Raw genomic sequence first — 40,582 nt, forward strand, 5'->3', positions numbered from 1 at the left:
TAGGTTTATTTCATCCTTATGTTTTAGTTTGGTTAGCTTTAGGGGTTTCCAGCAATTCAAGTAGTATTGGATAGGTTCTATCCTATCTCTACATATAAGTTTCCCTATATGCTGACTATTTTAGCTACTAACTCATGGCTAAAGTCACAAGTGTGCGTAGCTATTTTTTAATCAATTTTTGCACTAATACCATGTGGAACTGAGATTGCCCCTCTTGGGCATACTTTTATACAGCTTCCACAAGCTACGCACTCATTTTCTAAAATATTTGCATACTTCTTTTTTTTGTTAGACATAATAACCTCCCTATATTATTAATCTATAAGAATTATATCAATATATTTGCTTTTTATCTGTGACTTAATCACATAAAATATCAATATTAAAATTGTACTCTATCTATGGAAGAAATTTAATTAATAACGAACCTATCTATTAGTTTCTAATCTTACACACATTTTTACTCTATTACTCACAATCTCACCTATCTATTACTTATAACTTTATACACATTCCTACTCTATTATTCACAGCTTAGACCTGTCTATGCTCGTAATTTTATACACATATTTCTTTATTAATCACACATCATACTCTTATACAAACTTTAACTACACACGCGCATTTACCTTATTAGTATAGTTTAATACCTTAAAATCTTGCATATTCTTAACTATACATCCCATTTTACCTTACTAATTATAATTCATTCCTTTACATACTCATAATCTTATACACAGTTTTACCTTGTTAGCCACACATTTAACCCAAATATAACTCCAACTTTATTCACAAAATCATGTTATTAATCACACTTAGATTCCTCTATATCCTTAAACTTATACACATTCTTAATCTATTAATCACAATTTAACCCCAACTACATTAACCTATATTTTATGAACACCTCAAAATTGCCTTCTCCAAATCAACTCTATTTTTTTCTTACAATATACCTGACATTAATAACACTCATATCGAACATTCTTGCTAACTCCATATAATTTTTTCCATTAAACAATTTAATCATAAGCTCATTTCTAGCATCTTTTAAAGCACCTTCCATTGTCTTAATATAAAAATAGGTTCCCCCGCTTTTTTGACACAACTTAAGATATTCCAGCAAACTATACTTATGTAACTCCTTTGGAATACTCACTTCTATCTTGTGTTCTTCAAGTAATTCTATAATTTTCTCTAATTCTAGCATATTTTCACCTCATATTTTATATTATATTTCCTGTTTCTTACCTTTCAATAAGCTTATTATAGCTATCCTACTCACCTAATACTTTAGCTCCTGAAAATGCAACTTATCCCCAAAATAGCAAAAGTGCTTATGCTTGGTCTGTCCATCTCTACACTTTGCAACGATTAAATCAACCATCTTAATTCCCCTGTACTCTGATTCCCTAACTGCTTCCTCACTTTCTCCTATATCTTTAACTGCTTCTTCATAATCACTCCCTTTTAATTGATGTATATAAACCACATTGTTGCTATCGTGGTAAATAGCCTTACTATCCCTCATGGGTCTATCTCCATAAGGTCTTGAATCTTTCATTTCATCATTTAACTGACTTAATTGAATTATTGGTATATCAAAATCCAAAGTCATATTTTTAAGCTCTCTAGAAAATGTAGCTACTTCTCTTTCCCTTTTATCCATACTTTTCTGAGATGTAAGTAGTTGCACATAATCCACTATTAATAAATCTGGCTTTACCTGCCTTATCCTCTTTCTAATTGAACTGATTGTATCTATCTTGTCATTTATGTAAATTAAGTTATTCTCACTCAAATCGCCTATTGCACTTACAATAAGCTTCCAATCATTTTCACTTATCTCTTTAGACTTCATATTTCTTGTACTTACACCTGTCATCCTACATATATTTCTCATAAACACTTGCTCACTAGTCATCTCTCTACTTATAAATAAAGTCTTTTTTCCTTGCTTAACTGAGTTTAACATTATTTGAAGTGCCAAAGCAGTCTTTCCAACCCCAGACTTAGCTGCTATTGTAGTCAGTTCCCCTTTAAAAAGACCACCTATAGTTGCATCAAGTAACTTTATGCCAAATTTAAAACCAACTTCTTTATCATTTTCCAAGAAATCTAGTACCTTTTCTGCAATACTATTTACATCATCATTTTCATGGGTATCTCTGTCTAAAATTTCTTTTATATTATTTTCAAACTTGTATATGCAGGTGTCGATATTTTCTCCAAGGTTTAGACTTTGTAAAAGTCTTTGACAGTTTTGATTTATACTTCTTCTAGCCAAGTTTTCTTTTAAAATCTTAATATGGCTATCAATCCCAAAATTCTGTCCCCAAGTGATTAGACTAGTTAAGCTACTCGTTTTTATCGCTAGAGATTTTCTATCTATCCTAGACTTTACAGTAGCTACATCAATCACTATGTTTTCTTTTTTAAGCTCTTTCATAATTTTAAATATCTCAAGACATATATTTTCCATAAACATGTCCTCACTTAATTCATCTAACTTATAGTTTAATTTATTGTCTAAAAGAATTGTGCCTAAAATAGATTTTTCTATTTCAACATCTGATTTCCCCATATAAATTAATCTCACTTTCTTCATAAGTTTTTTATATTTTAATTTTTAAGTACATTATCGGTTATAAATACATTATTCATTATGATATGTTGTTTGTTATGAATATATTGTTAGTTACAATACTATTGGCTATGAATACATTATTAGAATAAAAATACATTGCTAGTTATAGATACATTACTAATTATGATGTGATACACTGTTTATTATGAATACATTGTCAGTTACAATATGATTATTAGTTATAATACGACAATTAGCTACGAATACATTATTATACTAATTAAATTTCACATATAGGATTCCAGTACCTTACATTCTCATGTTTTTTTCTCTCACGACTACTATTGTCATATGTTGTATAGTTAGAATGTCCATAATTACAGTTGTGATGACTATTACCCTCTTTACACTGATAAACATTGTTTTGACTTTTTATAGATATGTTTTCATTCACATATGATTCAAATTTATAGCTAAATAAAGTCTCTGGTCTTATATACATTTCCATTATGGTATTCTTCCACTTAGCTACTTTTACCTCAATAACTCTGTAGAAATCTTCTAAGACATAACCTTCCTTTAGCCTTTCATTGATAAGTTTTATACTTATTGGAGAATTGATTTTAAAATTCTTTCCTGATTTTTTGTTTAGCATGTTTATAATGTTTTGTTGTATATTTTTTTTATTAAATTTATTTAAAGATTCTTTTTTACTTGTTACAGATTTAGTTTCTTTTTGTATATTATGAATGCGATTAAAGGAATTATTTTTACTTGTGATACCTATATCACTGGATATTTTGCTATTGCTGGATTTTATGACATTTTTAACTTGATTATTTTCTATACTATTATTAACTCTTTTATATATGTCATTGTACGTATCGTTAAGGTCTAGATTTATTGGTTTTGATAGTAGATTAGAGTTGTCCTCTTTTGATTTTTTTATATTAAAGGATTCATTGATATAGTTTTTGATAGTGTTAATATTAGAAATGGATTTATTAATTATAGTGTCTTTGCTATGAAAATTATCACGACTATACTCTGTATCGTTAGACAAATCCTTATTATCTTTATACTCAAGCTCTACATTCACGCCACTATTAAAGGATTCCTCTTTATCATCACAATCAAATTCTATATCAATATCAACTAAATCCCCATTAACATCACCTTCCATGTGAGTGTTTTCAGATAAGTTTCCATTAAATTCTACACTTACATAACTATATATAGAATGGTTTTTACCTTTTACACCTTTAGATACCAACCTTATTATTCCTAAATCCAAAAACTCTCTTACAAGCCTACTTATAGTAGAAATAGACAGATGTAAGTCTGTAGCAGTTCTTCTCACTGTCATATAAAATTGACCCATTGGTAAAGTACCTTGAAACCTTTGTATATTTTCTTTTCTCATTATATAGTGATTAAATCTTATTTTGTTAATATCATTCTTTATATCAAAACCCAATACTGCTGAATTCAATTTGTAAAATCCATTACTCATCTCTATTTCCCCCATTTCTATTAATAAGTGCTTGTAACAAGTTAATTATTATTTTTATATAAATAACACAATAGTTTAAATATAAATATATATTTTTTTTAATTACATAACTTATTCCTTAAAATATCTATTTATATCCTTAAAAATACAAATATATTATGTCATATTAATTTATATTTTTTTATTTATATAGCTTATTTACTGTTTTTTCCCCTTTGTACAAGCAATTGTATCATTTTATCTATTTTTTAGCCAACAAATATTTCCGACTATTTTCTTTACATTCTCAATATATCTCCAGTATCTAACAAATTCTTTTATAGAATATACAATGTATTTAAATTAAAAAGCAGTAATTTTAGTTTTTTTGTCTAAAAAAATTTTGCAAAATGTCTTTTCTGTCTTTTATCTTTAGACTTTATGAGACATTTTGTATTATATTTTATATTCCATTTTCATTTAATATTCGCTTAAGATTACTTACACACATATTATACTTAATAGCCAACTCGTTGTAATTTACTCCATTAAACTGTTTTACTATCTCCCTATCTCTTGCATATCTAAAAAGCCCCTTACATGTTGGTATATAGGTATTTGTCCCTCCATACAACTTAGCAATCTCTATGAACTTATCAATCCCCACTATTTCTATCATTGCATGAAACTGAACTGGTATATCCTCTAATTTTATTTTCATAAACTACATTCCCCCTTAAAATATTTTTTATAGCCTTAACAAAGTTTTTATTCAGTATATTATTAAATCAATTAACTTTATTGATTTTCAATCAACCCTATTGACTCAATTAACACTATTTACTAAAAAAAATGCTTATTAATTTGACACTTTCATTAGCTCCAGTATAAATCTTCTTAATCTAATAACTTTACTTATCTGAACAAAAAATTTACTCCTTTTAATAAACTTAATAAAATTTTTCATAACATAATAACTTTGTTGGCCTTAATAAAGATTTTAATGGTTTAAAAGTAAAATGTTAATATTGGACTTTTAACTTTTTTATTTACAGATTAAATTTAATAATTTTTTAAACACTCCCCAATCTTTGAGTATTTAATTTTAGACACACGCAATTTCAAACAGCAATAGCTCAAAGTCCTAGAGAAACACACAAATACCACATCAAAAATATTGAAAATAAGTCTTCAAATATAACATATAAATTAAATAAATATACCTACATCAAAATTTTTCCAATAAAAATTTACACAAATAATCTTAAGAAATTACTGTTTAACTCCGATATTATCTTAGATGATAGTATTATAGTTACCAAAGAAAGTCGACAAATCTTTGAAATTAAATTTTTAGGAGGTAATTTTATGGCAGTTGTTTCAACAAAAAATTTATCTAGTATAAAATTAAAATTGGATGCTGGTTTTGATGATAAGGGTAAGGCGGTTATTAAAAGTAAATCATTTGCAAACGTAAAGGCAGAAGCATTAGATGATGATGTTTATACTGTTGCAGAAGCGATAGCAGGGCTTCAAGAAAACCCTATTGTAGATATTTTAAAATTAGACAGTACATCATTATCTAAATAATATCTTTTAAATATACCAACAACAATTAAAATCAACCACTAATAGTAACAATTAAAAATATAAATTATTATAACGGAGGTAACTGTATGGAGATTAAGAAAAAATTAGTCATGAGTTTTAAAAATATAAAGGATAAGCAAGTTTCTTTTTCTATAGAAAATCCAAAAGATAACTTAACTGAAGAAGATATAAAATCTGTTATGGATTTAATAATATCTAAAAATATTTTTTCAGTTGGAGGATTCGACCTTGCTTCTGCTGTTGAAGCTAAGGTTGTAGAAACAAATACCACTCCTTATGACTTAGTTATAGAATAGGAGGTTAATTTCATGGACGATAGTTTACAGCTGTTAATAACAAATGTTGGTTTCCCTATAGCCCTATCCATGTATTTATTGGTTAGAATTGAAGGTAAATTAAATACTTTATCAAACAGTATTGATACACTATCCAAAAATATTTTGGTATTTAAGAAATAATTTTGACAATATATAAAATCATAAAATAGGTCCATTTGTAAAATAATTAGATATATTCTATGAAAAATACTATGATATTTGGAAAAATAATCCAAATATCTATAGTATTTTTTTGAATTTTGCAACCTCAAATTTGAATTTCATTATTTTATTTTTGAATTTCACTATACTTAATTTGAAATTCAGAACGCATCTAGTTGGACTCAATAAGATATAATGCTATTCTAATGACAGTAATAAAATGAGGTGATGATTAATGAAAATACATGTCGAACAAGCTACTAATTGCGATGATATTGAGATAACTATAAAATGCTCTACCTTAGATAATAACATCGAGAAAATAATTTCATTATTAAGTACACCACTACTTGATATAAAAGGGAAAAAATCAGGAGAGATTTATAAACTTAATGTCTGTGATATTTTATATTTTGAGACAGTAGGAAACAAGACATTTGCTTATTATGAGGATGATGTGTTTGAAATTGATTTAAAGATATATAAATTATCAAAATTATTAGTTAATACGTCCTTCTCACGAATATCTAAATCCATGATTTTAAATAGGGACTATATAGAAAGCATAAAAATAATATCACATAATCGTATGCAAGCCACTTTAACAAATAATGAAAAGGTTATTATTAATCGCCGTTACATAAAAAATATTAGAGAAAAGCTAAACATTTAATAAATCTTAAAGTATTTTATTAATATAACTAATTTTATATTTATTGACCTATATTATAATCAAAACAGTACAACATACTTGGTCAGTGTTAAATGCTAACTAATCATATTTAGTGTAGAAACAATTAGCAAAAATATAAGAAATAATATATTATCATAACTGAGAGTTGCTACTAGATTATACCTTATTACAAAAAAATCAACTAATACAAATTAAAACGCTCTTATAAAATGAAAGGATAGTGAAAAGATGCAAATATATAATACCCCTTTTAATACAAATAAACACTTAAGCTATTTTTTTACATTTACTTTATTATTAAATTGGATATTCAGTCTTACACCTGTACTGCTCGGGATTACTGGTACTATACTTGGAGAACTTATTTTTTATCTTGGATATACATCACCAGCTATTGTAGGTCTATTTTTTATCTCTACCATATATCCAGATAATGCAAAAAAAGATTTTTCTTATAGAGTTTTTAGCTTTAAAGAAATGGGCATAAAATGGCCATTATTTACAATACTATTCTTTGCCTCAATCTTTATAGTTTCTTTAATAATAGGTAATCATTTTAATGAGAAAACTTCTAATATAAATTTGATGCATATGGCAATATATGAACCTTCTAAAATTGCATTCATGCTATTATCAAGTTTTATATTAAGTATACTTAGTCAAGAAGCAGGATGGAGAGGATACTGTATTGACAAACTCTTAGTAAGATTTGGATTTACAACTTCTTCAATTATTTTAGGAATTATTTGTGGAATTTGGTATATAGGGTCTTATTTTACTTTTGGTCAAATACCCTATAATCTAGCACAAGATTCTTTATTTAATGCAGTTTTATTTATACCAAACATTGTACTTTTAACCTTTATAATTAATTTTGTGTATATAAATACCAATAGAAGCATTTTAGCAGCTGGATTTGTCCATATGATGTACAATTTTTTTAATATCCAATTGTTATCTCAATACTCTATTAAATTATGTGTAATCTCTCAATATGTACAAATAGTATTTGGACTAGTATTTGTTGTATACATACTTTATTCTAATAAATTTAAACAAAAAGTAGATTCTGAAATTGAACAGATAAAGTCAAATGATTTTGAATTTGAGCTAGATTTGCAACCTTAACGTATTTTCCTAAATGCTTGAAGTATATAAAAACAAAATATATACTGATTATAAGTGAAAAGGAGGTCGCATTTTCATGTTTAAAATTGGAGAAGTTTCAAAATTGACACAGATATCTATTCGTATGTTACGTTATTATGATGAACTTGGTATTTTAAAACCAGCAGAAATAGATAAATATACAGGTTATCGCCTATACTCAGTTGAACAGATTTCAACTTTGCAAAAAATCGTCTTATTAAGAGATTCAAAGTTTAGTGTTGCAGAAATATCAAATATATTACATAACTGGGATGATGAATTTGTAATTCAGGAATTAAATCGAAAAAAGAATGAAATACAAAAGGAAATACAACAAGAGAAACAGAGAATAAATAAAATTGATAAATTTATAGAAGCCTTAAAATGTGATAAAGATGAGATTCATCATAATGTTGTCTTTAAGAAAATTCCAAGTTATAAAATCATATCTCTTAGAGAAATAATACCAGACTACTTCTATGAAGGTATCCTCTGGAAAAAGTTATCTGATTTTATTAATGAGGAACATATAGAAGTGTCACGTCAATCCAACAATAATATAGCGTTTTATCATGACGAAGAGCTTACAGGTAATGGCGTAGATGTTGAGGTTGGAATGGTCGTAAAGAAGTTTGGAAAGAATAAGTCCAAATTTACATATCGCGAGACAGAAGAAGTTGATATAATGGCATGCACCATGGTATATGGACCATATGAAAATATAGCTGGTGCATATGAATCCTTTTGTTATTGGTTGGATAAGAATAGTGATTATAAGATGTCAGGTGTAAATAGACAGCTTGGTCATAAAGGTGAGCATAATGAATCAAATCCTGAGAATTATCTTACAGAAGTTCAAATCCCCCTTATAAAGGTCTAAGCACCCATTGACATCCCAAAATTTTCATGATAGTATCTAAACGTGTATTAAACACGTTTAATTTTTTTATAGGGAAATTTTTGAGGGGAAAATTATGAGAACAGATTCTACAAAAGAACAGCTAATTAATGCCACAATCCAGTTATTATCTTCGCATAAAGATATTTCAAGCATTACAGCTAGAGAAATTGTAGCTAAGGCAAATGTCAATTTAGCTATGATTAACTATTGTTTTAAATCTAAAGAAGCATTAGTTAATACTGCTATTAAAAAGTTTTTAAAGTGTCATATGGATGAGTATAAAGCCTCACATGATATTAAAGATTTAGTGCCTAAACAGCAGTTACGAGAAATAATAATTGCATTTTTTGAATTTATAGACGCACATAGTCAATTTATAAGAGTTTCTGTACCCTACATATTGGTACAAGAGGAAATTATTTATCCATTTGAGATACTTCCTTTAGTTAAAGCTCATTATGAAAATCAGAACAATAAAAAAACTGAGGCTAAATACAGAACTATTGCTTATCAAATAACTTCATTTATTCAGTTGCTTTGCCTTCGTTCTGATGCTTTTTTTAAGTATAGTGGTATTGATATTATGAATGTTGAACAAAGGAATAGTCTAATAGATTTTCAGTTAGATTTACTTCTAGTAGATACTATAAAATAATGATATATTAGCTTTTTTGCTGTATAGCCCTGGTAATGGTTGAAAATATTCTCATTGACTAAAAGATATTTACATTAAATAGGGAGGGAGTTTTAATGTTTTTTACATTTATAGGAGTAATATCAGCAATTTTATTATTGTTCACAATTATATGTGGTTTATGGATAAAACTTAATAACCGTAATAATGACTCAAATTCTCACTTTACTTTTTCGATACTTTCAATTGTTTTTTCATTGTTGATTGTAGTATCTTTTTTGGTAAGAAATTAATGTCTTTATTATAATAATTTATGATGATATGGAGATTATTTGACTATCTTAAAAGTGTTTCTATCGCTTTTTAGGATATTTTTAAATCTCTATTTATATTTTCTATAGACTCATTATGATTTTTATATTAGTAGTTCTTTTATACTTTTAACACCAAACTTTAAATTTTTTAGCAATTTATTTGGTTTAATACTATAGTATCCCTTTCCAATTCTATAACATTTATATTTTTTAAAATCTTTTCTAAATACTACTTCACTACTCCATGACCCTTTTTCTCAATATATTATCTTACTCTACCATGATAATCGATACCTATAAACACACTTATAAACTTTCTCACTATCACTACTCAACAGAACCATAAACTATACTACCTCTAACACTTTGAACCTACCATGACTGAAATCACATAGTTCCTACTTCATAGAATTTTGCATAATCAATAATACATTTTCAAGTATTACAAAAAAACATCCAATTCTTACAATAGGGCTGGTATTTCTCTACCCTTTTAAAATGCTATCATTGACTTACAAGATAAATGAAAGCGAGGATGGTATATATGCTTAAAGTAAATCACTTATGTAAATCATACAAAACAGGTAATAAAACATATCCAGTATTAAAAAATATTTCTTTTGAAATCAACAAAGGTGAATTTGTAGCAATTATGGGTTCATCAGGAAGTGGAAAAACCACTCTCCTAAATTGTATCTCATGCTTTATTCCAATTGACGATGGCGAAATAACTCTTGGAAACAATAATATAAGAAATTTACAAGAAAAAGAACTTTCTGAAGTTAGAAACCAGCAATTAGGATTTGTATTCCAGGACTTCATGCTATTTGATGGTCTTAGCGTCTTTGAAAATATATGTGTTCCACAAATTATCAAAGGTGGTCAAGTCTTACAAATGGAAAACCGTGCCATTAGTCTATGCGAACTATTCAGTATTGAACATATTAGAAAAAAATACCCTGCTGAAATATCTGGTGGAGAAAAGCAACGTACAGCAGTAGCAAGAGCACTTATGAACAACCCTGACTTAATATTAGCAGATGAGCCAACTGGTAACCTCGATAGTAAGTCTTGTCGTACAGTTATTGATTCGTTTCTAAAAGCAAAACAGGAGTTAGATGCTACTATACTTATGGTTACACACGATAGCTTTGCAGCAAGCTTCTGTGACCGTGTTATTGTCCTTAAAGATGGAACAGTTTATAAGGAGGTTGTAAAATCAAATTCAAGACGTGAATTTCTAGATGAATTACTAGAACTTTTAAAAGAAATGGGAGGCGCTCAAGATGACAATTAATAAGTTATATGGAAAACTTCGAGCCTACAATTGGAAGAACTATACTACCCTATTCTTTTGTATAATACTTTCTGTAGTACTAGTTACTTCATATGCTCTAATTTATTTTAGCCCAACAGTACAAAATATCCTCCCAACTGGTGGAGATAGTAGAAAACAAGCTACAATGATATTCTCAGTTGCTATATTAGGATGTGCTGTCTTTACTACATATGCTTCTTCCCTATTTTTAAAATTTAAAAGTAAAGAAATTGGTATTTTCATGGCTCTAGGAGCAGATAAGAAAAAATTAAAAAGGCTTCTATTCTCAGAAATATTGTTGATTTCTATAATATGCTGTTTTTTAGGTCTTTTATTGAGTGTACCTGTCTCTTTTGGAATCTGGAAGATATTCCAATTAGTGATTATTGACACTAGAGAAATGACATATCATTTTGGGACTCAAGGATTCATATATGGATTTATATTCTGTATATTTGTGACATTTTGTATATTTATGCTTTCATCAAAATTTATCAATCGTACAAATATAATTGATATACTAAATGACCAGAGAATATCTGAACCAATACAGGATGTAAAGGAATGGTATGGTATATTAGGTATGATTTTTGTTATACTAGGTATTATTTTGGGTTATATTGTACCTTCAATAGTTATAGATAAATTAAATTATGTATTACCATCTATATGGAGTATTACCTACCTATTCTCTGCTATTGGAATCTACATGGTTATGACATATATAGTAGTACATGCAAAAAGAGGAAAACACCCTGAGAAATACTACAAAAATATCATATCAACTAGTATGATGAGATTTATGGGAAGACAGACAGTAAAAAATATGTGTGTTATTTCATTTTTAATTGCAGGAGCATTATTTGCTATATTCTATATTCCTAATATAGTCACAGGAATTTATGATAATATTAAAAACAACCCTATCGATTACACTTTTACCTACAATCAAAGAGATAAACAGGTATCAAAAAAAGATATTGAACAATTAGCAGATAAATACAATATAGATATTCACAACTATATGGAACTTCCTTCTATTGAATTGATTGTTGATGGTGTGGAGTCAACACGTCATAAAAATGGAACTATTGACAATGTATACCTGAAAAAAAGTTCCTACGACATGTTCTTTAATTCTAAAGATTTTTCTAAATTAATTGGAAAACCAATAAATATAAAAAATGGTGAATATCTTGCTGTTGTAAATAAAGAGAATGAAAATCAAGACTACGATTATACCAAATTTATATCAAGTCCAGTAACAGAAAAAGAAATGCCTTTTAGACATGCTGGAAATCTAATCTTTAATGGCTCTTTTTTTCAAAACAAAAGTATGAATGTTTATGTTCTTAATGAAAATGATTATAAAGCATTTACTAAAGATTTATCTATAAAAAATTACAATAATTCTGTACTATTTAATGTAGATAATTCTAAAGATACTTATGCTTTTGCTAATGATTTAAAGGCAGAGATTATAAAAAGAACATCTAAAGAACTGGGTATGTTTACTGGTTATGATGAGTATGTAAAAAAACGTTATGAATCAACTGGAGAAAAGTATTTTATGGATGAGAGATATACAAGTGGAGAAGGGCCTCTAAAACTAGAACCAGACAATAATCAACTGTACCTTAATTGGAAATACTATCCCAACTTTAAAATTTTACAAAGCCAAGATATGATAAAAAATATGGCAGTCTTTTTGATGTTATTTATATATGTGGCAATCATCTGTTTCGCAGCAGTTGGAATCATTGCATATACAAGAGGTGTCACTATAGCTATGAATCATAAGCAAGTTTTTATGGACTTAAGTCGATTAGGAGCTAATAACGACTATATAAAATTCTGTATTAAAAATCAATTAAAGAAAGTATTTTCATACCCTCTTATTGTAGGAAGTTTTGTAATCTATCTATTTAATTTTATGATTATGATTAACAATGATAGTAGAATTGTCAACAGCGAGGTGCATGCTCTTTTGATAAACTTAGGTCTTATAGGGATTTGTGGTATCTATATGTACTTTGTATATCTGTTAACTTATAAGAAATTCAAAAATATTATTGGGATTTCAAAGTAAGAAAAACCATTGGAATCTCAAAATAAGTTTAATAAAATAGTTTTAGGTATCATCTATCCTGATATAGAAAACTTTATTTTGCTACTTGGATATATTTGTTATCTCATTACATATATCTAGGTAGCAAGATATATTATATACTTAATTATATAAACATAAAACTTGAAAGGAGATTACACATTGATTTCGATTTGTATTTGTGATGATGAAAAACAACAAAGAAATATGTTAAATAAAATCATTACAAGGGAAATGGATTTGTGGGGTTACCCATGCCAAATAAAAGAGTATTCAAATGGTGAAAGCCTAATATACAACCTAGAGCAAGAAAGCTATTATATGGATATTATTTTTTTAGATATTGAACTTGGAGAAAGCAATGGTGTTGATATAGCAAAGACTATACGAAGATACTCAGAAGATACTATAATTATCTTTGTCACAGGTTTTTCTGATTATGTGTTTCATGGGTATGATGTAGGTGCTTTGAACTATATCTTAAAGCCTTACAAAAGTGAAAAAATATCTGAGGTACTAAAAGAGGCACTAAAAAAATTAGAACAATGGAAAGAAAACTTTATTACAGTTCAAATTGGAACTAACCTTTGTAAAATCAATATGAAAGACATTATCTACTTTAAAAGTGAGCTAAGAAAATTGACTGTAGTGACCTCTGATAGAGCTTTAGAATATTATGGGAAGTTAAACGATATGGAAACTGTTCTTCCATCTAACTTTGTACGCACACATCAAAGGTATATTGTTAATCTAAACCATGTAGATAGTGTAAATCAAACTTATGCTAAAGTTCATAATGAAAAAATTCCTATAAGCCGTCAAAAGTATCAAGAAGTTGTAGGAAAATTTACAAGGTATATATTGGAAACTTAATTTTAAAAAAGATATTAAAGACTTAAACTCAAGAATGAGTTAGAATCTTTATTTTTAAAGATATATTAAAAATTTAAATTCAAGATAATATATTAAGATTTTAGTTTTAAAATACATATTAGAATACGATTTTTTAGAAAGGTATCTTAGATGAACTCTTATTCTTTACTTAATAATGGCACAACTTTTATCATCGTTTTAATTAATATTTACATAGCTTTTTTTCTTTATAAGTTGACTTCTTATTTTATAGACTTTAGAAACCATTGGATTTTTAAAGTCATATTGATTTTTGGTTACTCTATTATCAGCCAGATGATAATATGGGCTTCCGACCCTGTAAATATTTTATTTACATTACTTGGGTATATGATAATGCTTATAATCTGTAGTAAAAGTAGATTGATTCCCATAGTATCAATTATCATGATACTCTACCCTATTATAGTTGGTATCAATTTTCTTTTTATAAACAACCCTCTATATAGGGAACTTATCTGTTCAAGTGAATATCTTTTAATACTTTCAATTGTTAAGATAGTCTCTGCTATAATAAAATTATTGTTTTGGTTTTTTATACACATGTTCTTAAAAAATAGATTAGTCAACATAAAACAGTACCTATCAAACAAGATATGGATTTTTATCGACATGGTCTGTATAGCTTCATTTTTATCAATATTAATTGCTATTATTCTGCCACCAACTAACTTAATTCCTATGGGTAGTAAAAACAATATTATCTTAGGTGATTCTTATGGCACTTATATAATCATTTTATCAGCAATTATAGCAAATATTGGTGTAATACTTCTTTTACAACCATTAATTGAAAATGTAAAGATGAAGATAGAAAATCAAGCAAATCACATAAAAGAAAAATACTACAACTTACTAGAAAATCAACAGATTCAAATACGTAAAATACGTCATGATATGAATAACCACTTTCAAATGATTGAATCGTATTTAGAGGTGGAAGATATTGATGGAGCTAAAGAATATTTTAATCAGTTGAAAATAGGACTTGGCACTCTTAGTGGCAAGCAATTTTGTAAAAATCAAGCTCTTAATTCAATTTTGAATCTTCGTCATACAAAGTTAGAAGAAAATGGAGTTGATGTCCATTTTAATATAGATATAGACAATCACTTAGGCATAGAGCCTATAGATTTGTGTACTATTTTTTCAAATTCTTTGGATAATGCTATAGAAGCATCTTTAAAAATATCAGATTTATCAAATAGAAAAGTGGTGTTAAAGGCTCGTTGTGAGAAAGAGTATTTTAGCTATTTGTTGACAAATAATAAAGTAAATCCTATTAATAAAAAACATGAATTATTTGTTTCAGATAAAAAAGATAGTAATTCTCATGGATATGGTATTGAGAATATTAGAGGAATTGTCGATAAGTATAATGGAGAGTTGAACATCTCTTATACAGATAATGAATTTTCTTTATTTCTTTATATTAGATTATTTTAGTTTGTTAGCACAAGACTCATATACAAATCACATAAAAAACTTGCATATATATAAGAATCAATAACCGTATTTATTAGTTATTGGTTCTATATTTTTATAATTACTTCTTTTTTCTTGTTATTTATTTTTGTAATTACTTCTTTATTTTCATAATTACTTCTTTATTATTGTTATTTACTTTTATAATCACTTCTTTATTTTTATAATTACACCTTTATTTTTATAATTACACCTTTCCTCTTGTTATTTCTTTTTGTAATTACTCATTTTTCTTTATTACCTCCTTTCGTAATTACTCTCTTCTTCCCACATCTATTTACTATTACCTCTTTTTATTAACTTTTCCATATCCCTCTTATATTAGGTTTTTCTATCTACCATTCTATTCTTCTAACAAGCATAGTTTGATTATTTCACCAACAAATCCTCACTTCCAACTATCACTCCTTCTAGGTTAAATAAGTTTGTTGACAAATGTATGACATAGCATTATACTAAAATAAAATGACATAATGTCATACAAAAGGAGGTAGATTTAGGTGATTCAACAACTATCAGATGCTGAACTTGAAATTATGAAAATTATTTGGACACATGATAAACCAGTACTTTTTGCATCTCTTTTAGATGAGCTAACATCAATAGGCAAAACATGGCAAAAAAACACTCTAATAACGCTCTTAGCTCGACTTATGGATAAAGGGTATCTAAAAGCAAAAAAATTAGGACGCCGAAATGAATACTCTCCCCTTATATCAGAATCTGAATATCAAACAAGTCAAACAAAAAAATTACTCGATAAAATCTATGAAGGAAATGTTAAAGGACTTGTCTCTAATTTAATTCAAAGTGATTTGTTGACTGATGAAGAATACGATGAGCTAAAGGAACTTTTGGAGGGGGGAAAAAGATAAATGAATAATGTACTGAAAGTATTCTTATCAATGTCCCTTTCTGGTTCACTGCTTATTCTCATTCTTTTTTCATGCAAGCAAATTTTTAAAGACAAAATAAGCAGGCAGTGGCAGTATTATATCTGGTTAATTGTCATTATGAGACTACTATTACCATTTACACCAGAAACAAACTTAATGGGAACCATTTTTCAAACATTCGACAATACTACATATCATACTGAAAAATATCCACCTGAACAACAAAATCAAGATATTTTGAATGATGATAAAAATACCCCAACTATAAATAATGAACGAAGCAATCAAAAATATATAAATAAAATGGAGCTATTCACCAGTAACCAAGCAGTACAGGACATAATTACTTTGCTAGTAAATAATATCTGGATAATTTGGTTGGTAATTGCCCTTATCCTACTCATACGAAAAATAACAATTTACCAAAGCTTCGTGCGATACATAAAAGCTGGACAAGCTCCTGTCTCAGACACAGAACTCTTAGACAGACTTGCAATTCTTGGAAGTCAAATAAAAATAAAAAGAGCTATAGAGCTTTGCATCAACCCACTTATTTCTTCTCCATTACTGATTGGATTTTTCCGACCATGTATTGTACTGCCAAGGGTCGATATTGCAGAAAAAGATTTTCAATATATTGTTCTACATGAACTTACACATTATCGACGATTTGATATGCTCTATAAATGGCTAGTACAAATTACAGTCTGCTTACACTGGTTTAATCCTCTTGTATATCTTATGGGAAAAGAAATTAACAAAGCATGTGAGTTTGCATGTGATGAAGCAATTGTCAAAAAACTTGATTCAAGTAATGTACAAGACTATGGAAAGACTCTACTAAACTCTATAGCCACTGTTGGAAAATATAAAGAGTCTCTTGCTTCTGTCACTCTAAGTGAAAGCAAGAAATTACTCAAAGAAAGGTTAGGTGCGATTATGAATTTTAGAAAAAAATCAAATTTAGTAGTCTTTTTTACAATTGTAATAACTGTTTTATTTACAGTTGGAGCAACGGCTATTGGAGCATATACAGTACCACAAATTCCAGTTGATAACAATAAAAACAAAAATATAAATTCTAATCCTACTAATAATAACTCGAATTTAGACACACAGAAAAACAACAATAAAGTAACAGACAATACACAGAATATCAATACTTCTAGTAGTGGTAAATTACCAGACAATATACAAAATCTCGATATGTCTTTTGATATTTATAATGGAGGTTTGGAGATACTCCCTTCTTCTTCAAATGAAATAAAAGCTAGTTATGATGGTGAATACTATGATGTTCATATTACAAAAGAGAATGGTAAATGGATTGTTCGTATATCTGGTAAAGTTTCATTAATGGGTAAGACAGACTTTGTTAAGCTTTATGTTCCAAATGTAAAACGTGTTATGAATGTCAAAGTTCGTAATGGTGACTTTAGTTATAATTTGCCAGCTAATTGTACAGATATAATAAATATTAACGCTGCAAATGCAGGCATTCAATTTACTTCAAAAAATAAGTATGATAATAGCAAGATTTCCCTAATAGCTACAGATAAAAACTTCTTAATATATGATTTATTGGTTTATCCTAATTATTTTACTAAAACAGATACTGGATTTAAGTATAAAAAAGGTACAGAAGCGACTCAAATCGCTATTTCTCTAACGGGGTATACTGATGTTGAATTTAAGTAAAATTTTATGACAGAAATAGTTTAGCAATAATTCTTATTAAAAAGATTCTCTTTGGCATACTAAAATAATAGTAAACAAAAAAATACTATTAAAAGCTAATATCTAATTGCCTTACAAAATATATAAATAATTAAAACTGTTATTAATTGATTATAAAAATCATTTTAATAACAGTTTTTTGATTTCTTATAAAACTATGTTATATATTTAAACTAACTCCTATTTAAATCGTAGAATCCCTTTCAATTAATTCAGGCTTAAGCATCTCAACTATTGGTTCACATTTATCCTCATTTAGCAAAACTTTAAGTATATTAATAGTCTTGTCAATCAATAAATTTAATGGTTGTCTAATTGTTGTTAAACTATAGCTTTTCCATGAAGCCATCTGAATATCATCGTATCCTATTACTGATAAATCCTCTGGTATTCTCAATTTATATTCAAATCTCGCTGCATCCATCACACCAGTAGCTATTAAGTCACTTGTACAAAAAATTGCTGTTGGAGGGTTTGATAATGCTAACATTCTTTTCCCTGCTTCATAACCAGATTCATAATCATAGTTTGCTGATTCCTCTTTAAGGCTATGAATCCCATTTTGTCTTAACTTAGAATAAAATCCAATCTTCTTTTCCATTTCTTCACTAGTTTCTCTTGTAAATTGAATATATCCTATATTGCTATGCCCCTTGTTAATAAGATACTCAGCAGCCATTCCACCACCTTCAATTGGGTCTACATAGACTGTACTTATTTTTATACCTGGTATAAAACGATTAAAAAGTATGACAGGAATATTATTTTCTTCACATGTCTCAGCCATAACCTTATTCATAGCTGAAGCGGTAATAACTACTGCTTCCACTTGAAACTGAATTACTTTTGAGATTATACTGTCTATACTTTCCTGTCTAGGAACTTTAAAAACAAGACATTGCTTACCAATTTCTTGAATTTTTTCTACAAATAGGTCAATAATCCTATTGTAAAACGGACCTAAGCTATCTCCCACTATCAATCCTATGACATTTGTTTTTCCACTAATCATCCCTCTTGCAACTAGATTAGGGACATATCCAATTTCATCCGCTATACGAAAAATTTTTTCTCTTACCTCAGGTTTTACACCCTTTCCATTTGCACTACCAAATGCTCTTGAAACAGATGATTGAGATACTCCTGCCAATCTTGCGACATCTTTTGATGTAGCTGATTTATTATAATGAACTTTCTTTTGATTCATTTAGTATTTCTCCTTAAATATCTAGTATTTCTTCTTAAAATTGTATTAAAAATAAGATAATATATTGGATAATGAAAAAAGCTAATACAATTAATTCTTGCTTACCTAAAGAAAATGGTAGTATGGACACTCCATCTACTTTATCCATCCCTTTAGAAATAAGTTCTTTTCTCATACCAAGTACAGTATATTTTTTAATATCCTCTACATTATTATTGTTTTTTAAGACGATACTAAAAATATATCCAAATATCAATGTTATTGTAGCACCTATTGCTGGATTCCACAACCAGCTCACGTTATATTTATTAGAAATAAAAAACCCTAAAACTAATCCTACAATAAAACCAATAGATACTCCTTTATCATGAGCCTTATATGTAAACATCGCTAGTACAAATGCACCTGTAGCTGGTCCAGCAAAGTATGAGATATAGTTACCAACAAGGTCAAGAATTGACTTAATGCTTCCTCCAAACCCCATAATAATGAAACCTGTCATAACAACACCTATAACTATGGTTATAATCATTGTTACTTTTAATGATGATTCTTTACCATCTTTTTTAAAATAAAACTCATAAATATCTTTTGTAAAAACAGTTGTCATACTATTTAATATAGAGTCAATACTAGACATTGCTGCTGCAAACACACCTGCAATAATAATTCCAATCGCTCCTACTGGAAGTTCATTCAAAATAAAAGTAATCATTATTTCATTTGAAGTTTCAAATGCTCTTCCATCATAGAAGACAAATAAAATCACTCCTACCAATAACATAAAGTAATAAACTAGATTCATAACAAATGCACTAACTACAAAAGAATTTTTTGCACTGTTTAAAGATTTAGATGTTAAAACTCTTTGTACTTGAGCTTGGTCAAAACAGAAGTATCTTATCCACATTATAGTTCCACCGATTAAAGTAGCCCAAAAAGTATTTGTAACTGAGAAATCTGTGCTAAAATCAAATGTATTTAATTTACCACTCTGTTGTGCAATTTGTAGGGTATCAAAAAAGCTAAGATTCATTCCTTTTAAAGCTACAATAATTACTATAAATACAGCACTTATTACTACTAGCATTTGAATACTATCAGTCCATATAACTGCTTTAATTCCCCCTAATAACGTGTATATGATTGATACAAGTACAACAATTGGAACTAAAATATAAAGCGACCAACCAGTAATCATCTGAATAATAAGCACTGGTATATATACCATAGAGCTCGCTTGAATCAATGAATTAATAAAAAATTGAATAATAGTTAACCCTCTTGAATAATTTCCCAAACGAAATCCCATGTATTCATATACAGATGTTATCTTTAATCTATAAATAACTGGGGTGGTAATGCTCAGTGCAAAAAATATTGCTAAAGGTACTGTAATATTAACCATTACTGGATACATCCCATCCATATATGCCCATCCAGGACCACCTATAAAGCCATTTGCACTAATCATAGTAGCTGCAACTGATAAAGCAATCGGAATCCACGGCATTGACCTACCTGCTAAGAAATAATCTTCTTGATTTTTATTATCTTTTCCTGAATAATAACCAATAACTAACATTAACAGCAAATATCCTATTATAATACACACATCAATTGATGAAATCATAAGCCACCCCTTTCTAAGTAACAAAAAAATTTGTCAGTATTTTATTACTTCTTATTTAATGTTTCTGGTAAGAATAACCATACAATAGCACCTGCTACAAATACTGCTATTGATATATAAAAAATAGTTATCATACCTAAAGCACCAGAAGCTGTCCCAGCTATTGCAGGTATTGCAAAGGTAGATATAATTCTTCCTCCATTAAACGACATCCCAGATGACAGTGAGCGATATTTACTTGGGAACAGTTCTGTATAGTATGCTCCCCATGCCCCAGAATATCCAACAGCAAGACCTAACAATACTGATATCATGTAGAATGTTGTTATATTGTCTCCTCCTAATTTTGTATATATAAAAACAAATACTGCTGCTAATGCCATACCTATAAAAGGTACTTTTCTCCCAAATTTATCTGCTATAGAACCCCAGAATAAATATCCTACTAATTGACCAATTCCTTGTAAACTATATAGAGAACCAGCTACTACTGATGTCATTCCTAGTCCTGTTACTAAGTATGTAGTTGCATTATTTGAAAATGCTGAATATGCTGTAAAATTAGCCCCTGATAAAAGAATTGTTCCTATACCAATCCATAAGTATTTTCCCTTGTACATACTTATATAACTAATTTTTTCGCCAGTTTCTTTTCCCTTTTTAACTAATTCTTTTGTATACTCCAAATCATCTGGTACAAAGAAAATTGCTAAGATACCTCCAACTATAGGTGGTATAATTGCAGTATACATCAATATTTGCCAATTTGAATCACCCAATACTCCATACACTTTTCCACCAAAAATCATAGCTAATGAAAATAAGGCAGTCAATATAGCAGCTAACTTGCCACGATATTTACTTGGGAACATATCTGCAACCAAAGGCATAGCTGTTCCAAATACACCACCTAGTACTACTCCTGTACACAAACGTGCAATTTTCCATAACATGATATTTGTAGGAGACAACATTGGTATAAATGTTGTCAATCCAATTAATAAAGCAACACTAATTAAAGTTCTCTTTTTTCCGATTTTTGTTGAAATCACTCCGAAAATAAACGTTCCTGGAATTGTACCAAAAGACATCACAGCAAATATTTCTTCTGTTTGTTTCAATGAAAAACCAAATCCACCCTCTACTAGGGCATAAATCATTGTTGGTTTAATAAAAGTACCTACCATAAAGTTGTAGCAATAAAAAAAGTATATTAAAGCAATTGAAAAAAATGCAATTCCTCTTTTTAGGTTTGAATAGTCCTTTCCTAATATGATATCATTTTCTATTCCAACTGTTGTTTTCATATTCTTTATAAATCCCCCTTTTTAATATTAATCATAGTCCATCTAAGAATTTACCCTGTTATTCGTTATATACCATAGTCCATCTAAGAATTTATCCTGTTATTCGTTATATACATCTATTTCTCAAATTTTATAAAAAAATACTCATTATATAGATTTCAAGACTATTTATACTCTAATAAACTTACTCTTCCACACCCATATACATTTGCTTTAGAACATCCATGCCATCAAAAGTTATCCATTCTTCCTTTACTTTACCTTGTAATACATGATAATGATTGATTCCCATTACTTCCACAGGCTTTCCAGAAGGTTGTCCAAAGAAACCTATCCCTTCATTTATTCCACGTAATCTCCATCTTACAGATACATCATATCCTTCATTTTTTTCCCTCTGATTGCAGGTTACTCTTTCTACTTCATAACTTCCATTTGGAATTGAAGCAAGTAAACTTACAATCATGCCTTGTATCTCATCATATCCATTTAAATCTTTATCACATATAAAATGGACTACTGCATTATCATGATAGTATTTTTTAACTTCATTTATATATTTATAATTATAAATACGACTTGTCATTTCAAGCATCATTTCACCAACAGACTCATCTTTTGCTTGATACTTAGCTGGCATGAATTGACCATCCATAGATTCACAGATACCATATGTTGATTGTAAACTAAGTACTTTAGATGCACTTGCTTTTGCCATACCTTTTGCTACTTCCTGAGGGTCTAATCCTAATTGAGTGACAATCCATAAATTATCTCTAACTAACCATTCTTCATGAATTCTATTGTTTGTTGTAGCACAATCAATCACAGTTCTAAAGTTTATTTTTCTACCTGTTGCTGGTCCAAAATTACTATCACCTAGATTAGTTGCTGTAGATAAAACACGATGAGAAGATAAAAAACCATCAGCACCAAAGTTAGACCATATTACATTTTGCCCAATTAATCTTCTATCAGGAAACGCATGTAATGTTTGAAGAGTATTGGAAATAACATCTTTAATACCGACTAAATTAGAAGAACCACAGTGCATTGTAACATTATTGTGATATGTATCATAAATAACCCCTATACCTTTTTCTTCCCAAATATTATGTGTTATTTTCATAATATAATCTACAAAATCCCTATACTTAGAATCAAATCCAGGTATTTCTTGCTCCCTTTTTGTCTGTTTTGAAAAATCATTGTAGTCCATCACTCCCACAGGTGTTACTTCTAGTGAATCTCCATAGTAAATTTTTGTAGACTCCATATTATATTCCCCCTTAAATACAACTTTTTCATTTTTTTCAGTAGTAATATTTATATTAGATTTATCTTCCTCAGTTTTATGTATGCCTGTTTTATTATCAGTAATTTGATTTTTAGTAGTTTTATTATCAGTGGTTTTATTATTAGTAATTTGATTTTTAGTAGTTTTATTATCAGTAATTTGATTTTTAGTAATTTCATTATCAGTCATTACATTATTAGTAACTTCGTTATTAGTAGTTTCATTATTAGTAATTTCATTATCAGTAGTTTCATTTTTATCCATATTACTAAAATTAGTTTGATTTACTTTAGATTTATGTTTTCCCTTAACTTTGTCTGATTCAAGCTCACTTATAGAACTTTCTTTTTCTTGCTCTTTTACTATTCCATCATTTTTATTATTAGATGTCATTTTATATTCCTCCACCTCTTCAAGCATACGTATGCATAATTAAGCATTAAAAATACTTTTAGTTCTCTCAAGAATATCAAGACCTTGTTGTTTTAGCCAATAAGGAATATCAATTAGTACCCAGTTTTCTTGAAGCTTATCCCCTTTACGATAATACACATCAACTACCTGCATATCTGCTTTAACCTCACCACCTGGCAATCCTAAAAAACCTCCACATGGTATATTAGTCAGATTAGGCCATCCAAAGAAACAAGCAAAGTTTCCTTCTGCAAATCTACATGCATGTCCATTAAAAGTCTTTCCTTTTAAATTGTTTCTAAATGGTAATTGGTGTTGTTCTTGATATCTAGGTATAGTATAAGAAGCACCAATCCCTCCTGGCCCATACCAAATCATATCTTTAGCCCATGATTTTTCAAGTACTTCTGGAGGACATCCCATAGCACCACTTTCATTTAACTCAGATAAATCATCTACCATTTTATTCACTAATGCCAAAGTTTTTACTCCTTCAATTTCATCTGCATCTTCAAAAAGTAATCCATTATGGTCAATTGGCCCTGGATATACAAAATATGAACCAGTTTGTGGAGGTAATGGATTTACTCCTGCTTGAATCATAAATCCGATTATGTCTACAAATAATCCAGTTTTAGAAATTTTTCCATCCTGTACACAGTTAAATTCTGCATATCTTAAACTAATCATTTTACGAGTATGCTTAATACCAAGCCAGTCATTATCAAAAAGTCCCATAAAGTGTCCCATACTCATGACCCACTCACTATTGTCAATTTCATTAGTCCCTGCAATAAAGATATCCTGTCTTCTTTGCATATTACTTAATGAATTTTTTAAAGGTTTCCAAAATACATCTGCTACATTTTCAATTCCTTCTTGTTCACGAAATGGATATACACCTTTCCAATTATAGTCTGATTTCATGTATTCATTTAAGACATTCTTAACTTCATCTACATTTGCATTTTCTAATGCTTCGAAGTAGTTTCTTACAACTTGTTTTGAACCTTGATATTTTCCCATAACTATATCCTCCCAAATTTATCAATTTTAAATTTTGCTTATTTTATGCATACGTTATCTATTTTTTCATATTTTAAGCGTTTTCCAGTAATTATTGTGAATACATATGCACTTTTCTAAATATTATCACATCTCTAAAAACTTGTAAAGAAAATGTTATTATAAAGATGTAAATTATTGTATATATTTGCTTAAATATATATATTTCTTATATCTTTTAACAAAAATTATACTTTATCGTTTTATAATATTGCATTTTTTATTCCATCTAGTTTTAAAAAATTTGCTTGTTAACTATGTATAGATTAAATCCTCATTTTAAATATTAAAGATTTTAAAACAAAAAAGACAATCAATCTGACTGTCCTTTTTGTTTTAAATTCATATAGTCTAATCAATATGTTTAAACATTTTGATTTACATTTATATAATCTTAAAGCTAATTTTTCTTTTTGATTTAAGTTCATATGTCCTAAGTAATCTCATTGACATTTTTGATTTGCACTTATATAATCTAAACAATCTAACATCCCTTTGTATGTAACTTCATACAATTTAATAAACTTAATCTTTCTACCCTTATATAACTTATCTACATTAAAAATCAATAAGTAACCTAATAAAAATATATAAATAAATCTCTAAATATACCTATTAGAATACAATACTTTTGCTTTTTCAGTAAATTCTTTAATAAAATCTGACTTACTATCTGTATAAGCATCACGATTATGCTCATACTTCTTCCATAGATTTAACTTAAGTTCTTCATACTCCTTAGCTACACTTGTATTGTCAATTAAATAATCTCTAAAAAACAACTCATCATTATCACCTGCATACCTTATATGTAAATGAAAAACTCGTTCTTCAAAACCATCTATTGTATATCCTTTATTAAGTGAAATCCTGCTACTACTCTCAGACATACAAACATATCCCATTGATTCAATTAACTTTTTAATCTCTTTTATGCTACAATCATTCATTATCTCAATAAGTATATCAACAATTGGCTTGGCATAGATTGTGCTCACAGCAGTGCTTCCAATATGACTTATTCTAACAATATTTTGCATAGGTAATACCCCAGTTAATCTACATTCTTCTTCTTTAAACCAATCTTTCCAACATTCCCTATGAACAGTTAAAACTATTGGGAACAACTCCCATAATTCTTCTAAAGTCATTTCTTCCAATTGCTTTCTCATAAATATTTCTCCTTATAAACTAATTATTTTAAATACTCTATTTATCCATTTGATTACTATAACTAACACCTTTATAGACAATAATGTATTATACAACTAAAATACCATAATCAAAGAAAATATCTAAAAATATGATTTATATTGTCACAGGTAAGAATAAAACTCTTTATAATCAAAATTACTTAATTTATATAATAAATTAATAAATACTTCTTCATAATTACTTAATGCACAAAAAAACTGATTATCAATTTTATATGCCTAAAACCTCTTTATATGATAATTTTATATATTAATCATCTACATGAATATTAAACTCATATGTTGGTTTTGAATTAGCTCTATTTTCAATAGGTGACTGCTTATGCATTGGATAAATCAATGGATTATAACAGATTGTATCAAATCTAAAATATGTAATAGAAGATAACAAACATAAAATTACCACCATAAAAACACCATTTCTATATCTTTCATTAAACATATTAGACACTCTTTTTCTAATATCCGACTCCTTATGTAAACCAGCCACAAACTTATTTGAATGACTTGAACCTTTCCTCATCGCACTTATTATAGTAAGCGCATAATCCTGTCTCTCCTCTACAGTACGGTTCTTTAAAACCCTTTCATCACAATAAAATTCGCAATCCAAATCTATAAACTTCTCCATTATATATATAAAAGGATTAAACCAATAAACACATTTTAAAAATAGCACCAAATACTTAACATAAAGGTCTTTACTCTTAAAATGCATAAGCTCATGTCTAAATATCCAATCCAGCTCCTTTAATGTATAATCATAAGGAGGTAAAATGACACTTGAATTAAAAAACACTGGTGTTTCAACTTCATAAGAATATTTAAGTTGTATCTTTTTATTTATACTAAGCTCCTTTAATAAATTCTCATAAAGATTTTTTATCTCATTATCCTCAACATCATAGGATAAATCATTCATCAAAATTTTAATCTTAATGTATCTCCAACTAATATAAACCAAATATATTATTATACTAGCAATCCAAGTAAATAGTAAAATACTGTTTTTCGAAGTAAAGATAGTATTAAAATTTTCTAAATACACCTTACTAATAGTATATTGATATTCCCTCCTATTAAATGTAAAAGTATAGTATGTAAATGGTAGTAATAACTTAATAATCACAATCAACCAAACATAATAATTAAATCTTTTGCTAAACCTTTTAAATATAGTCATTCTAAAACTCAATAGGATAACTATACACAAATCACTTAATACAACAGTCCTAAGAATATCATTCAAAATCAAATTCATATAGCCACCTCTCTTCTTTTAAATCTAGAATAACTAAATATGTCAATATAAGTCAATCTTATCTGTACAATACTTGAATTTCTAAAAAATCATGTCTTATTTATAAGATATAAAAAATGAATACATACTCTAAATTAAAATTATAAGATTTCTAAAATAACCCTCTTAATTATGTTATTTTAAGTCATCATTAGAACCATCCATTTGTCTGCACACAAATATGGCGGAAAATCAAAAGACTTCCGCCACTACATTGATATAGAATATTATTCTCTATCATTTATTTAGCATTTTTTTCAAATACGCAACATCTATTAAATTTACTGTTTCAAACTTCCCCTTGTAAAATAATGCGAAGTTATTAAAAACACAAGGTAATTCCTTTGCTTTTTGTAATGTGTCTATTTGAATAAATGAAGCTGGAACATCATGTGTTGTGCAATAATCTCTTAATCGTTCAATATTTTGATAGATAAATGGACATTGCATATCATAATAAATAGTTAGTTCCTCACTCTCGATTTCACACGATTTTGCATTTTGCTTGAACACTGGTGTTGTTCCGTCAAAAGAAAGTGCAAGTAGCTCATATCCATTATCAGTAGTATCGACGACCTCGAATCCAAATTTTTTCGCAAATGATTGGTCTGAAAGCCATGCTTTTTGTTTTTTTGCTCCAAGCATACAAACTCCAGATTTTCCATTCTTTTTAGCATCTTCCACACAATACTCCATTAACGATTTCGCATACCCTTTTCCTTTATAATCACCCAATACCCATAAGCAATATATATAATAATAGTTATCACCAGTAATTGGAACCCATGCAGTCTCAAGGGGTGCATACTCAATAAATACAGTACCTTTGACATTCAATTTTCTAAAGGTATGCCCTTCTCTTAATCTTTCAGAAATCCATTGCTTTTTGGCTTCAATACCTTGATGTAGCTTTCTTGTACGGATAATACAACATAAATGTTCATTGGCAAGATTTTCTACTGTCAAGTTTACAAATTCATCACACATACTTAAATCTTCCTTTTTCTAAATTTATTTTTTCAGTTCAATAAACTTTAATTTACTATTTCAATAAAATGTAATCTATCATTTTACATACAATCAATTTATTTTTCAAACTCTTTACATCTAAAATCCTACACTTTCATTTTCTCATACCACTCAATAACTAACTCTTTACTCAATTTAATATTATCACTTATCTATAAAATATGGGAAGTATTCTCTTTACACAAATTCTCCATCCTATCATACACAACACCACTGTCTCTCTCATCTGTCATAGTCACAATTATATCACTTGGCTTAAGAATAGTTTTCCCTCTAGGAATAATCTCTTCACCACCTCTTTGAATAGCTACCAGAAGACAATTCTCTGGCCATTGTATATCCTGAATTTTTTTGTTTGCAACAGGAGAACCAAACATAACAGAAAACTGGTCTAGTATCTTTTCTCCCCTCTCTTTAGGAGCAGGTTCTCCATTTTTCTCAAGTAATCGCTCCAAAAGACTTTCATAAATAGGTTTTGATTTCATAAGAGTAGCCACAATATATGCCACAATCGAAATTACAGATAGTGAAAGCATTTGACTAACAGAACCCGTCATTTCAAAAATTAATATAATACCAGTCAAAGGTGCACGTACAATAGCTGTAAAATATCCTGCCATAGCCAAAAGCACAAAATTATTTATATAATCTGGGTTCATTCCAAAAACCTTAACACCTATCATTCCAAATATTCCACCTATAAATGCTCCTAAAACAAGCAACGGAAAAAAGATGCCACCTGGTGCACCTGACCCAAAACTAACAGCTGAAAATATAAAGCGTACGACAAAAATCAAAACAACCATCCCAAAAAGATATTCATGACTTGTAAGTGACTCCACCAAATTGTGCCCACTTCCTAGCACTTGAGGCATCATAAGTCCAAGAATACCAGCCATACTGAATGGAATCAGCAGTTTACCAAATGTACCGATTTTAGGAATCTTTTTATATAAAGACTGCACATATAAAGTAAACCAGTTATAAAATGCTCCCATAACTCCAAGAATCACACCTAGAATCACTATCAATCCATAATAATTCTGTGGCAATACATGACCAATGTCAAACTGGAACACAGACTCAATCCCTAGAAAATTAGCTGAGATATAATCTGCCGTCAAAGATGCTGTCATCACAGAAATTAAAACAGACACTGAAAAGTTCTTATGAACTTCTTCAAGCGAAAACATAACACCTGCTAATGGCGCATGAAATGCTGCTGACAATCCAGCACTTGCCCCACAGGTTAACAGAAATTTTTCCTCTGTCTTACCTCTGTCAAGTGCTCTAGAGATACCTTTCCCTGCCATAGCACCAAGCTGAATAGAAGGTCCTTCTCTTCCTAGTGCAAGACCTCCCATAAGTGCCAAAAATCCTCCAATAAATTTAGTCGGCAACACACGCCACCATACCTGCTTGATTTTTCCTGTCATTTCTCCCTCAAGCTGAGGAATACCACTTCCAGAAATCATTGGCTCTAAGTCTACAAGCTTTGATACAATCCAAGCAAGTAGTGCAAGCACTGCAAACCAAGCTATTATTTTTATTGTAGAACCTTCTACAAACGTCAAAATTTGGCTAAGCCAGATACCAGCTCGCCCCAAAAGTATCCTATATAAAAGTACAATCAAACCAGCCACAGCACCAACTATCAGTCCTTCTCCAATCAAAATTACCTGAAAGTTCTCTGCCCGTTTGATAACATGAGATGTATCTTTTTTCATGCTTTTCCTCCTTCTCCCAATAATTCTGTACAATATCAACAAATATAGCTCTTAATTCACTAAATATATAATCTTTATTATTTACTCTTTATATTTAATAAATATAACTAAATGATACTATAATGCAAATACTAAATGATTATTGACATATGATTTCATTGCATTTACTACTGAATCAATAATACAATACATTTTTGGAAAAATAAAGGAAAGTCTTATTTTAATTTTGCTTATTCTTACTACTATTCCTCAAACTTCTTTATACAAATAGTAGCATTATGCCCACCAAATCCTAATGAATTAGAAATAGTGTATTTCACTTCTTTCTCAATTCCACCATTAACAACATAATTCAAATCGCAATCTGGGTCAAAATTCTTATAACCTACAGTCATAGGAACAAAATTATCATCTATAGCTTTTACACAAACTATTGCTTCCAATGCCCCTGCTGCTCCCAACAAATGCCCTGTCATTGACTTTGTAGAACTTATAAGTACATCGTTAGCTGAATCTTTTAATGCCAGTTTTATCGCATTCGTCTCGTATTTATCATTAATTGGAGTAGAAGTACCATGAGCATTAATATAATCAATCTCACTTGGATTAATTCCACCCTCATTACATGCAATCAAGATAGCCTGACAAGCTGCTTCTCCTGTAGGGTCTGGACTAGTAATATGGTATGCATCTTCTGTAGCACCATACCCAATTACCTCTGCATAAATCTTTGCATTTCTTTTCTTTGCATTTTCTAAACTCTCTAATATTAAAATAGCTCCTCCCTCACCCATGACAAATCCATTTCTATCTTTATCAAAAGGAATTGATGCTCTGTCAGGGTCGTCACTATCACTCAATGCTTTCATATTATTGAATCCAGCTAATGTAAATTCAGTTATAGCTGCTTCAGAACCACCAGCTACACAGACATCTAATCTTCCACATTTAATAGCCTCAAATGCTTCCCCTATTGTATGAGTAGATGTCGCACAAGCAGATACTAAAGCATAATTGATTCCCTTAAATCCATATTTAATAGCAATCGTTCCAGCAGCCATATTTGAGATTAGCATTGGTATCGTAAATGGTGAAACTCGTCTACTTCCCTTCTCAATAAATTTTCCATATTCACTTTCCAAAGTATTTATTCCACCTATCCCACTACCAACTATAACTCCTATACGATAAGGGTCTAATTCTTTAAAATCAGTTCCACAGTCAGAAATAGCCTGTCTTGTAGCTTCTACTGCATATTGACAATACAAGTCATTATGTCTAAGTTCCTTCTTAGAGAATGATAATAAAGGATTAAAACCTTTTACTTGCCCTGCTACTTTTACAGGAAAATCTTTAGTATCAAACCTATCTATCATCTGTATACCATGATTACCTGCTTTTACATTACTCCAAAATTCTTCAATATTATTTCCTATAGGGGATACTATTCCAATCCCAGTGATTACTACTCTATTCATCTTTACTCTCCTTTTCACTATACTCTTTATACATATTGCCCCATTCAAACAGAGAAACTAATATAGGTCGTAAAGTCATCCCTAATTCAGTCAAAGAATATTCAACTTTAGGTGGAAATTGTTCATATACCTCACGATGCACTAGACCATCTTCTTCCATACTTTTTAGATTTTGAGACAACATTTTTTGACTTATATTATCAATTGATTTACTTAATTCTCCAAAACGTTTTTTACCTCTTATTAATTCTCTTAATATCAAAAACTTCCATTTGTCACCTATCATTTGTAGCGTTATTTCTACTGGACAAGCAGGTAAATATTTTTCCATATTCTCCTCCTTAATTAGCTCGAAATCATATACTTACTTTTAGTAAGTATTATATTCTATCATAATTATCATGTCAAGTTGACATATTTTAATTCTTAAATTTTTTATATTTATTTAATTATTTATAAGACTAATTTATATATAAAGAGATTGATTTATTTTATTTCATACAAAAAGAAGATGCCTCATAAACTAAAAGCTCATTTTGAAGCACCTTCCTTTTATTATTTTATTATTATTTTATTAGAACTGATGTTTACATTCTGTAAACTCGTAAACATCCATTAGTGCTTCACCAAATCTTTGATAATGCACTACTTCCCTCTCACCTAAAAATCTTAAGATATCCTTCAAATCTGGGTCATCAGTTAAATTTATTAATTGATAGTACGTAGCCAATGCTTTTTGTTCAGCAGCCATATCCTCATGTAAATCAGTTACAGCATCGCCAAAGACATTAATATAACTTGTAGTAAAGTTTACTCCATTAGAATCAACTGGCTGAAGACCATGTCCAAAAGTAGCATAATTAGTTCCAAGTCCAGCAGCTTTAAGCTCCTCTGGAGTACAGCTACTTATTAATTGATATAACATTGAAGAAATTATCTCAACATGAGCCATTTCTTCTGTACCTATATCAGTTAAAAGTGCACGAGATTTTCCTGTTGGCATAGTGTATCTTTGTTGAAGATATCTAGTTGCAGCTGCCAACTCACCATTAGGTCCTCCCAACTGAGTCATTATATATTTTGCCATTCTAGGGTCTGCTTGTCTTATGTTAACTGGATGTTCCAGTGTTTTTTGGTAAATCCACATATTATTTTACTCCTCCTTAATATATTTAATAGTAAATCTAATCTTAATACTGTATAATTTTATTTATAAAATGACTTGTCCCATGGCCAAGGCTCTGATACCCATGACCAAGGATATTCACTTGATTCATAACCAAAATTAGTTAATGCCCCATACTTAGACTCATAATCACACATAGCTTGTGTAAATTTATCGCAGTATCTACTGTATGAATCAAGAGCTTCCTCATCTCTTGGATTGTTATCCAAATATAAATTTAATTCTATACAAGCAAATTGATATTCTGAAATTCTCTCTAGAAGTTCTCTTCTATTTAATGACATTAGTACATACTACCCCCTTTTTTCTCTCTAACTCTATTTTTAGGATTTTCATATAACCAATCATTGTAGTTATTTGACTCTATTAAATCCAACTCAGGAAATAAAGTACCTCTTCTTAATGCTGTTTTTGGATTGTATGTGTCATCATAAATTTGACGATTAATGTATGGTCTAGCAAATTCATAACAATAATCTTGTTTATCCTCTTTCAAATATTCCATTAATTATCCTCCTTAATTTTTCGAATTTTAAAATAGTATTATTTTTAATAATTTTATACTTGTGTTATATTATAATCAGTGGTTTTAATAGAACTTTAACAGAAATAAACGAGTATCTTTCTTGTTCCTCTTTTATTCTTAAAATTTGTCTACTCAACTAATTTTGTATAAATATTCATTCTAAATAATCAGTATAGAATTTATACAATTTCTTATAACACAATTACTATTTACTATATAATATTTGTTTCTCGTCAAAATGTTACTTTTTATTACTTAAATCCTTATAAACAGATATTTTAATGCTATTTTTTCTAGCAAATAAATTATTTTTAAAATTTATCAAACCTTATATTTTTATTTTCTAAAATCTAAATCTAGCTTAAATAAAACAAGTCTATTTATTTTATAATTTTATTTAGTTGCATTATAAAAAGCATGCTTCATATATGATTTTAATAATTATATTTTCATTATCTAGTCTTAAAATTCATATCTTCATATATAGTATTAAGACTTCTATATTCATGTATGGTATTAGCATTTATACAAATATAATATTAAGACTTCTACATTCGTATATGATATTTAACATTTATACAAATATAGTATTAAGACTTCTACGTTCATATATGGTATTAACATTTATACAAATATAATATTAAGACTTCTACGTTCATATATGGTATTAGCATTTATACAAATATAGTATTAAGACTTCTACATTCATATATGGTATTAACATTTATACAAATAAAAAAGAGGCTATCTCAAAATATAGATAAGCCTCTTTTTCATTATTAAAATGATGAAAATATATTTAATTTCATAAAAAAAAGAGTGTCTCACGAACCAAAAAATTCATTTTGAGACAACCCTCTATCTGTATTTATATATAAACTTAATACTCTTAATTTTCTTACATATTATCAGAATCAGACGGAATCCATGAATTATTAAACTCTTTATCCTTAAACAAATAAGATAATCCAGTTATTTGCTTTAATCTAAGAATTTCATCAGTCTCCATACCTAGATGCTTTGATATCCATTCATCAGATTTTCCAATTTCACACAGTTCAGTTATAATAGTACTCATTAAATCCACATTATGTGAGCCTCTTGCACGATTATGTCGAATAGTACTTGCCATTCTCTCATCAAGAGATTTATCAATTATTGAAACAGGAAGAAGTCCATTCTCTCTATCATAGATATCCTTATTTTCAAGCATTACTCTATAACGATGGAAACCATCTACAATAACATACTTGTCTTTTTCCTGATTATAATAACAAACAATTGGCATTGTATACCCATCTTCTTTAATACTTTTATATAACAACTGCATTTCTGGTGGGGCTACTGTATTTGGATTATAGTCGTTAGATTCTATCTTTTCAATGGGTACTGCAATGATTCCATATACTGGACTTTTCTGTTTCATAGCACCTTAACTCCTATCTCATGAATTTTTTCATATTTTTTCTTAATATATTCTGTCCTAACTTTTTGTTCTTTTGTAGGACTAAATCCCATAAATTTACACATATGGTCATTTTTTAAAATACAATAGCACATTCTCTTCCAACTTGGAATATCTTTGGTAAACTTGATATCATCTGTATCATCAGGTATATCACCTAAAAATTTAACTCTAATTTTTTTGTCTTTTGTATAATTTGAAACTCCATTTAATTCTATTTTATATCCTTTCATTATTAATTCATGTATAACACTTCCTGGTAAACCTCCTCCTCTATTATGCCAAAAATCAATAGATGTTGAAAATTTCTTAATATAATTTTTTCTTATATTTTCAGGTAAAGTGTCAAGTAAAAAATAGGTGAAGCTTTTCCAAGTATGTCCATCTGGCAATGAAATACTTCGGTACCCCATAGCTTTTGTTTTTCCATAAATAGAGGTGAAATTGACTCCTTGTACTCTAGCAACCAATTTCATCCATACATCTGGGTCTAATACCCTATATAAATTTAGACTATCCTTTGCTGAATCATTAAATGGAGATGCTACTCTCATCCTTCTTGGAGCTACACCAGCTTTATAGAATAAATCATAAATTTTATTGTAATCATAGTTGAACTTATAGTTAGCTAGCCAAACATCTTCTATTTCCCAATCATATATAGGTGATGCTGTCCATACATTTTTAAATTGATTCGTTATCCAGCACTTTCCTTTATATCCATGCTGTTTATTTACAATAGCACAGTAGCGTTGTAATGATTCCGACGCTCTTGTTCCTAATAAACAAGCAACTTTTGCACCTTTATGCTTATCCCTCATCCACCTGCCAAATTGTTTTGCCAAACTTTCTTGTCTCATCTTGTATTTATAATAGACAAATGGGTTATTTTCTTGATTTATTATGTATTCTTTGACTGGCATTTTTCTTACCCATAACTCTTCTTTCTCATCATCCCATGGATACCAAAACATTTCATAATTTCCTACAGCTGTTCTTGTGGCCATCGGCAAACACACCCAATATGGCTCAATATCTTCAAGATTCTCTTCAAATGTTTTTTCAACATACTCAGTTGTCATACTGTATTGAGCTTCAAAATCCTGATGAAATACTCCAATTTTGGAACTTATATTATGCTTTCTCTTATAATCCAAAACTAAATTCAATAATAAACCACTATCTTTTCCTCCACTGAAAGACACATAGACATAATCAAATTCACTGAAAATATAAGAAAGTCTATCTTGAAAAGCTTCAAACACATTGGATTTTAAGTACCTTTTATCCATTTGAATTCTCCCCTTTCAATTAGAAGTTTATAAAACCTTACACCGTAGTATTATGCTTTTTTAGCGATAATTAACATAAATTCTACAGTATTTAAATACATAAATCCAACAAATACATATAATTATAATATAATTTTACTTTTATATTATAAACTCTATTTTATCATTCTTTTACATTATTTTCCAACAAATATAAATATAATATTTTCTAGCCATCAATATTATTATTAATATTAACTACTTTGTATTTTATACATATTATACAGGCAAGACTTACAAAACATGACAAACTGTTGTCATAATTACTTTGTTATACTAGTTATCATAATTACTTTGTTATACTAAAAGTAAAAATAAGATACTTTATGAAAATGTATATAAAAAATAGTCCTCAGCTTACTTACAAACTTAACAAGGACTTAAACTTATACTATAAATTATCACTAGGATATTAATTCTAATTACAAATTACATGTTTAGGGAGTGAAATCTAATGTACGAATGTATGCTTGAAAAAAACAATAAACCTAGCTTGTCTCAAATAATTGAATACATGGGTAAAGATGGGTATACACGCTTGTGCAAAAATTTTTACCTCACCCACCTCCAGATGAAAATGATGGTGGTGCTGAAGTACTTGATATGTACGGGTATACTTGGTATTTGAGTACATAGACAAAACAAAAAACCTACAACTAATAAATATAATGTAACTCAGACAAATTTAAATTTAATACTTTAATATGAGCCGTTAGTCCAACAATGTTAACGGCTTTTTTCATATTTATAAAAGAAGAAAACAGAATTTTTTTATCCATATTTCATGATATAAAAAAACTCTAAAAACATAAAATAAATTAACATAAATGGCATCAATAATGATAAACCATAAATCATCATTCTTTGGTGCTTTTTATTATGTAATAACTCCCAAATACTGATTGACAAAATAACTAACCCTAATTATAATTGAACTACCAGTTTAATTAATTTTAAGGAAGGATTATATCATGGGAAGAAGAAAAAAAGAACCAAGAAGTGTACATCGTGAAAACATTGCTTCATCAGCCCAAACTTTATTTATGAAAAAAGGGATTGAGGCTACTTCAATGGATGATATTGCAAAAGAAGCTGGCTATAGCAAAGCTACCATATATGTATATTTCAAAAACAAAGAAGAAATTGTAGGTGTACTAGTACTTGAAAGCATGAAAAAACTACATACATACATTACCCACTCTTTAGAAGAACAAGAAAGTACGAGAGCAAGATATGATTTTATCTGCAATTCTCTACTAAGATATCAAGAAGAATTTCCATTTTACTTCAAAATAGCTCTTGATGAAATAAACATTGACTTTGAAAGTACAGACTATTTACCTGAAGAAAAAGAAACTTTCCGTGTTGGTGAGGAAATCAACGAGAAAATAAAGCAATTTGTAAGCTATGGTATCCTATCAGGCGAGCTTAGAGACGATATTAAAATTATGCCTACTATTTTTTCATTTTGGGGAATGTTATCTGGTTTGATACAGACAGCAACTAATAAAGAAGCTTATATAAAACAAGAACTCAAACTCTCTAAAGAAGAATTTCTGAAATATGGATTTGACACACTCTATCGCTCTATCTCAAAATAATTCCATCATCAAATAAGTGGTTATATATATTAAAAATAAAGAAATACAAATATTTTAACTAAAAAATTGAGAGGTATTAAAATGAAAATTAAAAGTAAAAAAATCATTTATCGTACTATTGTTGTTGTTTTATTGATAGGTTTTATATGTTTTGGAATCTATATGAAACGAGTACATGACTATCAACAGACAGTAAAGAATATGACCTTTGAAAATATAAAGCTTTCTGATGTTAAAGATGGAACTTATATTGGGAATTGCAATGTAAATCTTATCTCTGCTAAGATAGAAGTTGTTGTAAACAGTGGTAAAATTACAAACATCAATATATTGGAACATAAAAATGAAAGAGGTCAAAAAGCTGAGAAAGTCCTTGATGAAGTACTCAATGAGCAAAAAATAGATGTAGATGCTATATCAGGCGCTACAAACTCAAGCAAAGTTATAAAAAAAGCAATAGAAGATGCACTTAAACAAGGGGTAATCAAGTAAATGCATCTTGTCGTGTATGTTGTTTATAGATATCGCATATATCTACAATAGAATCAAAAATAGTAAATTAATTTAGAGGTGATGTTTAACATTACCGAAAAGTTTACCTTTAATGAATGTGTTATAAAATATTCTAAGAATAATATTAATGAATGGAATATATCAAATATCTATGAAATTATGAATTGGATATAAATTTAATAATTTAGTAGATTGATATAAAGTATCATTTTCTATTGAAAGCACCACTCGTTCATGGTATATTTAATTTCATAATTAGTAATAAATGTAATATAATTTTGCAAATCTATCAATAATCATTATTATTGAGTTTTAAGTTTTTGAAATGAATATCAAGAATTTTCTAAAATAGAAAATAAATATAGAAAAATTGTATCATCTACATAAGAGTTACTATATTAAAAAAAGCACTTTTAAACAAAATATTTAAAAGTGCTTTTATAAATTTCTTCAAGGTTGTTTCACATTTTTTAGACTTATTTTACTTCTTTAGACTTATTTTACTTCTCTTAATTTCTTTAACTTACTTTGACTTCCTTAGACTTATTTTACTTCTTCAAATTTTTCATACCTATTTAAAGACTATTCCTCAACTGTATTTTTAACTAATCTCTGCTCATAACATCTTAACTCATTTTGCTTTAGATAATTAAATTCAGACTCTACATAAATACCACACCCTACAAATTCAATCGTCAAGTCAGGTATATTTGCTTTTAATATACTAGTCTGCTCATAAATAATTCTTTCCAATAAATCAGCCTGTAATATTGAAAAATGCTTCATAATCTCTCCATCATTATCTATATCTTTCTTGATTTCAGACCAATTTCTTGCTAAAACACCTTTCAAATCAATATATCCAAGACTCTTCAATATATCTATACTCTCACTCCATGCGTATTTACTAGATGTATTAAAATACGATTCTAGTTTCTTCTTCTGTTCATTCGTCAATAAATCATAAGAAAGTTTTTTATTAAAATGAGACTTCAAAGAAACCTTAGCCATAGAGTATGGGCTTCTCCCAGAATTTAATCCTGCATTCTTGAACTTTTCTATTCCTTTATCTTCTACTGAAGACCATATTGAGTTTATTGAGTCTGAATCATTGTACTTAACATCAAGACCATGTGTGATATCAATATAGTTTTGTGGAAATACATATTGATAATAGACGTCTTTTCTATCATCATACAGTGAAAAATATCCACTATCGTATAAACGCATATACACGTTTACTTTTGCACTATCATCTAAAATATTTCGTCTAAGATTAGGTATATTAGCATAAATAGTTACATATTTCATAGCATCAAAGTTTTGATTTACTGGAATCTCAAAGTTAATTTCCTCCCCAGTCAAAAGCTTCTTCACTTCTTCTTCACTACAAGTATATAAAGAATATGTATTTTCAAATCCTACTTTACTCTTTCCACCTAAACTTCCTACCAATGGTACTTTTAGAATATGATTATCTGTTCTTTGCCATTGATAAGTATCTTGGTCTAGAAAATCTTTAATCTGTCTATTTTGCTCTTTAGCTTGATTTACAACCTCATTTTCATCTTCTGTAATCCCTACATGGCATCTATTTAAGATATTTACTATATTACTTCCAAATGGGAATGTCCACAATTGAAAAGCAGCTGCCTCTAGCTGACATAAGTATCTAACTTGATTTAATTCAATTTGATGAATAAGTTTTTTCTGATATTCATTCATTTGATTACCACTATCCGACATTTGATAAATTAATTCTCCCATTGCAAGGTTATCTTTTTTCTTGTCAATCTTATCAGTAATGATAATCTGAGTTTCCATTATATCTTGTACCTTTTTAAATATTCCAGAAATCTCTGCTGAGTTTTCCATTTTTAGACCTTCAAATTTTGTAATTAACTCAGTTAAAACTTCCTTCATCTTTAACTTACTTATCTCATTTTGGAAAATATCTTGATTTTTAACTGTAC

37 protein-coding genes and 1 pseudogene are annotated in these 40,582 nt (G+C 28.7%); 16 read left to right on the forward strand and 22 right to left on the reverse strand.

Annotation, left to right across the window (positions count from 1 at the left end):
* Positions 1-167: 167 nt before the first annotated feature.
* From Q3287_RS16890 to Q3287_RS16910, 5 genes are all read right to left on the reverse strand, one after another.
* The gene (locus tag Q3287_RS16890; protein WP_407964481.1) at positions 168-296 is read right to left on the reverse strand and encodes a 4Fe-4S binding protein; all 129 of its coding nucleotides are present in this window, start codon (positions 294-296) and stop codon (positions 168-170) included.
* 638 nt (positions 297-934) lie between these two features.
* A complete protein-coding gene (locus tag Q3287_RS16895; RefSeq protein ID WP_167640313.1) occupies positions 935-1,210 on the reverse strand; it encodes a Mor transcription activator family protein in 276 nt (91 codons plus the stop codon).
* Between the two features lie 75 nt (positions 1,211-1,285).
* Positions 1,286-2,608: a replicative DNA helicase gene (locus tag Q3287_RS16900; protein WP_407964482.1), complete on the reverse strand. Its 1,323-nt coding sequence runs from the start codon at positions 2,606-2,608 to the stop codon at positions 1,286-1,288.
* A gap of 259 nt (positions 2,609-2,867) precedes the next feature.
* The gene (locus Q3287_RS16905; protein ID WP_407964483.1) at positions 2,868-4,100 is read right to left on the reverse strand and encodes a conserved phage C-terminal domain-containing protein; all 1,233 of its coding nucleotides are present in this window, start codon (positions 4,098-4,100) and stop codon (positions 2,868-2,870) included.
* Positions 4,101-4,542: 442 nt separating this feature from the next.
* Positions 4,543-4,800: a Mor transcription activator family protein gene (locus tag Q3287_RS16910; protein ID WP_054269144.1), complete on the reverse strand. Its 258-nt coding sequence runs from the start codon at positions 4,798-4,800 to the stop codon at positions 4,543-4,545.
* Positions 4,801-5,447: 647 nt separating this feature from the next.
* Here Q3287_RS16910 and Q3287_RS16915 point away from each other — a divergent pair.
* The 14 genes from Q3287_RS16915 (at position 5,448) to Q3287_RS16980 (ending at position 18,277) form a co-directional block, all read left to right on the forward strand.
* Entirely contained in the window at positions 5,448-5,669 is a 222-nt protein-coding gene (locus Q3287_RS16915) for a DUF1659 domain-containing protein (protein WP_054269143.1), read from the forward strand.
* Positions 5,670-5,755: 86 nt separating this feature from the next.
* On the forward strand, positions 5,756-5,986 hold the full coding sequence (locus tag Q3287_RS16920; RefSeq protein ID WP_054269142.1) for a DUF2922 domain-containing protein: 231 nt from the start codon (positions 5,756-5,758) through the stop codon (positions 5,984-5,986).
* 12 nt (positions 5,987-5,998) lie between these two features.
* Positions 5,999-6,148: a YvrJ family protein gene (locus Q3287_RS16925; protein ID WP_054269141.1), complete on the forward strand. Its 150-nt coding sequence runs from the start codon at positions 5,999-6,001 to the stop codon at positions 6,146-6,148.
* 256 nt (positions 6,149-6,404) lie between these two features.
* Positions 6,405-6,842 (forward strand): LytTR family DNA-binding domain-containing protein, encoded by a 438-nt coding sequence (locus Q3287_RS16930; RefSeq protein WP_054269140.1) that lies wholly within the window; start codon positions 6,405-6,407, stop codon positions 6,840-6,842.
* A gap of 249 nt (positions 6,843-7,091) precedes the next feature.
* Positions 7,092-7,991 carry a CPBP family intramembrane glutamic endopeptidase gene (locus Q3287_RS16935; RefSeq protein WP_407964484.1) on the forward strand — a complete coding sequence of 300 codons (900 nt, stop codon included), beginning with the start codon at positions 7,092-7,094 and terminating at the stop codon, positions 7,989-7,991.
* Positions 7,992-8,067: 76 nt separating this feature from the next.
* A complete protein-coding gene (locus Q3287_RS16940; RefSeq protein ID WP_407964485.1) occupies positions 8,068-8,892 on the forward strand; it encodes a MerR family transcriptional regulator in 825 nt (274 codons plus the stop codon).
* Between the two features lie 94 nt (positions 8,893-8,986).
* Positions 8,987-9,568 carry a TetR/AcrR family transcriptional regulator gene (locus Q3287_RS16945; protein WP_407964486.1) on the forward strand — a complete coding sequence of 194 codons (582 nt, stop codon included), beginning with the start codon at positions 8,987-8,989 and terminating at the stop codon, positions 9,566-9,568.
* Between the two features lie 95 nt (positions 9,569-9,663).
* The gene (locus Q3287_RS16950) at positions 9,664-9,840 is read left to right on the forward strand and encodes a hypothetical protein (RefSeq protein ID WP_054269136.1); all 177 of its coding nucleotides are present in this window, start codon (positions 9,664-9,666) and stop codon (positions 9,838-9,840) included.
* Positions 9,841-10,405: 565 nt separating this feature from the next.
* Complete coding sequence (locus Q3287_RS16955; RefSeq protein WP_223152717.1) at positions 10,406-11,158, forward strand: ABC transporter ATP-binding protein; 753 nt, start codon at positions 10,406-10,408, stop codon at positions 11,156-11,158.
* On the forward strand, positions 11,148-13,268 hold the full coding sequence (locus Q3287_RS16960; protein ID WP_407964487.1) for an FtsX-like permease family protein: 2,121 nt from the start codon (positions 11,148-11,150) through the stop codon (positions 13,266-13,268). The genes Q3287_RS16955 and Q3287_RS16960 overlap by 11 nt, the downstream gene beginning before the upstream one ends.
* Positions 13,269-13,448: 180 nt before the next feature.
* The gene (locus Q3287_RS16965; RefSeq protein WP_407964488.1) at positions 13,449-14,159 is read left to right on the forward strand and encodes a LytR/AlgR family response regulator transcription factor; all 711 of its coding nucleotides are present in this window, start codon (positions 13,449-13,451) and stop codon (positions 14,157-14,159) included.
* Positions 14,160-14,309: 150 nt separating this feature from the next.
* Positions 14,310-15,644 carry a sensor histidine kinase gene (locus tag Q3287_RS16970; RefSeq protein WP_054269132.1) on the forward strand — a complete coding sequence of 445 codons (1,335 nt, stop codon included), beginning with the start codon at positions 14,310-14,312 and terminating at the stop codon, positions 15,642-15,644.
* Positions 15,645-16,183: 539 nt separating this feature from the next.
* Complete coding sequence (locus Q3287_RS16975; protein ID WP_219673757.1) at positions 16,184-16,558, forward strand: BlaI/MecI/CopY family transcriptional regulator; 375 nt, start codon at positions 16,184-16,186, stop codon at positions 16,556-16,558.
* Positions 16,559-16,588: 30 nt separating this feature from the next.
* Entirely contained in the window at positions 16,589-18,277 is a 1,689-nt protein-coding gene (locus tag Q3287_RS16980; protein ID WP_407964496.1) for a M56 family metallopeptidase, read from the forward strand.
* A gap of 223 nt (positions 18,278-18,500) precedes the next feature.
* Here Q3287_RS16980 and Q3287_RS16985 read toward each other — a convergent pair whose 3' ends face one another.
* The 16 genes from Q3287_RS16985 to Q3287_RS17060 form a co-directional block, all read right to left on the reverse strand.
* A complete protein-coding gene (locus Q3287_RS16985) occupies positions 18,501-19,523 on the reverse strand; it encodes a LacI family DNA-binding transcriptional regulator (RefSeq protein ID WP_054269131.1) in 1,023 nt (340 codons plus the stop codon).
* Between the two features lie 34 nt (positions 19,524-19,557).
* Complete coding sequence (locus Q3287_RS16990) at positions 19,558-21,156, reverse strand: sodium:solute symporter (protein WP_284181649.1); 1,599 nt, start codon at positions 21,154-21,156, stop codon at positions 19,558-19,560.
* A 44-nt stretch (positions 21,157-21,200) separates the two neighbouring features.
* Entirely contained in the window at positions 21,201-22,463 is a 1,263-nt protein-coding gene (locus Q3287_RS16995; protein WP_407964489.1) for an MFS transporter, read from the reverse strand.
* A 184-nt stretch (positions 22,464-22,647) separates the two neighbouring features.
* A complete protein-coding gene (locus Q3287_RS17000) occupies positions 22,648-24,153 on the reverse strand; it encodes an ester cyclase (protein WP_407964490.1) in 1,506 nt (501 codons plus the stop codon).
* A gap of 39 nt (positions 24,154-24,192) precedes the next feature.
* Positions 24,193-25,200: a nuclear transport factor 2 family protein gene (locus tag Q3287_RS17005; RefSeq protein ID WP_407964491.1), complete on the reverse strand. Its 1,008-nt coding sequence runs from the start codon at positions 25,198-25,200 to the stop codon at positions 24,193-24,195.
* A 641-nt stretch (positions 25,201-25,841) separates the two neighbouring features.
* On the reverse strand, positions 25,842-26,411 hold the full coding sequence (locus Q3287_RS17010) for a GrpB family protein (protein WP_407964492.1): 570 nt from the start codon (positions 26,409-26,411) through the stop codon (positions 25,842-25,844).
* Between the two features lie 292 nt (positions 26,412-26,703).
* Positions 26,704-27,714, reverse strand: a complete 1,011-nt coding sequence (locus Q3287_RS17015; protein WP_407964493.1) for a M56 family metallopeptidase — start codon at positions 27,712-27,714, stop codon at positions 26,704-26,706.
* Between the two features lie 276 nt (positions 27,715-27,990).
* The gene (locus tag Q3287_RS17020) at positions 27,991-28,740 is read right to left on the reverse strand and encodes a GNAT family N-acetyltransferase (RefSeq protein ID WP_167640324.1); all 750 of its coding nucleotides are present in this window, start codon (positions 28,738-28,740) and stop codon (positions 27,991-27,993) included.
* A gap of 194 nt (positions 28,741-28,934) precedes the next feature.
* Positions 28,935-30,548, reverse strand: a complete 1,614-nt coding sequence (locus Q3287_RS17025; protein WP_407964494.1) for a chloride channel protein — start codon at positions 30,546-30,548, stop codon at positions 28,935-28,937.
* A gap of 203 nt (positions 30,549-30,751) precedes the next feature.
* Entirely contained in the window at positions 30,752-31,987 is a 1,236-nt protein-coding gene (gene fabF / locus Q3287_RS17030) for a beta-ketoacyl-ACP synthase II (RefSeq protein WP_054269124.1), read from the reverse strand.
* Positions 31,980-32,318 (reverse strand): helix-turn-helix domain-containing protein, encoded by a 339-nt coding sequence (locus Q3287_RS17035; RefSeq protein ID WP_169466586.1) that lies wholly within the window; start codon positions 32,316-32,318, stop codon positions 31,980-31,982. The genes fabF and Q3287_RS17035 overlap by 8 nt, the downstream gene beginning before the upstream one ends.
* A gap of 243 nt (positions 32,319-32,561) precedes the next feature.
* The gene (locus tag Q3287_RS17040) at positions 32,562-33,134 is read right to left on the reverse strand and encodes a manganese catalase family protein (RefSeq protein WP_054269122.1); all 573 of its coding nucleotides are present in this window, start codon (positions 33,132-33,134) and stop codon (positions 32,562-32,564) included.
* Between the two features lie 59 nt (positions 33,135-33,193).
* Positions 33,194-33,457 (reverse strand): spore coat protein CotJB, encoded by a 264-nt coding sequence (locus Q3287_RS17045; protein ID WP_054275856.1) that lies wholly within the window; start codon positions 33,455-33,457, stop codon positions 33,194-33,196.
* Positions 33,457-33,678 (reverse strand): spore coat associated protein CotJA, encoded by a 222-nt coding sequence (locus Q3287_RS17050; RefSeq protein WP_054269120.1) that lies wholly within the window; start codon positions 33,676-33,678, stop codon positions 33,457-33,459. The genes Q3287_RS17045 and Q3287_RS17050 overlap by 1 nt, the downstream gene beginning before the upstream one ends.
* A gap of 919 nt (positions 33,679-34,597) precedes the next feature.
* A complete protein-coding gene (locus Q3287_RS17055) occupies positions 34,598-35,125 on the reverse strand; it encodes a ParB/RepB/Spo0J family partition protein (RefSeq protein ID WP_054269119.1) in 528 nt (175 codons plus the stop codon).
* Positions 35,122-36,456, reverse strand: coding sequence for a phosphoadenosine phosphosulfate reductase (locus Q3287_RS17060; RefSeq protein WP_054275855.1), 1,335 nt, complete (start codon positions 36,454-36,456; stop codon positions 35,122-35,124). Before Q3287_RS17060 ends, Q3287_RS17055 begins: the two co-directional genes overlap by 4 nt.
* A 1,010-nt stretch (positions 36,457-37,466) precedes the next feature.
* On the opposite strand from Q3287_RS17060, the gene Q3287_RS17065 reads away from it, so the two are divergent.
* Positions 37,467-38,096, forward strand: a complete 630-nt coding sequence (locus Q3287_RS17065; RefSeq protein ID WP_054269116.1) for a TetR/AcrR family transcriptional regulator — start codon at positions 37,467-37,469, stop codon at positions 38,094-38,096.
* Positions 38,097-38,177: 81 nt separating this feature from the next.
* Positions 38,178-38,588: an FMN-binding protein gene (locus tag Q3287_RS17070; protein ID WP_407964495.1), complete on the forward strand. Its 411-nt coding sequence runs from the start codon at positions 38,178-38,180 to the stop codon at positions 38,586-38,588.
* A 603-nt stretch (positions 38,589-39,191) separates the two neighbouring features.
* Here the strand turns inward: Q3287_RS17070 and Q3287_RS17075 are convergent.
* Positions 39,192-40,582 (reverse strand): annotated as a pseudogene (locus Q3287_RS17075) (hypothetical protein); the annotation flags it as partial.

The sequence above is a fragment of the Clostridioides sp. GD02404 genome (assembly GCF_045898275.1).
Taxonomy (GTDB): Bacteria; Bacillota; Clostridia; order Peptostreptococcales; family Peptostreptococcaceae; genus Clostridioides; species Clostridioides difficile_A.

What these genes read in the sequence shown, in the direction of transcription:
- Q3287_RS16890 (WP_407964481.1), bottom strand. Translation starts at nt 296, where the DNA reads ATGTCTAACAAAAAAAAGAAGTATGCAAATATTTTAGAAAATGAGTGC.
- Q3287_RS16895 (WP_167640313.1), bottom strand. Translation starts at nt 1,210, where the DNA reads ATGCTAGAATTAGAGAAAATTATAGAATTACTTGAAGAACACAAGATA.
- Q3287_RS16900 (WP_407964482.1), bottom strand. Translation starts at nt 2,608, where the DNA reads ATGAAGAAAGTGAGATTAATTTATATGGGGAAATCAGATGTTGAAATA.
- Q3287_RS16905 (WP_407964483.1), bottom strand. Translation starts at nt 4,100, where the DNA reads ATGAGTAATGGATTTTACAAATTGAATTCAGCAGTATTGGGTTTTGAT.
- Q3287_RS16910 (WP_054269144.1), bottom strand. Translation starts at nt 4,800, where the DNA reads ATGAAAATAAAATTAGAGGATATACCAGTTCAGTTTCATGCAATGATA.
- Q3287_RS16915 (WP_054269143.1), top strand. Translation starts at nt 5,448, where the DNA reads ATGGCAGTTGTTTCAACAAAAAATTTATCTAGTATAAAATTAAAATTG.
- Q3287_RS16920 (WP_054269142.1), top strand. Translation starts at nt 5,756, where the DNA reads ATGGAGATTAAGAAAAAATTAGTCATGAGTTTTAAAAATATAAAGGAT.
- Q3287_RS16925 (WP_054269141.1), top strand. Translation starts at nt 5,999, where the DNA reads ATGGACGATAGTTTACAGCTGTTAATAACAAATGTTGGTTTCCCTATA.
- Q3287_RS16930 (WP_054269140.1), top strand. Translation starts at nt 6,405, where the DNA reads ATGAAAATACATGTCGAACAAGCTACTAATTGCGATGATATTGAGATA.
- Q3287_RS16935 (WP_407964484.1), top strand. Translation starts at nt 7,092, where the DNA reads ATGCAAATATATAATACCCCTTTTAATACAAATAAACACTTAAGCTAT.
- Q3287_RS16940 (WP_407964485.1), top strand. Translation starts at nt 8,068, where the DNA reads ATGTTTAAAATTGGAGAAGTTTCAAAATTGACACAGATATCTATTCGT.
- Q3287_RS16945 (WP_407964486.1), top strand. Translation starts at nt 8,987, where the DNA reads ATGAGAACAGATTCTACAAAAGAACAGCTAATTAATGCCACAATCCAG.
- Q3287_RS16950 (WP_054269136.1), top strand. Translation starts at nt 9,664, where the DNA reads ATGTTTTTTACATTTATAGGAGTAATATCAGCAATTTTATTATTGTTC.
- Q3287_RS16955 (WP_223152717.1), top strand. Translation starts at nt 10,406, where the DNA reads ATGCTTAAAGTAAATCACTTATGTAAATCATACAAAACAGGTAATAAA.
- Q3287_RS16960 (WP_407964487.1), top strand. Translation starts at nt 11,148, where the DNA reads ATGACAATTAATAAGTTATATGGAAAACTTCGAGCCTACAATTGGAAG.
- Q3287_RS16970 (WP_054269132.1), top strand. Translation starts at nt 14,310, where the DNA reads ATGAACTCTTATTCTTTACTTAATAATGGCACAACTTTTATCATCGTT.
- Q3287_RS16980 (WP_407964496.1), top strand. Translation starts at nt 16,589, where the DNA reads ATGTCCCTTTCTGGTTCACTGCTTATTCTCATTCTTTTTTCATGCAAG.
- Q3287_RS16985 (WP_054269131.1), bottom strand. Translation starts at nt 19,523, where the DNA reads ATGAATCAAAAGAAAGTTCATTATAATAAATCAGCTACATCAAAAGAT.
- Q3287_RS16990 (WP_284181649.1), bottom strand. Translation starts at nt 21,156, where the DNA reads ATGATTTCATCAATTGATGTGTGTATTATAATAGGATATTTGCTGTTA.
- Q3287_RS16995 (WP_407964489.1), bottom strand. Translation starts at nt 22,463, where the DNA reads ATGAAAACAACAGTTGGAATAGAAAATGATATCATATTAGGAAAGGAC.
- Q3287_RS17000 (WP_407964490.1), bottom strand. Translation starts at nt 24,153, where the DNA reads ATGACATCTAATAATAAAAATGATGGAATAGTAAAAGAGCAAGAAAAA.
- Q3287_RS17005 (WP_407964491.1), bottom strand. Translation starts at nt 25,200, where the DNA reads ATGGGAAAATATCAAGGTTCAAAACAAGTTGTAAGAAACTACTTCGAA.
- Q3287_RS17010 (WP_407964492.1), bottom strand. Translation starts at nt 26,411, where the DNA reads ATGAGAAAGCAATTGGAAGAAATGACTTTAGAAGAATTATGGGAGTTG.
- Q3287_RS17015 (WP_407964493.1), bottom strand. Translation starts at nt 27,714, where the DNA reads ATGAATTTGATTTTGAATGATATTCTTAGGACTGTTGTATTAAGTGAT.
- Q3287_RS17020 (WP_167640324.1), bottom strand. Translation starts at nt 28,740, where the DNA reads ATGTGTGATGAATTTGTAAACTTGACAGTAGAAAATCTTGCCAATGAA.
- fabF (WP_054269124.1), bottom strand. Translation starts at nt 31,987, where the DNA reads ATGAATAGAGTAGTAATCACTGGGATTGGAATAGTATCCCCTATAGGA.
- Q3287_RS17035 (WP_169466586.1), bottom strand. Translation starts at nt 32,318, where the DNA reads ATGGAAAAATATTTACCTGCTTGTCCAGTAGAAATAACGCTACAAATG.
- Q3287_RS17040 (WP_054269122.1), bottom strand. Translation starts at nt 33,134, where the DNA reads ATGTGGATTTACCAAAAAACACTGGAACATCCAGTTAACATAAGACAA.
- Q3287_RS17045 (WP_054275856.1), bottom strand. Translation starts at nt 33,457, where the DNA reads ATGTCATTAAATAGAAGAGAACTTCTAGAGAGAATTTCAGAATATCAA.
- Q3287_RS17050 (WP_054269120.1), bottom strand. Translation starts at nt 33,678, where the DNA reads ATGGAATATTTGAAAGAGGATAAACAAGATTATTGTTATGAATTTGCT.
- Q3287_RS17055 (WP_054269119.1), bottom strand. Translation starts at nt 35,125, where the DNA reads ATGAAACAGAAAAGTCCAGTATATGGAATCATTGCAGTACCCATTGAA.
- Q3287_RS17060 (WP_054275855.1), bottom strand. Translation starts at nt 36,456, where the DNA reads ATGGATAAAAGGTACTTAAAATCCAATGTGTTTGAAGCTTTTCAAGAT.
- Q3287_RS17065 (WP_054269116.1), top strand. Translation starts at nt 37,467, where the DNA reads ATGGGAAGAAGAAAAAAAGAACCAAGAAGTGTACATCGTGAAAACATT.
- Q3287_RS17070 (WP_407964495.1), top strand. Translation starts at nt 38,178, where the DNA reads ATGAAAATTAAAAGTAAAAAAATCATTTATCGTACTATTGTTGTTGTT.